This window comes from Burkholderia diffusa (assembly GCF_902499115.1).
In the GTDB taxonomy this organism is placed as follows: Bacteria; Pseudomonadota; Gammaproteobacteria; order Burkholderiales; family Burkholderiaceae; genus Burkholderia; species Burkholderia diffusa.
In genome coordinates, this window is sequence record NZ_CABVPN010000017.1 from 114,918 (window position 1) to 171,096 (window position 56,179).

Below are 56,179 nucleotides of genomic sequence, written 5' to 3' on the forward strand. Positions count from 1 at the left end.
GGCGCACGAGTGCCGCGAGCGGCGCGATCGACGGATACTGCGCATCCTCGTACACGCTGAGTGGCCCGCCGAGCATCACGATCAACGCCGGCTTGAGCGCGTCGAGCGCCTCGACGCGCGACGATCCGACATCGACGTATCGCACCCGCCGCCCGCGCTCTCCGAGCACCTGCTCGAAGCTGCCGAGGTCCTCGAAATGCACGTGGCGGATCGCCACCACTTCAGCGTTCATCATCGGCCTCCCGGTCGATCGACGGACGTCAGCCGGCGAACAACTTCCAGGTCTTCTTTTGCGTCGCCGCGTCGGCTTCTTCGTGCACCGAACAGTCGAGACGCAGATCGCTGTCGGCCATCGACAGATCGAGCGCCGCGCAGTGATGCACGGTCTTCTTCGACTGCTTGCCCGGCTGGAAATGCGCGCACGTCAGGCACATGCGCTGCGGCGGCGTCGCACCGGCCACCTGCAGCTCGCGCAGCGTCTTCAGCAGCGCGCGGTACAGCGTGCCCTGCTCGTCCGCGCCGAGCTTGCCGACTGCTTTCGTCAGGAATTCAGGCCATTGCAGCGCCTTCTTCGCCGCGGTGCGGCCGCGGGCCGACAGGCGCACGGCGAGCGCACGGCCGTCGTCCAGTGCGCGACGCTTCTCGACGAGCCCCTTCGTCTCGAGCGTGCTGACCGCGTCGCTGGTGGTCGCAGCCGTGAGCTGCGTCTCGCGGGCGATCTCGCCGAGCCGCATCGGGCCCTTGCGTTGCAGCAGCAGCACGAGGATCTCGCCCTGCGTCGGCGTGAGGCCTGCACCTTCCGCCCAATCCCATGCCTGGCTTCGCATGGCCGTACTCAACCGCAGCAAGCTGTGGGTCACACGTCCCGAAGCCTGATTCCCGTAAACGCCTTCGCTCATAGTCTTTTCGCTTTGCCGCCGCCCGGATCGCCGAGCAGCCGTAGTGTGGAGATCGAATGTCTATCTCAAAACAGACGCTCGTTGAAGAGCGTCGACACGGCCGTCGCGAGGCACACGCGGCGGTCGCGTTCGCGGCGACCGGTGAGACACGGGTCGTTCCGGTGTCCGCAAAGCCGACATTCTAAGCGAGAGCGGAAAATCGCACAGCTAAGTTATCCCCTTCAATCTGTGGAAAATCGCTGGATAACCGGATTTTTTCGTTGTGCCGGCAATCTCTGCCGACCCCACAACCGAACGCGCAAACATTTTCCTGTTGGAATCGGCCATCGTGCCGATGGTACCGATCCACCGGGTTATCCATCCCGCAGAGCATTGACTTTGAAGCGGAATATCAGGTTATCCACAGATTTTCAGGACGACTGGCGACGCGCTGCGCACGAATCGGCGTCGAACGGCGTTCAGCGAATCGGCGCGCGGTCGAGCCTGTAATCTGCAAAACATTTTTTCATTCACGCCAGCGCAGGCACTGCTGACGGACCGTCTCGTTCAGCGATTTTTCCTGTTTGAAAACGGTTCTCAACCACGATGCGTCATTCACCCGCGCCTTCGCGAGCGCGCCGATCTCGTCGAGCGCCGCGCGCGAGCCGAGCGCGGCCGCATGCGGCGCGATCCGGTCGAGCGTGTCGAGGATGTCTTCCGCGATCGTGCGGCGCTCACCTGTCTGAGGATTGACGCAGGTGCCCTCGAGCCCGAAGCGGCACGCTTCGAAACGGTTGAATGTGTAGACGAGATAGTCGTCCTCCGACAGCTTCAGCGGCCGGTCGGTCAGCAGGTAGCGCGCGAGCGTCTGGATGTAGCAGGCAATCGCGGCCGCGCGATCGACCGACAGCGGCGTGTCCATCACCCGCACTTCGATCGTCCCGTAGCCGGGCTTCGGCCGGATGTCCCAGTAAAAGTCCTTCATCGAGTTGACGACGCCCGTGTTGACCATCTTCGTGAAGTACTCCTCGAAGCTGTCCCAGGTCAGCACGAACGGCGCGCGGCCCGACAGCGGGAACGCGAACACCGAATTCAGGCGCGCCGAATGGAAGCCGGTATCGACGTTCTGCACGAACGGCGACGACGCGGACAGCGCGATGAAGTGCGGAATGAAGCGCGACATCGAGTGCAGCAGGAACAGCGCGCTGTCCGGATCGGGACAGCCGATGTGCACGTGCTGGCCGAACACGGTGAACTGCTTCGCGAGATAGCCGTACAGCTCGGAGATGTACTGGAAGCGCGGCGCGTCGTAGATCTGGCGGTCGCTCCACTGCTGGAACGCGTGCGTGCCGCCGCCGGCGAGCCCGACGTTGAGCTGGTCGGCCGCCTTCACGAGCACGTCGCGGATCGCGTGCAGCTCGCTGACCGCCTGTTCGTGCGAATGGCAGATGCCGGTCGACAGCTCGATCATGCTCTCGGTGATTTCGGGCGTGATGTTGCCGGGGAAGGTCTCGTCCTGGATCAGGCGCATCAGGTCGGATGCCGCCTTGGTCAGGTCGTAGTTGTGCGTGTTGACGACCTGGATCTCCAGTTCGACGCCGAACGTGAACGGTTCGGAATTGACGAAAGTTTCGAGTGCCATGGCAGGTTCCGGAAATCAGTTGCCGTCGCTGCGTTCGCTGACCGCCGACAGGCAGCGGTAGACGACGAACGGGCTGACGAGCTGCAGGATCACGATCGTGCACATCACGATCGCACGCAGGTGTGGGTCGAAATTCGGATAGAGCTGGTAGGTGTCGTCGACGAGCAGGTACGACAGCGCGGACATCGGTGTGAGCGCGATGCCGAGCGCGATGCCTTGCTTCATCCCGATGCCGCTCGGCTTCGCGAACGCGACGACGCCGGCCAGCTTCGCAACGAGCCGCGTGACGATCAGCACGATCGCGAGCAGCCCGCCGAGTGCGATGTCGCCCCACGTGAACGACGTGAGCGTCAGCACGAACAGGACCACCGTCAGCAGCCAGCCGGCCGTGCCGAAATGCTCGGGCCACAACTGCGGCCGCGCTTCGAGGTTCTTCACGATGATGCCGGCGAGCAGCAGCGTGAGCAGCGTCGACAGCTTCAGCGCCTGCGCCACCGCGATCGCCAGCATCACGAGCCCGAACAGCGCGACGAACGAATGCTCGTCGCGCATCGTCGAGGTCATGTGGCGGAACAGGTAATTGCATGCACGCGCGACCAGGTACGCGACGATGAACGAACCGGCGATCAGGTAGACGGGTTGCAGGATCGTCGCGAAAACGTTCCCGTACGCCTCCTGGTGGAGCCAGCTCGTGACGAGCTTGGTCAGCACGATCGCGTACACGCTGTTCAGCGCGGTCAGCGTGATGAGGCGCTGCGACACCTGCCCTTCCGCGCGCAGTTCGGTCTTGAGCTGGATCACCATCGACGGCGACGTCGCGATCGCGATCGCCGACAGCACGAGCGCGACCATGCCCGACACGCCGAGCGCGAGCATCACGAACAGCACGAGCACGAATGTCAGTGTCGCCTCGGCAAGGCTCGACGCAATGAGCCACGGATTGCGGCGAATCCATTTCAGGTCGAGACGGCTGCCGAGCTCGAACAGCAGCAGCCCGAGCGCGACGTCGATCAGCAGCCGGGAGGTTTCGTCGGTGCTCGCGTCGATCACGCCGAATCCGAACGAACCGGCGACGAGGCCGATCACCGCATAGCCGGTGATGCGCGGCAACCGCCATGCGCGGTAGCACAGCTCGCCGCACAGACCGGCCGCGAACAACACGAGCCCGGCCCAGAACACGGCATCCGGTGCGAGCGGCCAGTTGGGCAGGAATGAAAACGCCGACTTCATCGTGGTGACTTCTCCTTTGGAAGCAATCGCCAGCGGCGCGGGGTCAAGCGTCAGAAATGAGATGCACGCCGGCTGGGTATCGCCCCGAATGTGATTGTTGTGGTCGACGACGGCGGGACATGGGATCCGCCTTTTTCCGCCGTCCGGCGGAACTGTCGTTCAGGCTGCCGATCTGGATTGTCGGCCTGGTGTGTGAACGGACTGCGCAGTCTCGAAGATTCAGATTCGAAATCGAGCAGACCGTTCCATTGAAGCACGTTCGGCGCCTGGCCGAACGAACGCGAAGGAAACCGATTGTGCCACAGCTTTTTCGCTCCGGAGCCGATCGAATCGACTCGCGGCCCTGTGAGGCGCCACAGGGTCTTTGGTTTCAATGGTTTACTTGTATATATACGTAGTAGAAGTTAACAAGGCTTGCACAGTTCTGTGGATAACTTCGGTTTACGCAACAAGATCAAAGCGTTGGCACAGCCATAACCCGTTGCACAGGCTGTTTGCTCACAGAGGTTTGAGTTGAGCAACTTTTGGGCCGCTCGACGGCTGTGCCGAGTTGCTCAGTTTACGTCCACTGTGATTACACACGAACCGCGCGTGGATTCCGCGCGGTTATCCACAGCATCGAGTGGATAACCTTGCGCGAAAAGATCGAAGCACTGTGAGGATTCGGCTGACGAGATCAGCCGATCTGGCGGCCGCGCAGCGCGCGGATCAGGAACCGGGCCGGGTCGACGGCATCGGCGAGCTCACGCTCGAGCGGCAGCGGCTCGCCTTCGAGTTGCGACGCGATCAGCTCGGCGCCGAGCGCCGCCCACACCAGGCCGCGGGAGCCGTAGCCGAATGCGCCATAGAGGCCCGCGGTGCGAGGCAGGTCGCGCGCCTTCGCGCCGCTCAGTGCGCGTGCGTTCGCGACGGTCTGCGCTTCGTCCGCAAGCGGGCCGATCACCGGCACACGGTCGGCGACGACCCAGCGAAATGCGACGCGCCCGCGCAGCGTCCCGACGTCCGGCAACTCGCCGATCAGGCCGGGCAGCAGATGCCGCACGCGCTCGATATTTTCGATATGTCCGGCGGGGCGCATCGCTGGATCGAGGTCGTCGGGTTCGAACGTTGCACCGATCAGCAGCGTGCCGTCGTCGAGCGGCACCGCATAGCCGTCGCCGATCGCCGGGCACGGCAGCGGCGCCGTGCTGCCGGGCGGCAGCAGCGTCAACTGGCCGCGCACCGGCTGCAACGAGACATGCCGCAGGCCGGCGAGACGCACGGCATCGCCCGCGTTCGCAAGCACGACGACCGGCGCTTCGGCGAGCGTTGCGCCTGCCGCGTCGACAGCGCGCCACGTGTCGCCATCACGCTCGAGTCGATCGACTTCGGTGCCGGCCAGCAGCTTCACGCGCTCACCGGCCGCCGCGACTTGCGCGGCGCAGAGCCCTGCCGGCCATACGGCGCCGCCGTGCGGAAACAGCAGGCCACCGTGTGCGACGGGCAGGTTCAGATGCGCGCGTGCGGCGTCGGTGTCGAGCAGTGACACATAATCGGACGGTGCGCCGAGCGCGTCGAACGCATCGCGCATCCGCACGAAATCGTCGCCCGATTCCGCGAGGTGAATCATCCCGCGCGTGCTGCGCGCGAACGCATGGCCTGCCTGCTCGAGCGCGCGCCAGCGTGCGAGCGCATGCAGGAAACCGCTGCGTGTGAGGCGGCTCGCGACGTTGTCGTCGCGCGTCATCAGTGGATGAAATACACCGGCCGGATTGCCCGATGCGTCGCTCGCGATCCGCGCGTGCCGCTCGATCAGCGTGACGTTCCAGCCGCGTGCGGCGAGCCGTTCGACGATCGCGCAGCCAGCCAGGCCCGCACCGATCACGATCGCATCGCGCGCGGCAACCGGCAATGCGCGTGGTGGTTCGTGCCGGCGCATCCGCCAGCGCGGTGCATATTCGCCCGCGAGCATCGCATGCTTGCCGGCCAACCCGGTGATCTCGCGGTACGTGAAACCCGCTTCGAGGAGCGCCTTTTTCACCACGCCCGCGCTCGAATACGTCGCAAAGGTCGCATTGTCGGCGGCGACGCGCGCGAGTGCGCGGAACACATCGACCGACCAGAGATCGGGACTTTTCGCGGGCGCTACGCCGTCCAGATAGAACGCATCGGCGCGTGCGACCAGTTTCGGCAGCATCTCGCGCGCGTCGCCCAGCGCGAGCGTGAGCACGACCCGGCCGGCGTCGAATTCGAGGCGATGAAACCCTGGAACGAGCATCGGCCACGCATCGGCGAGCATCTCCGCTTCTGTCGAGATGGTTGTGTTCGCAACTATATGGGAGAGTGCCTGGCGCAGGTCGTCGCGCGAAAACGGATGTTTCTCGAACGACACGAAATGCAGCCGCTCGCAGCGCGCGGGATCGTCGCGCCAGGCGGCCCAGGTCGCGAGGAAGTTGGCGCCCGCGCCGAATCCCGTTTCGACGATGGTGAACGTGCGGCGGCCTTGCCAGCGCGCGGGGAGCGCGTTGCCCGCGATGAACGTGTGGCTCGCCTGCGCGAGCGCGCCCGCGACATTGTGATAGATGTCGCCGTACTCGGGCGAGACGAGGATGCCGTCGTCGCGAAACGCGAGCGTGGCGGGAACGAGTCGGTCGGGCATGCGAAACAAAAAACGTGGCAGCCAAGCCTGGCAAGGGATTGCGCGGAGGCGTCCGGCGGGCCGTTGGCAAAAACCAACGGCGTTGCGCGACGGCGGACCCGGCTGCGTACCCTGTCCGGTTGGCGCAGGTCAAAAAACGGGCAATCGACGATTCATTCGGCGAAATACCGATGAAAATCTTTGAAACCCTTGTCGTTATTGGGTTTGCGCTGCGCTATCATAGCAACGCCGTACCGCGGGGTGGCCGCCGGCAAGCCGGACGGCACGTCGCGCGGGCCAGGATTCGGCGCTGTGCCGTCGGAGTCTGACTCTCGACGGCACGGTTCGCGCACGTATAATCGGCGCGTTCGCGCTGTTCGTGTCAAACCTAACCTGAAAAAGGAACCTTAATGAACAAACAGGAACTGATCGACGCCGTCGCCGCCCAAACGGGCGCCAGCAAGGCTCAAACCGGCGAAACGCTGGACACGCTGCTCGAAGTCATCAAGAAGGCCGTGTCGAAGGGTGATGCGGTTCAGCTGATCGGCTTCGGCAGCTTCGGTTCGGGCAAGCGCGCAGCACGTACGGGCCGCAACCCGAAGACGGGCGAAACCATCAAGATCCCGGCAGCCAAGACGGTCAAGTTCACGGCTGGCAAGGCGTTCAAGGACGCCGTCAACAAGCGTTAATTCAGCGCCTGTTCCAGGAAAAAAACCCGCCGGAAGGCGGGTTTTTTGTTGGGGGCGCGCGACATTTTTGCCACAGTTCGCGTCACTCTTGCAAGATTTAACGGTTACTTTTCACTGACCGTCTTCACCGGGTTTTACCGCGTATTACGCGTGCACGATCTGCGTGTCGCCGGGATCTTCGTCGTCATGCGCATCGACATCCCACACCGGAAACGGATCGTCGAACGCAGTCCATTGCGCCGCGCCGAGCGCGAATTCCGCATCGGTGAGCAGGCACGTGTCGAGTTTCGCGCGCCATGCGTCGGCATCGAGGCCGATGCCGATCAGCACGAGTTCCTGACGGCGATCGCCGACCGAGCGGTCGTCGAGGTCGCCCTGCCACTCCGTGCGAATTTCGGCGAGCAACTCGTCGTCGTCCGGCCATTCCGCGCGATCCTGCGCGGCCCACCAGAGACCTGCCGGGCCATGCCGGCACACGCCGCCCGCCTGCGACAGCGAACCGGCGATGTCGTTGCGCGTCGCGAGCCAGAAGAAGCCCTTGCTGCGCAGCACGCCCGGCCACTCCTGATGCAGCAGCGCCCAGAGTCGCGCCGGATGAAACGGCCGGCGCGCGCGGTAAACAAAGTTGCCGATGCCGAATTCGTCGGCTTCGCCATGCACGTGCGCGTGATGCGGATCGTGGCACTCGGGATCGTCGCAAGGCGTGTGATCGTGATCGAGCGACGCGAGCCAGCCCGGCGCGTTCGCGGCTTCGTCGAAATCGAAGCGGCCGGTGTTCAGCACTTCGTCGAGCGGCACGTTGCCGAACGTCGACACGACCTGATGCGCGCGCGGGTTGAGCCGCGCAAGGATGTGCTGCAGGCGCGCGAGTTCGTCCGCGCCGACGAGGTCGGCCTTGTTGATCACCAGCACGTCGCAGAATTCGATCTGCTCGATCAGCAGCTCGACGAGCGTGCGATCGTCTTCGTCCGATGCGGCGATGCCGCGCGTCGCGAGCGCGTCGTCGGAACCGTAGTCGCGCAGGAAATTGTAGGCGTCGACCACGGTGACGAGCGTGTCGAGGCGCGCGACGCTCGACAGCGACGCGCCGTCGTCGTCGACGAACGTGAAGGTTTCGGCGATCGGCATCGGCTCCGCGATGCCGGTCGATTCGATCACGATCGCATCGAAGCGGCCGTCCGCCGCGAGATTGCGGATCTCGACGAGCAGGTCGTCGCGCAGCGTGCAGCAGATGCAGCCGTTCGACATCTCGACGAGGCGTTCCTCGACGTGCGACAGCGCCTGCGCATCGCGCACGAGCGACGCGTCGATGTTGACCGCAGCGAGATCGTTGACGATCACGGCAACTTTCAGGCCCGCGCGGTTCGCGAGGATGTGATTGAGCAGCGTGGTCTTGCCGGCGCCGAGAAAACCGGACAGCACGGTGACGGGCAACGGCTGGTTCATTGCCGGATTCATAACGATTTGCACCAACGGAAAAGAGGGAAAAGCGGCCGCGGCGCCCTGGCGGGGCGCGATCGGCCCGAAGCCGGTCGAAACCGCGGCGTGAGATGCGCATTGTGCATCAAACGCGCGCCGGCCGAGCGCCACGGCGTCAGCTGGCGCTGCGGCGCGGCGTCACTGCTCGGGCGGCAGCAGCTTCCACTGCGCCAGGATCGAGGCGATCTGCCGCGCGTACTTGTCGCGCAGCGACGGCGTTTCGGAATGATAGGCGCCGACGGCCTGCCATGTGTTGCCGTAGCGATTCATCTTCTGGCGCAGGTGCCACGCGGCGATGTAGACGTTCTTGCACGGCTGCATCAGCGTGTCGCGGCCGATGCCGTAGCGCGACAGCGTCGGCAGGTGGATCGAATTGATCTGCATCAGGCCGTAGTCGACCGAGCCGTTCGTATTCTTGTTCAGCGCGTCGGGCCGGTTGCGCGACTCCTGCCACGCGATCGCGCGCAGGATCAGCGGATTGACCTTCTGGTACCGGGCGGCCTCGTCGAAACAATCCGCGCGAGCGTTTCCGCAGGCGAACCACACGCCGGCGGCGATCAACGCGATCGAAGCGAACCGTCTGTTCATGTTGCGGAAACGAAAAGGAAATGACGCAAGGATCGGGAAAACCCGTGTCTGTTATTCGTACGACTGGAAACGCGCCGCCCGTATCATACAGACAGTCCGTCACGTGGCGACAAGCAAAAGGCGGCAGCCCGTTTATACCGCATTTTCGTGTCGATTCATCGCAAAACGACGGCGATGGCCTGAATGCCGGGGCATTGCCGAAATCTTACATATTGCATACGGTGTGCCGGATACATGTCGTATGTGAGACAGTCCTCGGATCAATGTGATATTTCGGACATGAAAAACTGCTAATGTCGCGCCTTTAGGACTTGGATCCCAGCACTACCGCCGGAAGTGGCCTGAGCCGGCATCGACCCATTCATCCATGACAAGAAATCGCTTCGTTATGCGGCGCATCGCCACGACCCTGATGGTCGCCGGCATCATCGTCTCGCAGGCCGCCTACGCTCAGGTCACGCTCAATTTCGTGAATGCGGATATCGACCAGGTCGCCAAGGCGATCGGCGCCGCAACCGGCAAGACGATCATCGTCGACCCCCGCGTGAAGGGGCAGCTCAATCTCGTGGCCGAACGGTCGGTACCGGAAGACCAGGCGCTGAAGACGCTGCAGTCGGCGCTGCGCATGCAGGGCTTCGCGCTGGTGCAGGATCACGGGGTGCTGAAGGTGGTGCCCGAGGCCGATGCGAAGCTGCAGGGCGTGCCGACCTACGTCGGCAATAAACCGCAGGCGCGTGGCGACCAGGTGATCACGCAGGTGTTCGAGCTGCACAACGAATCGGCGAACAACCTGCTGCCGGTCCTGCGGCCGCTGATCTCGCCGAACAACACGGTCACGGCCTACCCCGCGAACAACACGATTGTCGTTACCGATTACGCGGACAACGTGCGCCGCATCGCGCAGATCATCGCGGGCGTCGACAACGCCGCGGGCGCCCAGGTGCAGGTCGTGCCGCTGCGCAATGCGAACGCGATCGACCTCGCCGCGCAGCTTCAGAAGATGCTCGACCCGGGCGCGATCGGCAACAGCGATGCGACGCTGAAGGTGACGGTCACGGCCGATCCGCGCACCAACTCGCTGCTGCTCCGCGCCTCGAGCAGCGCGCGTCTGGTCGCCGCGAAACGCCTCGCCCAGCAGCTCGACGCACCGAGCGCGGTGCCCGGCAACATGCACGTCGTGCCGCTGCGCAATGCCGACGCCGTGAAGCTCGCGAAGACGCTGCGCGGGATGCTCGGCAAGAGCAGCAACGACAGCGGCTCGTCGGCGTCGTCCAACGATGCGAACAGCTTCAACCAGGGCGGCGGCTCTTCGTCGAGCGGCAACTTCTCGACCGGTACGTCGGGCACCCCGCCGCTGCCGTCGGGCGGCCTCGGCGGTTCGTCGTCATCGTCGTACGGCAGCGGCGCGTCGGGCAGCGGCGGGCTCGGCAGCGGTGGCCTGCTCGGCGGCGACAAGGACAAGGGCGACGACAACCAGCCGGGCGGGATGATCCAGGCCGACGCGGCCACCAACTCGCTCATCATCACCGCGTCCGATCCGGTCTACCGGAACCTGCGCTCGGTGATCGATCAGCTCGACGCACGGCGTGCGCAGGTCTATATCGAAGCGCTGATCGTCGAGCTGAACTCGACGACGCAGGGCAACCTCGGCATCCAGTGGCAGGTCGCGAGCGGCCAGTTTCTCGGCGGCACGAACCTGAGCCCCCAGCTCGGCCTGGGTAACAGTATCGTCAACCTGACGACGGGCGCGGCGGGCAGCACCGGGCCCGGCCTGGCGGCCAACCTCGCAACGCTGACCCCGGGCCTCAACATCGGCTGGCTGCACAACATGTTCGGCGTGCAGGGCCTTGGCGCGCTGCTGCAGTATTTCGCGGGCGTGAGCGACGCGAACGTGCTGTCGACGCCGAACCTGATCACGCTCGACAACGAGGAAGCGAAGATCGTCGTCGGCCAGAACGTGCCGATCGCGACCGGTTCGTATTCGAACCTGACGAGCGGCACGACGAGCAACGCATTCAATACCTACGACCGTCGCGACGTCGGCCTGACGCTGCACGTGAAGCCGCAGATCACCGACGGCGGGATTCTGAAGCTGCAGCTCTACACGGAGGATTCGGCGGTCGTCAGCGGTACCACCAACGCGCAGACCGGCCCGACCTTCACGAAGCGCTCGATCCAGTCGACGATCCTGGCCGACAACGGCGAGATCATCGTGCTCGGCGGCCTGATGCAGGACAACTACCAGGTATCGAACAGCAAGGTCCCGCTGCTCGGCGACATTCCGTGGATCGGCCAGCTGTTCCGTTCGGAATCGAAGGTGCGCGCGAAAACCAACCTGATGGTGTTCCTGCGCCCGGTGATCATCTCCGATCGCAGCACCGCGCAGGAAGTCACTGCCAACCGCTACGACTACATCCAGGGCGTGACGGGCGCGTACAAGTCGGACAACAACGTGATCCGCGACAAGGACGATCCGGTCGTCCCGCCGATGCCGCTCGGTCCGAGCCAGGGCGGCACGCCCGCCGGGAACCTGTTCGACCTCGACAAGATGCGTCGCCAGCAGATGCAGCGCCAGGTGGCGCCGGTTCCGGCCCAGCCGTTGCCGGAGGCGACGCCCGCGCAGCCGCAGAGCGTGCCGCAGCAGGCGGTGCCGCAACAGCCGCTGACCGCCACGCCGGGAGCCTCGCAGTGACGGACGTGCTCGCGTCCTCCGCCCACGACGGTGCGCCGGGCGAACGGCAGCCGCCGTCGCCGCTCGCCGCGCGCCTGCTGCCGTACGGCTTCGCGAAGAGCGGCCAGGTGCTGATCGCGCACCAGCTCGACGACACGCTCGAGGTGTGGATCAGCGAACGCACGAGCGACGCCGCGCTCGCGGAGATCGCGCGCAACTTCGGCTCGATCTCCGTGCACCGCGTGCCGGCCGACGAACTCGCGCAGGCGATCAACCAGGCCTACGCGCGCCAGGACGGCAGCGCCGCGCAGGTGGTCGGCGAGGTTGAAGGCGAAGTCGACCTGTCGCGCCTGATGCAGGACATTCCCGAAGTCGAGGATCTGCTCGAATCGGAAGACGACGCGCCGATCATCCGGATGATCAACGCGCTGCTCACGCAAGCGGCGCGCGAACAGGCATCGGACATTCACATCGAGCCGTTCGAGAACGCATCGGTCGTGCGATTTCGCGTCGACGGCACGCTGCGCGACGTCGTGCGCCCGAAGAAGGCGCTGCATGGCGCACTGATCTCGCGGATCAAGATCATGGCGCAGCTCGACATCGCCGAGAAACGCCTGCCGCAGGACGGCCGCATCACGCTGCGCGTCGGCGGCCGGCCGGTCGACGTGCGCGTATCGACGCTGCCGACCGGGCACGGCGAGCGCGCGGTGCTGCGTCTGCTGGAAAAGGATGCGAAGCGCCTGAATCTCGAAGCGCTCGGGATGGGCCGCGACACGCTCGTCCAGTTCGACAAGCTGATCGCGCGACCGCACGGCATCGTGCTCGTCACGGGCCCGACGGGCTCGGGCAAGACGACGACGCTGTATGCGTCGATGTCGCGGCTCGAAACCGCGACGACCAACATCATGACCGTCGAGGACCCGATCGAGTACGACCTCGGCGGCATCGGCCAGACGCAGGTGAACGAGCGGATCGGGATGACCTTTGCCCGCGCGCTGCGCTCGATCCTGCGCCAGGATCCGGACGTGATCATGATCGGCGAAATCCGCGACCTCGAAACCGCGCAGATCGCGGTGCAGGCGTCGCTGACGGGCCACCTCGTGCTCGCGACGCTGCACACGAACGATGCGGCATCGGCCGTCACGCGTCTGACCGACATGGGTGTCGAGCCGTACCTGCTCGCATCGTCGCTGCTCGGCGTGCTCGCGCAGCGCCTGGTGCGGCAGCTCTGCCCCGTCTGCAAGGAAGAGCGGCACGAGGATGGGCGCACGCTGTGGCATCCGGTCGGCTGCGACAAGTGCGGGCATTCGGGCTACGCGGGCCGGCGCGGCGTATACGAGCTGCTGCTGGTCGACGACTCGATCCGCGCGCTGATCCATCGCAACGCGGCCGATGCGGAGATTCTGGCCACCGGCCGCGCGGAAGGGATGCGCACGCTGCGCGACGACGCCGAACGCTGGCTCGCGGCCGGCGCGACGTCGCTCGAGGAAGTGCTGCGCGTGACGGGAGGCGCATAGCGCGATGCCGGCATTCCGTTTCGAAGCGATCGATGCGGCGGGACACGCGCAGAAAGGCGTCATCGATGCCGACAGCGCGCGTGCCGCGCGCGGCCAGCTGCGCACGCAGGGGCTCACGCCGCTCGTCGTCGAGCCGGCCGCCAGCGCAACGCGCGGCGCGCGCTCGCAGCGCCTCGCGTTCGGCCGCAAGCTGTCGCAGCGCGAGCAGGCGATCCTCACGCGCCAGCTCGCGAGCCTGCTGATCGCGGGGCTGCCGCTCGACGAGGCGCTCGGCGTGCTGACCGAGCAGGCCGAACGCGACTACATCCGCGAACTGATGGCCGCGATCCGCGCCGAGGTGCTCGGCGGCCATTCGCTCGCGAATGCGCTGGGCCAGCATCCGCGCGATTTTCCGGAAATCTACCGCGCGCTCGTCGCAGCGGGCGAGCATACGGGCAAGCTCGGCATCGTGCTGTCGCGCCTGGCCGACTACATCGAGCAGAGCAACGCGCTCAAGCAGAAGATCCTGCTGGCGTTCACGTATCCGGGCATCGTCACGCTGATCGCATTCGGCATCGTGACGTTCCTGCTGAGCTACGTGGTGCCGCAGGTCGTCAACGTGTTTGCGAGCACGAAGCAGCAGTTGCCGATCCTCACCGTCGTGATGATGGCGCTGTCGGAATTCGTGCGGCACTGGTGGTGGGCGATCCTGATCGTGGTCGCGCTCGTCGTGTGGTTCGTGAAGGCGACGCTGTCGCGCGACGGGCCCAGGCTCGCGTTCGACCGCTGGGTGCTGACCGCGCCGCTCGCGGGCAAGCTCGTGCGCGGCTACAACACGGTGCGCTTCGCGAGCACGCTCGGCATCCTGACCGCGGCCGGCGTGCCGATCCTGCGCGCGTTGCAGGCGGCCGGCGAGACGCTGTCGAACCGCGCGATGCGCGCGAACATCGACGATGCGATCGTGCGCGTCCGCGAAGGCTCCGCGCTGTCGCGCGCGCTGAACAACGTGAAGACGTTTCCGCCGGTGCTCGTGCACCTGATCCGTTCAGGCGAAGCGACGGGCGACGTGACGACGATGCTCGACCGCGCGGCGGAAGGCGAGGCGCGTGAACTCGAGCGGCGCACGATGTTCCTGACGAGCCTGCTCGAGCCGCTCCTGATCCTCGCGATGGGCGGCATCGTGCTCGTGATCGTGCTGGCCGTGATGCTGCCGATCATCGAGCTGAACAACATGGTGCAGTGACGGCCCGAGCGTCGGTCGGGCCGCCGCCGTTCAACGCATGTAGATCGCGGGGGACGGTGTGTTCGCGGGGAGCTGGATTTCGGCGCGGGCGCCGTTGCGATCGACGATGATCGAGCGGCTGCGGACTTCGGCGAGCTTCGCGCCGGGCGTGACTTCCGCGCCGAGCGACACGGCCCGCGGCGGTTCGCCGCCGACGCCGACGATCGCGGCGCCGCCATGATTGAGCGCGAGAATGCCGAACAGGTGGATGTCCTGCACGGGATTCTTGTCGAGCTGTCCGCCGAAGAGCGCGGCGGCGTCCTCGGTGCGGATCGGCAACCGCGCGGCGGCGGCGGGCAGCGGCGCTTCGCGGGCCGACAGCGTGACGACCCAGTAGGTGGCCGTCGCGCACAAACCCGCGAAGAGGGCTAGGGAGAGGATCCGGATCGAGAGCGCGTTCATGCGCGCTATTGTACGGATGTATATGAAATTTGCGTTGGGTGAAAGCCCTCGGCAATGCGCGCCTTACAATGCGTGCTCCGCGCCCGGGGTATCGGAAGCTTGCCGTCAGGCAGGCATGCCGCGATCCGCAGGGTGCGTCACTCAATCGACGATATTTTTTGGAAAGAGGTAGTCAGTCATGCAAACGTGGATCACTCGCCGTAATGCGGCCGTGCGCCGTCAGCGCGGTTTCACGCTGATCGAGATCATGGTGGTGGTCGCGATCATCGGGATCCTCGCGGCACTGATCGTGCCGAAGATCATGAGCCGTCCCGACGAGGCGCGCCGTATCGCCGCGAAGCAGGACATCGGCACGATCATGCAGGCGCTCAAGCTGTACCGTCTCGACAACGGCCGCTATCCGACCCAGGAACAGGGCCTGAACGCTCTGACCCAGAAGCCGACCACCGATCCGATCCCGAACAACTGGAAGGACGGCGGCTATCTCGAGCGCCTGCCCAACGATCCGTGGGGCAACGGGTACAAGTACCTGAACCCGGGCGTGCACGGCGAGATCGACGTGTTCAGCTACGGCGCCGACGGCAAGGAAGGCGGCGAGAGCAACGATTCCGACATCGGTTCGTGGCAGTAAGCCTGCGCTGACCGGACCGACGTTCTCCCCGTTCCTCATTTCATGCCCGCCCTTCGCACGCCCTTGCGCGCCGCTCGCCGCGATGCCCGCGACGGTCGCGTTCGTCGCGGTGTGGCCGTGACCGCGGCGCGTGCGCGCGGCTTCACGCTGCTCGAGATGCTGGTCGTGCTCGTGATCGCGGGCCTGCTGGTGTCGCTCGCGTCGCTGTCGCTCACGCGCAATCCGCGTACCGACCTGCGCGAGGAAGCGCAGCGCATCGCGCTGCTGTTCGAAACGGCCGGCGACGAAGCGCAGGTGCGCGCGCGCCCGATCGCGTGGCAGCCGACCGCGCACGGCTTCCGTTTCGACGTGAGCTCGCCCGACGGCTGGCGCACGCTGCACGACGACGTGCTGCGCCCGCGCGACTGGGACGGCGGCGTCACCGGCGCCGATATCGACTACCCCGGATCCGACGTGCGCGCGAGCCGCGTCGTGTTCGGCATTGAAAGCGTCGACACGCCGGTGCGCGTGACGCTGCATTCGGCGGTCGGCAGCGCGACGATCGTCGGCACCGGCAACGGCCGCTACGAGGTGCAATGACGATGCGTCGTCGCCTGCCCTTCCCGGCTTCTTCCCGAGGCTTCACGATGATCGAGGTGCTGGTCGCGCTCGCGATCATCGCGGTCGCGCTCGCCGCATCGATCCGCGCGGTCGGCACGATGGCGACCAATGCGTCCGATCTCCATCGCCGGCTGCTCGCCGGCTGGAGTGCCGACAACGCACTCGCGCAGTTGCGGCTCACGCATGCGTGGCCGGAGGTCGGCGAGCAGAATTTCGACTGCTCGCAAGGCAACGTGCAGCTCGTCTGCACGCAGCGCGTGAGCACGACGCCGAACCCGGTGTTCCGGCGCGTGCAGGTGTCGGTGAGCATGCCGGGGCAAGCCGGCGTGCTCGCGCAAATGGTGACGGTGGTCGCGAATGAAACCAGCCGTCCGCTCTGACGCGCCGATGCGGCGCCGGCCCGTGCGTTCCGTCGGCTCGCGCCGCGTGCGCGGCTTCACGCTGATCGAACTGATGATCGCGATCGCGATCCTCGCGGTGGTCGCGATCCTCTCGTGGCGCGGGCTCGACCAGATCATGCGCGGCCGCGACAAGGTCGCGTCCGCGATGGAGGACGAGCGCATCTTCGCGCAGATGTTCGACCAGATGCGCATCGACGCGCGGCTCGCCGCCACCGACGACGAAGCCGGCCAGCCGGCCATCGGCGTCGCCGGCAACACGCTGCAGATCGTCCGCGAACTCGACGTGCCGGGCGCCGCGCCACGGCTGCAAGTGGTCCGCTACCGGATCGCCGGCGGGCGTGTCGTGCGCTATGCGTCGCCGCCGCTCGACGACGCGAACCGCCTGCGCGACGTGCTGAAGGACAGCAGCGTCGACGGCTGGAGCTGGGTCGCGCTGATGGGCGGCGTCGGTGCGATCGACGCGAAGCTGTACGTGCCGCGCGTCGGCTGGACCACCAATCTGCAGGCGGCCAGCGACGCGCTGTCGCAGAACAACGATGCGCTGAAGGTGCCGCAGATCGGCAACGCGCCGCCGACGCGCGCGGTGACGGGCCTGCAGGTCAGCATCGGTGCGACGTCGCTGCGCGTGCCCGTCACGCGCATCTTCCTCGTCGGGGAATGACGATGCGCGCGCGCCCTCACCGTTCCCGGTTCGCCGCTCGCGGCAGCGCAAGCGCGCATGCCCGCACTCGCCGCGAGCGCGGCGCGGCGATCATTACGGCGCTGCTCGTCGTCGCGCTGTCGGCGATCCTCGTGTCGGGGATGCTGTGGCGCCAGCAGGTGCAGATTCGCCGCATCGAGAACCAGCGCGTGATCGCGCAGGCGCAGTGGGTCGCGCGCGGCGCGCTCGACTGGACGCGCATGATCCTGCGTTCCGAAGGCGACACGGCGCCCGGCATCACCTATCTCGGCGGGATCTGGGCCGTGCCGATCGCGAAGACCAAGCTGTCCGACTTCCTCGGCCGGATCGGCGCGCCGAACGACAACGGCGGCGAAGACACCTACATCTCCGGATCGATCGAGGACGCGCAGGCGAAGTACAACCTGCGCAACCTCGTGTCGTCGCCGGCGCCCGGCGTGCTGCAGCTCAACGTGATGCAGCTCCAGGCGTTCCAGCGGCTGTTGACGACGCTCGGCTACGACGGCGCGTTCGCGAAGCGGATCGCGCTGCAGATGCGCGCCGGCCTGATGCATTCGGCGACGCGCTTCCAGACGCCGACGCTGCCCGGCGCCGGTACGGCCGCGACCGCGCCGGTGCCCGGCGGCGACATGACCGGCAACATCACCGACGAACCGGGAATGTCCGACAGCGATCGCGGGCCCGCGCCGCTCGTGATGACCGGCGTCGACAGCCTGCTCGACGTCGACGGCGTGACGCCCGAAATGGTCGCGCGGCTGCGCCCGTTCGTCACCGTGCTGCCCACCACCACGCCGGTGAACATGAACACCGCGCCCGCCGAGGTGATCGCGGCGCTGGTGCCGGGGATGAGCGTGTCGTCCGCGCAGGCGCTCGTGGCGCGCCGCGAGACCGTGTTTTTCCGTAACGTCGGCGACGTGCAGCTCGCGCTGCGCGGTGCCGGCGCGCCGAACGTGACGATCGACTCGAGCCTCGTCGACGTCAATTCGAGTTATTTCATCGTGCATGGCCGGATTCAGCACGATCGCGCGGAGGTCGATCGCACCTCGCTCGTGTATCGTGATTCGACCACGCACTCGACGCGGGTCGTGCGCATCCGCGACCAGCTATAACGACGCCATTCGGGAGAGGAGCTCTTGAGCACGCTGATTGTTTCTTTGCCGCCGCGCGAGCCGGCCGTGCCGTTGCAGGAATGGCAGTGGCCCGAGCTGCCGTTCACGCTCGTGGACAAGGCCGGCCAGGTGCAGCGCGCGGGCCGCGCCGCGCTCGCGCTGCTGCCACGCGCGAACGCGACGGTGCTGATCGTCGCCGCGCGCGACGTGCTGCTGCTGGCCGCGACCGTGCCGCCGCTCAAGGGGCCGAAGCTGCGCCAGGCGCTGCCCAACATCGTCGAGGACCAGCTGATCCAGGATCCGCTCGGCTGCCATATCGCGCTCGATCCGGTCGCGCTGCCTGACGGCCGCCGCGTGCTGGCCGTCGTCGATCGCGCCTGGTTCCGCGCGATCTGCGACGCGTTCACCGCGGCCGGCCACCGGCACCTGAGCGCCGTGCCCGCGACGCGCTGCCTGCCTGCGCCGCGGGCGCCGGCGGCGGACGCTGCGCCTGCCGACGGTGAGGCCACGCCGGCCGACGCGATCACGACTGTGACCGAGCCGCCCCTCCGCCCGACGGCGGTGGCCGCGGTGCTCGGCCTCGCGACGACGGTCGAACCCGTGCTCGTGGAAGTCGGCGCGCTGCCGGCCTCGGCCGGTGCGCCGCGTCTCGAGCTCGCGATCGCGCGCGGTGCGCTCGGCGAAGGTTTCGCGGCGCCGGCATCGCGCGCGGGCGGCACGCTGGCCGCGCTCGCCGGTGGTGGCGACGTCGAGCTGTACGAACTCGGCGAACCGGGTGCGGAGCCGCGCCTCGCGTCGGTCGGACGTGCCGACGGCCCGCTGCTGCCCGGCGCGCAACCGCTGTCGTTCGACGCATTCGCGCGGCGTGCGCTGACCGAGCGCTTCGATCTGTGCCAGTTCGAATTCGAATCCCAGCCGTGGCGCTTCGACCGCGCGACGGTGAAGCGCCTGCGCGTGCCGATCGCACTCGTCGCGGCCACGCTCAGCGTCGCGGTGATCGGGATGAACCTGCATTGGTGGAAGCTGTCGCGTGAGCGCGACGCGCTGTCCGCGCAGATCACCGAGACGCTGCTGTCGGCCTTTCCGAAGACGACGACGGTGCTCGATCCGCCCGCGCAGATGCAGCGTCAGCTCGACCAGTTGCGCCTCGCGGCGGGCGAGCTGTCGCCGAACGATTTCCTCGCGTTGTCGAGCGGGTTGTCCCGTTCGATGGGCGCGCTGCCGCTGAACGGAATCGCGTCGCTCGATTATCACGACCGGCGGCTCGACGTCGGCTTCAAGCCGGAGGTCAAGGTCGACCCTGATTTCCCGCAGCGTCTCGCGCGCAACGGGCTGTCCGGCGAAGTCGACAGCAGCACCGGCAAATGGACGATCCGGAGCCGCTCATGAAGACCGAACAACTGAACCAGACGCTTGCCCAGTTCTGGGGCGAACGCACGCCCCGCGAGCGAACGCTGCTCGGCTGGGGCGGCGCCGTGCTGGCCGTCGCGATCGCGTATTCGGTGCTGTGGTCGCCCGCGCAGGAAGGCCGCGCGCGGATCCGCCACGAACTGCCGACGATGCGCAGCGAGCTCGCGCAGATGACCGCGCAGGCCACCGAGGCGAAGTCGCTGACGGCCGCCGCGCAAGGCGTCGCGCCGACCGGCCTGGCGCTGAAGGACGCGCTCACCGCGTCGCTGTCCGATCACGGGCTGCAGGGCGCGCAGGTGCAGGTCGTCGGCAACGGCGTGCAGGTCCAGATGAAGAACGTGCCGTTTCCGGTGTGGACGCAGTGGCTCGACGACGCGCGCCGGCAGTTCAAGGTGCAGGTCGGCGAAGCGCACGTGACCGCGCTGAAGGAAGACGGCCAGGTCGACCTGACCGCCGTGATGCAACCCTCGACGCAGAAATGACGCAGTGGATGAAACAAGCGACGGTCGGCCGATGAGGCCAGGGATCCGGCGGCTCGTCGCCGCATTGCCGTGGGTGGTGGCAGGCGCGCTTGCGACGGCGCTGACGCTCGTCGCGCTCGCGCCTGCCGCCTGGATCGCACCGCAGTTCGCGCGCGCGACCGGCGGCCACGTCAATCTCGTGGATCCGGACGGATCGCTGTGGCACGGTTCGGGCACGCTGATGCTCGCGCCGGGCGCGGACCAGAGCGCGGCGACGCTGCTGCCGGGCCGGGTCGAGTGGACCACGGGCTTCTGGCCGCTCCTCACCGGGCGCGTGCAGATGCGCATGCGGCAGACCGAGGCGATGCCCGACGCCGTCACGCTCGACGCGACGTGGCGCGGCGCGGTGCTGTCGGCCGGCTCGATGGCCGTGCCCGCGTCGCTGCTCGCCGGGCTCGGCACGCCGTTCAACACGCTCGACCTTCAGGGTGACGTGCGGCTCCGCTGGACCGACTGGCGGATGATCGGCAACAACGCGTTCGGCCAGTTGACGGTGACGATCGATTCGATGAGTTCGCGCGTGTCGCGCGTGAAGCCGCTCGGGTCGTACCGGGCGGTGCTGCAGGCAAAGGGGGCGGACGCCGATCTCGACCTGTCGACGACGCAGGGCCCGCTATTCCTCGACGGGCACGGCACCTTCGGTCCCGGCCAGGGTTCGTTTCGCGGCACCGCGCATGCGGCGCCCGAGCAGCAGGCGAACCTCGCCGGGCTGCTGAACCTGCTCGGCCATCCGATCGGCAACAACCAGGTGTCGCTGATCTTCGGTGATGCGGTGCGCTGACGCGCGCGCCGTGCTCGCCTTTTCCCGTCTTACTTCTGCGCGAGCGGTGCGGCGGCCGACGGTGCGGTTACGGCCGGCGCTGCCGCAGCGGATGCCGGCACCGGCGCGGGCGCAGCCACGTCGCCCGTTTCGCGCGCCATGTCCGACGCATCCCAGCCGCCGCCGAGCGCCTTCACGAGCCCGACCGACGACACCATCCGCTGGCCGCCGATCGTCGCGAGCTTCTGCTGCGCGGTAAACGCGGTGGTCTGCGCGGTCAGCACGTTCAGGTAGGCGACCGTGCCGGCCTTGTACTGGTTCGTGACGATCGCGAGCGCGTGCTCGGCGCTGTCGACGGCCTGCCGCTGCACGTCGACTTCCTGCGCGAGGATGCGCTGCGATGCGAGGTTGTCCTCGACATCCTGGAATGCGGTGAGCACCGCGAGGCGGTACGCGGCGACGTCCTGGTCGTAGGTCGCGCGCGCGGCATCGGTCTGCGCGGCGCGCAGGCCGGCGTCGAACAGCGTTGCCGCGAGCTGCGGGCCGACCGTCCAGAACCGCGCGGGCAGCGTGAACAGCTGCGACCACACCGAGCTCTGGAAGCCGCCGGTGGCCGACAGCGTGAGCGTCGGGAAGAAGGCGGCGATCGCGACGCCGATCTGCTCGTTCGCGGCAGCCGCGCGACGCTCGGCCGCCGCGATGTCGGGCCGGCGCTCGAGCAGCGCGGACGGTACGTCGACCGGCATGATCGGCGGTTGCGCCGAGAGCGGGCTCGGCGGCAGCGAGAACGTCGAGGCCGGTTCGCCGATCAGCGTCGCGATTGCATGTTCGTACTGCGCGCGCGCGACGCCGTTGTCGATCGACGCGGCCTGCGCGCTCTGCAGCTGCGTCTGCGCCTGGATCACGTCCGCGCGCGCGGCGACGCCCTGCGCGTACTGGTTCTGTGTGAGCTTCAGCGATTCGCCGTACGACTTCACGGTGTCGTCGAGCAGCTTCTGCAGCGCATCGGACGTGCGCAGCTGGAAGTAGGTCTGCGCGAGCAGCGCCTGCTGCGACAGCCGCGCGTTCGCGAGATCGGCCGCGGCGGCTGCCTCGCCGGCGCGTTGCGCGCTGACGCTGCGGCTCACCTTGCCCCACAGGTCGGGCTCCCAGCTCGCATCGAGACCGACGCTGTAGCTATTGCTGATCGACGAGGTGCTGCCGAAACCCGACGTGCTCGACGTGGATGTGCGCCCCGTGCGGGAGCGCGAGCCCGACGCGGTCAGCCCGACGGTCGGGAAGTACGCGGCACGCGCTTCGGCGACGAGCGCGCGGGCCTGCCGGTACGCGGCGGCCGATTGCGCGATGGTCTGGTTCGATGTGTTGAGCTTGCCGATCAGCGCGTCGAGCTGCGGATCGTTGTAGACCGTCCACCACGGGCCGCGGTCGGTCCGGTCGGCGGGCTGCGCGACCTTCCACCCAGCCGGCGCTTCCTTGAAGGCGGCGGGGATCGACGTGTCGGGCCGGTGATAGTCGGGCCCGACGGCGCAGCCGGCGAGCAGCACGACCGTCGCAACGGCGACGGCGGCGCTCAGCGGGCGAAGGGCGCGCGGGAGGGGGGCGTACGGCATCGTGGTATTCCTGTCTGGGCGCGACGGCCAGCGAGCGGCGTCGCGTGATGCGGTCGTCGTGCCGCTGGCGGACAAATGGTAACTGACGGCGGGAAAGCTGCGCAGCCCTTAGGGTACGGTGCGCGGCGGCACGAATGTGTTACCGGCGCGGCCGGCCGGTTTACCGGTCATTACGGATCGCTTGCGCGCGGGATGGGCGACGAATGCGGCGCGGACGGCGCCGGGCCGCGGGGATGCAGCCGGCGTTCAGTCCGGATGACGGGGGTGGTGCGGTGTCAGTGGCAGTGCACGGGCACCGGCACAGGTTCGGCGGCGGCGGACCGCCATGTCGACGGCTCCGTTGCCGCCGGCTGGCTCGTGCGGCGGGCGGTGTGCTTCGCGTTGCGCTGCCGGCGATGATCGAACCATGCGAACCCGAGCGCCGCGATCGATCCGCCCGGCACCACCAGCATCGTCACGTACAGCGCGATCTTCCAGCCGCGGTGCGGCCCGGAGAACACATGATGAGCGGTATCGGTCAGGTTGCGGCGCAGCGCGCCGGCGGCATTTTTCAGGAACAGCATCGCGAACATCCTCGGGTGCCCGGCAGCGCGGGCTAAGCGGTCAGAACATCGTCTCCGGCAGTGCAACATGCACGTCGTAACTGGTTGCCTGAAATAATATTGACTAAGCAATCAATTTTCAAGATACTGGGCGCGTTTTGACCTGAAACGCACTATTGCTGCGCGCGCAATTCGCATGAACGGCGGCCTCTACGATCCCGACACCATCGCACTGGAAACGAGCCTCGGTTACTACCTAACCAAGGCTCGGCAGGCGCTCGTCGAGCGAATGGACCGCGCACTCGAGCCGTACGACCTCACCGCGCAGCAGATCGGCGTGATCCTGCTGTTGTCGCGCGGCTATGCGCGCACGCCGTTCGAGCTGTCGCGCAAGATGTCGTACGACAGCGGCTCGATGACCCGGATGCTCGACCGTCTCGAGCGCAAGGGCCTGATCGCACGCTCGCGCAGCGAACAGGACCGCCGGGTGATCGAGCTGACGCTGACCGAACGCGGCGCCGAAGCGGCCCGTGCGCTGCCGTCGCTGATCGCGACCGCGCTGAACGCGCAGCTTGCCGGCTTTTCGGCCGACGAACTCGCGCTGCTCACCGGCCTGTTGCAGCGGTTCATCGCCAACGGGCCCGGCGACACCGGCTGCCCGAAGCCCGACGAACCGGACTGCTGAGTGCGGAGGCCCCATGTCTAGGTTAAGCATTCGCTTATTTCTCTGTCTGGGCAGAAGATGACAAGGCACGTGCTCCGTCTCTTCCCTCACCCGTTCCAACCAGCCGGGCCGCGCGGTATCGTGCGCCCGTGCGCTGTGCCGGCGCGTTGCGCGCGCCGCGTCTAGGAGATTCCGATGTCCGCCACCACGGCATCCGCCGCGCCCCGTGCCGCCGAACCCGCGCCGCTGACCGGCGGCGCGCTCGCGCTCCTCACCGTCGGGCTCGCGCTCGGCACCTTCATGGAAGTGCTCGACACGTCGATCGCGAACGTCGCGGTGCCGACCATCTCGGGCAGCCTCGGCGTCGCGACGAGCGAAGGCACGTGGGTGATCTCGTCGTATTCGGTCGCGTCCGCGATCGCGGTGCCGCTGACCGGCTGGCTCGCGCGGCGGGTCGGCGAAGTGCGCCTGTTCACGCTGTCGGTGCTCGCGTTCACGATCGCGTCGGCGCTGTGCGGCCTCGCGGAGAACTTCGAGACGCTGATCGCGTTCCGGCTGCTGCAGGGCCTCGTGTCGGGGCCGATGGTGCCGCTGTCGCAGACGATCCTGATGCGCACCTATCCGCCCGCGAAGCGCGGGCTCGCACTCGGGCTATGGGCGATGACGGTGATCGTCGCGCCAATCTTCGGCCCGTTGCTGGGCGGCTGGATCAGCGACAACTACACGTGGCCGTGGATCTTCTACATCAACCTGCCGATCGGGATCTTTTCGGCGGCCTGCGCGTACTTCCTGCTGCGCGGCCGCGAGACGAAGACGACGAAGCAGCGGATCGACGCGGTCGGCCTCGCGCTGCTCGTGATCGGCGTGTCGTGCCTGCAGATGATGCTCGACCTCGGCAAGGACCGCGACTGGTTCAACTCGACCTTCATCGTCGCGCTCGCGCTGATCGCGGTCGTATCGCTGGCGTTCATGCTCGTGTGGGAGGCGACCGAGAAGGAACCGGTGGTCGATCTGTCGCTGTTCAAGGACCGCAACTTCGCGCTCGGCGCGATGATCATCTCGTTCGGCTTCATGGCGTTCTTCGGCTCGGTCGTGATCTTCCCGCTGTGGCTGCAGACGGTGATGGGCTACACGGCCGGCAAGGCCGGCCTCGCAACCGCGCCGGTCGGGCTGCTCGCGCTCGTGTTGTCGCCGCTGATCGGGCGCAACATGCACCGGCTCGACCTGCGGATGGTCGCGAGCTTCGCGTTCATCGTGTTCGCCGGCGTCTCGGTCTGGAACTCGACGTTCACGCTCGACGTGCCGTTCAACCACGTGATCCTGCCGCGGCTCGTGCAGGGGATCGGCGTCGCATGCTTCTTCGTGCCGATGACGACCATCACGCTGTCGAGCATCCCCGACGAGCGGCTCGCGAGCGCGTCGGGGCTGTCGAACTTCCTGCGCACGCTGTCCGGCGCGATCGGCACCGCGGCCAGCTCGACGTTCTGGGAGAACGACGCGATCTACCATCACGCGCGACTGTCGGAATCGGTGAGCATCTATGCGCAAAACACGACCGACTACCAGGGCGCGCTCGCGCAGCTCGGGATCGTCGGCCAGACGGCCAACGCGCAGCTCAACCAGCTCGTCACGCAGCAAGGCTTCATGATGGCGACCAACGACTTCTTCCACCTGTCGGCGGGGGTGTTCATCGCGCTCGCGGCGCTCGTGTGGATCACGAAGCCGAAGAAGGGCGCGGGACCGGCGATGGGGCACTGAACGCGCGGGGGGCCGCGCCGGCCCCTCCCCCCGTTCCCCTTCCGTCGCGGCCTCACTCCCGCGCCAGCAATCCGCCGAAGGCCAGATCGTCGCCCGACGCGATCGGCAGCGTCGCCCGCGCGACCTCGAGCCATGCACGCGCCGCGTGCGACAGATAACCCTTCTTCAGCCAGCCGAGCGCGATCGCCCACGTGATTTCCGGCTCGACGATCGGCCGGCACGTGAACTGCCGCGCGTCGAGCCGCCGGCAGTACGGCTCCGGCAACAGCGCGATGCCGACGCCCGCGTGCACGAGCGCCGCCATGAAATCCCAGTGTCCGCTGCGGCTCACGATCGACGGCGTGAAGCCGGCCAGCCGGCACGCGTCGAGCACCGCATCGTGCAGCGCGAGGCTCTCCGCGTAGAACACGAACGACTCGCGCGCGAGATCGGCGAGCGGCACGGCCTTGTGGTCCTCCCAGCGCGACTCGCGCGGCGCGACGAGCCATAGCGGCGCGCGTACCATCGGCAACCGCTCGAACGTGGCGGGATCGACCGGCTCCAGCAGCCCGCCGAGCTCGAGTTCGCCCGACATCAGCGCGGCCTCGATCATCCGCGCGCCCTGCTCGAACAGCTTCAGCTCGATGTTCGGATAACGCTGCTTGTACGCGGCGATGATCGGCGTGAACAGCGACCCGCCGAGCGGCGGAATGCCGATCGTCAGTTCGCCGCGCCCGAGCGTGCCGAGATCCTTCAGCTCCGACTGCAGCTGCGCCTGCGCGGCGAGCACATCCTGGCCGCGCTGGAACACGATCCGCCCCGCGTCGGTCAGCACCATCTGCCGGCCGTCGCGCAGCAGCAGCGGCGATCCGATCTCGTCCTCGAGCGCCTTCACCATCTTGCTGATGGTCGGCTGCGTGACGAATAGCCGATCGGCGGCCGCCGTGAAACTCTGCTGACGGACCACCTCGACGAAGTACCGCAGCGCGCGCAATTCCATCGATCACTCCCCAGATTGGTGCAGCGAACACAACTGAATTCCGAATTGGAATGACAAGGATAGAGACAAGTCATTTTATTTATGGTTAGGGGAAACCCTATACTCACACCATCGACGAAATACCTGTATGGAGCCCGCCATGAACAAGCCGATCGCCACTGCCGCCGCCCGCCCTGCCGCTTCGGGCAACGTTGCGCGTACGGGCCGGATCGTGCTTCAGGCCGCCGCGCTTGGCGTGCTGTGGATGGCCGTCGACTGGACCGTGCGTGCGGTCGGGCTGCCGGTGCCGTCCGGCGTGATCGGCCTCGCGGTGCTGCTCGCGCTGCTGTTCTCGGGCCGCGTCGCGCCCGCGTGGGTCAAGGACGGCGCGAACTGGCTGCTGTCCGACATGCTGCTGTTCTTCGTGCCGGCCGCCGTCGCGGCCGTCCAGTACGGCGGTCTGTTCCGCGAGGACGGCTGGCGTATCGCGCTGGTCATGCTCGCCGGCACCGCATTCGTGATGGTCGCGGTGGCGGTGGCGGTCGACCTCGCCGCGAAGCTCGAACGCCGGCTTGCCGCGCAGCGCGTGTTCGCCGAGCGCCGCCGCGCGCGCCTCGCCGCCGTGACCGCCCACTGAGCCGGAGCCCGGGATGCCTGCGCTGCTGTCGAACCTGTCCGCCGACCAGGTGAATACCGCGATCTCCGTCGGCTGCTTCGTGCTGACGGTCGTCCTGTATTTTGTGTCGAAGCGGCTCTACGCGTACAGGAAGACGCTGCTGTTCTCGCCGCTCGTGTTCGTGCCTGGCGTGCTGGTGCTGCTGGTCCTGCTGACCGGCATCCCGTATTCGGTCTACTTCCGCGACACGCGCTGGCTGATGTGGCTGCTCGGCCCGGCAACGATCGCGTTCGCGGTGCCGATCTACGAGTACCGCGACCTGATCCGCCGCCACTGGCTGTCGCTGTCGGTCGGCGTCGCGGTCGGGATCGGCGCGGGCGTATGCGGGTCACTGCTGCTCGCGAAGCTGCTGCACCTGTCGCCCGAGCTGCAGCGCTCGCTGATGACGCGCTCGGTCTCGACCCCCTTCGCGCTCGCCGTATCCGACAAGATTCATGCACCGAAGGACCTCACCGCCCTCTTCGTGATCGCGACCGGCATCTGCGGGATGCTGCTCGGCGAAATCGTGCTCGCGCTGGTGCCGATGCGCACGCGGCTCGCGCGCGGCGCGCTGTTCGGCGCGGCCGCCCACGGCGTGGGCACCGCGAAGGCGCGCGAGATCGGCAGCGAGGAAGGCGTCGTGTCGAGCCTCACCATGATGATCGCGGGCGTCGCGATGGTGCTGATCGCGCCGCTCTTGTCGCTGTTGCCGATCTGACGATGCGCGGGCGGGCGCCGCTGTCAGCCCGCTCCGCCTCGCTGCCCCGGCGCCCGCCGGCCGCGCCTCGCCCCGCCGTTCCCGCCCTGCATCGAGCCGACACCCGGCCGACAATCGGCTGAGATAGCCGCAATTCCCCCCTCTTTTCCACCCATCGGGCTCGGCCCGGATGCCGAACAATGCATGCTACGAGACATCACGCACGCACTCACATGGCCTCCACGACCGCAAACCCGACCGCCGACAAGCCGGCTTCGTCCGGCAAGTTCAAGCGCATCGCGCTCATCGCCGTCATCGCGCTGGGCGCGGCCGCCGCCGCCGCGGGCGGCATGTACGTGTTCCTGAGCAAGGCAGGCGTCGGCCATGCGAGCGCGCCCGCCGAACCGGCGCCGCTTGCCGCGCCGGTGTTCTTCCCGCTCGACCCGCTGACCGTGAACCTGCAGTCGGACGACGGCGTGCAGCACTACCTGCGCGTCGGCCTGTCGCTGAAGCTCACCGACCCGAAGGCGCAGGAGCAGCTGACCGCGCGCATGCCGGAGATCCGCAGCCGGATCCTGCTCGCGCTGTCGAACAAGCATCCCGAGGATCTCGCGACGCCGGACGGCAAGCGTTCGCTCGCGACGGAACTGCGGGAGCTGATCGAACAGCCGACGCAGCCGGGCAACCAGCGCGCGAAGGTCGACGACGTGCTGTTCACCGAATTCGTCGTCCAATAACGCGGCCGGACAAGGAGCGCGCATGGGCCACCAGGAGTTCATGTCCCAGGAGGAGGTCGACGCCCTCCTCAAGGGCGTCACGGGCGAAACCGATTCAGTCGACGAGCAGCGCGACACGTCGGGCGTCCGCCCCTACAACATCGCGACGCAGGAGCGGATCGTCCGCGGCCGGATGCCCGGCCTCGAGATCATCAACGACCGCTTCGCGCGCCTCTTGCGGATCGGCATCTTCAACTTCATGCGGCGCACGGCGGAAATCTCCGTGAGCCAGGTGAAGGTGCAGAAGTACAGCGAGTTCACCCGCAACCTGCCGATCCCGACGAACCTGAACCTGGTGCACGTGAAGCCGCTGCGCGGCACGTCGCTGTTCGTGTTCGACCCGAACCTCGTGTTCTTCGTCGTCGACAACCTGTTCGGCGGCGACGGGCGCTTTCACACGCGCGTCGAGGGCCGCGACTTCACGGCCACCGAGCAGCGGATCATCGGCAAGCTGCTGAACCTGGTGTTCGAGCACTACACGACCGCGTGGAAGAGCGTGCGGCCGCTGCAGTTCGAATTCGTGCGCTCGGAGATGCATACGCAGTTCGCGAACGTCGCGACGCCGAACGAGATCGTGATCGTCACGCAGTTCTCGATCGAGTTCGGGCCGACGGGCGGCACGCTGCACATCTGCATGCCGTACTCGATGGTCGAGCCGATCCGCGACGTGCTCGCGTCGCCGATCCAGGGCGAGGCGCTCGAGGTCGACCGCCGCTGGGTGCGCGTGCTGTCGCAGCAGGTGCAGTCGGCCGAGGTCGAGCTGAGCGCGGATCTCGCCGAGATCCCGTCGACCTTCGAGAAGATCCTGAACCTGCGTGCGGGCGACGTGCTGCCGCTGGAGATCGAGGACACGATCACGGCGAAGGTCGATGGCGTGCCGGTGATGGAATGCGGCTACGGCATTTTCAATGGTCAATATGCGTTGCGCGTGCAGAAGATGATCAGCGCGGGCGACACGATGAAGGAAGGTGGATATGAGTGAGCTGAACCCGACGCCCGAACTCGACCCGCAGGCGCTCGCCGACGCGGCACTCGCCGAATCGGCCGCAGCCGTGCAGGCGGCGCCCGCCGCGGCGGAAGAGGAATCGGGCCTGGACGACTGGGCCGCCGCGCTCGCCGAACAGAACCAGCAGCCGGTGCAGGCGGGCGCGACCGGCGCCGGCGTGTTCCAGCCGCTGTCGAAGGCCGCGGCCAGCTCGACGCACAACGACATCGAGATGATTCTCGACATCCCGGTCAAGATGACCGTGGAGCTCGGCCGCACGAAGATCGCGATCCGCAACCTGCTGCAGCTCGCGCAGGGTTCGGTCGTCGAACTCGACGGCCTCGCCGGCGAGCCGATGGACGTGCTCGTGAACGGCTGCCTGATCGCGCAGGGCGAGGTCGTGGTCGTCAACGACAAGTTCGGCATCCGGCTGACCGACATCATCACGCCGGCCGAACGCATCCGGAAGCTGAATCGGTGACCGTCATGAAGTCCGGCCGCGGCGTGCATCCTTGGCCGAGCCTGGCGGCGCTGGCCATCGTCGCGTCGTTCGTCTGCGCGCCGGCCGGCGCCGCCGACATGAACGCGGTGAACAACGCCGGCGCCATCGCGTCGACCGTGACAGTCGGCTCGGCCGTGCCGTCGCTCGGCGTCGGCGCGGTGCTGCAGACGCTCGTCGGGCTCGCGGTCGTGATCGGCCTCGTGTTCGGCTGCGCGTGGCTCGCGCGCCGCTTCGGCTTCCAGCCCGCGCGGCGCGGCGGCCCGCTGAAGGTCGTGTCGAGCGTCGGGCTCGGCGCGAAGGAAAGCGCGACGATCGTCGAGATCGGCGATACCTGGCTCGTGCTCGGCGTCGCACCGGGCAACGTGCGGCTGCTGCATACGCTGCCGGCCGGCTCGGCGGCGGTAACAACGGCGCCGGCGTCGGCCGACGCCTCCGCCCAGGCCGTATCGGACGAACTCGGCCAGAGCGGCACGTTCGGCGCGCGGTTTCGCGACGCGCTCGCGGGCGAAGCCGCGAAGCGCTTCGGGCGCGGCAAGGACCGCTGACATGGCGTCGCGCCCTCTCTCCGTATTCGCATCTCGATGAAACACGAATTCCTGCGTCACGCGGCGCGCTTCGCGCCCGTGCTGATCCTCGGCTTCGCCCCCGCGCTCGCATGCGCGCAGGCGGCCGGCCTGCCCGCGTTCAACACGAGCCCGGGCCCGAACGGCGGCACCACCTATTCGCTGAGCGTGCAGACGATGCTGCTGCTCACGATGCTGTCGTTCCTGCCGGCGATGCTGCTGATGATGACGAGCTTCACGCGCATCATCATCGTGCTGTCGCTGCTGCGCCAGGCGCTCGGCACCGCGACGACGCCGCCGAACCAGGTGCTGGTCGGCCTCGCGATGTTCCTCACCTTCTTCGTGATGTCGCCGGTGCTCGACCGCGCGTACGCCGACGGCTACAAGCCGTTCTCCGACGGCGCGATGCCGATGGAGCAGGCCGTGCAGCGCGGCGTCGCGCCGTTCAAGGGCTTCATGCTGAAGCAGACCCGCGAGACCGATCTCGCGCTGTTCGCGAAGATTTCGAAGGCCGCGCCGATGCAGGGCCCGGAAGACGTGCCGCTGTCGCTGCTGGTCCCCGCGTTCGTCACGAGCGAGCTGAAGACCGGCTTCCAGATCGGCTTCACGATCTTCATCCCGTTCCTGATCATCGACATGGTCGTCGCGAGCGTGCTGATGTCGATGGGGATGATGATGGTGTCGCCGTCCACCGTGTCGCTGCCGTTCAAGCTGATGCTGTTCGTGCTCGTCGACGGCTGGCAGCTCCTGATCGGCTCGCTCGCGCAGAGCTTCACGTAAGCGGAGGAAGCGCGCGATGACGCCCGAACAAGTGATGACGCTGGCGCACCAGGCGATGATGGTCGGCCTGCTGCTGGCTGCCCCGCTGCTGCTGGTCGCGCTCGCGGTCGGCCTCGTCGTGAGCCTGTTCCAGGCCGCGACGCAGATCAACGAATCGACGCTGTCGTTCATCCCGAAGCTGCTCGCGGTGGCCGCGACGCTCGTGATCGCCGGCCCGTGGATGCTGACGACGATGCTCGACTACCTGCGGCAGACGCTGCTGCACGTCGCGACGCTCGGCGCCGGCTGAGCCGCGCGCCCGGCTCCTTTACCCCGCGATGTTCTCGGTCACCTACGCGCAGCTCAACGGATGGCTGACGGCTTTCCTGTGGCCGTTCGTGCGGATGCTCGCGCTCGTCGCGACGGCGCCCATGATCGGCCACGCGGCGGTGCCCGTGCGCGTGAAGATCGGCCTCGCCGCGTTCATGGCGCTGGTCGTCGCGCCGACCCTCGGCGCGATGCCGGCCGTCACCGTGTTCTCCGCGCAGGGCATCTGGATCGTCGTCACGCAGTTCCTGATCGGCGTGGCGATGGGCTTCACGATGCAGATCGTGTTCGCGGCCGTCGAGGCGGCCGGCGACTTCATCGGCCTGTCGATGGGACTCGGTTTCGCGACCTTCTTCGACCCGCATTCGAACGGCGCGACGCCGGCGATGGGCCGTTTCCTGAACGCGATCGCGATGCTCGCGTTCCTTGCCGTGGACGGCCACCTGCAGGTGTTCGCGGCGCTGGCCGCATCGTTCCAGTCGCTGCCGGTGTCGGCCGACCTGCTGCACGCGCCCGGCTGGCGCACGGTCGCCGCATTCGGCGCGACCGTGTTCGAGATGGGGCTGCTGCTTGCGCTGCCGGTAGTCGCGGCGCTCCTGATCGCGAACCTCGCGCTCGGGATCCTGAACCGCGCGGCGCCGCAGATCGGCATCTTCCAGATCGGCTTTCCGGTCACGATGCTGGTCGGGCTGTTGCTCGTGCAACTGATGATCCCGAACCTCGTGCCGTTCGTGTCGCACCTGTTCGACATGGGGCTCGATGCGATGGGGCGGGTATTGCTCGGCTGGCGCTGAGCGCGTCCCGCCCCGTTTCCCGCCTGTTCCGGCCCTTCGTTGCTGGAAAACCCCTAAAGGAATCGCCAGCTCACGAAAGGTTGCGGAAGGTTTCGCCTCCCTATACTCGTCATGACGATGCAGCAAGCATCGCGCCATACGAACACAACGAAGGAGACGACCCCGATGCGACCCATCCTCCGCACCCTCGCCGTTGCAGCCAGCCTGAGCTGCGCGCTCGCCGCTCATCCCGCTTTCGCCGACGACGGCGGCAAGATCACGATCATGGTCGGCGGGATCGCGAAGCTGATCTACCTGCCCGCGCGGCTCACGCAGGAGCTCGGCAACTTCAAGGCCGAAGGGCTCGACGTCGAACTGCTGTCGCAACCGGCCGGCGTCGATGCCGAGAACGAACTGCTGGCGGGCGCCGTGCAGGGCGTCGTCGGCTTCTACGACCATACGATCGACCTGCAGAGCAAAGGCAAGGAAGTGAAGGCGATCGCCGTGTTCGGCCAGGTGCCGGGCGAGGTCGAGATGGTGTCGACCAAGGCCGCCCCCACCTTCAAGTCGATGGCCGACGCGAAAGGCAAGACGCTCGGCGTGACCGGCCTCGGCTCGTCGACGAGCTTCCTCACGCAATACCTCGCGCTCGCGCACGGCGTGCCGTCGACGCAGTACACGATGCTGCCGGTGGGCGCCGACGCGAGCTTCATCGCCGCGATCAAGCAGGGCCGCATCGACGCCGGGATGACGACCGAGCCGACGGTGTCCGCGCTCGAGAAGATGGGCGACGCGAAGGTGCTCGTCGACATGCGCACCGTCGACGGCACGCGCGCCGCGCTCGGCGGCACCTATCCGGCCGCGAGCCTGTACGTGCAGTCGGCGTGGGCCGATTCGCACAAGGCCGAGGCCACCAAGCTCGCGCACGCATTCGCGAAGACGATGCAGTTCATCCACACGCACAGCGCGGAGGAGATCGCCGCAAAGATGCCGGCCGACTACCAGAAGGACAAGGCGCTGTACGTGTCCGCGCTGAAGGCGTCGCTGCCGATGTACACGGCCGACGCGAAGATGCCGGCCGACGGCCCGGCGACCGTGCTGAAGGTGCTCTCGGCATTCAACCCGTCGGTGAAGGGCAAGCACATCGACCTGGCGCGCACCTACACCAATGATTTCGTGAACGCGAAGTAATCGATATCGGCACAGGCGCCGGCGGCGGCGATCCCGCCGTTGCGCGTTCCCCGTTCCGGCCCGGCTGACCGGCCCGGCGTCGCCACGATGCGGCGCCCTCCTCACCCGCAGGACGAATGCGATGAATCAGGCAGTTTCCCCGAGCACACCGGCGATCGAGTTTCGCAATGTGTCGTGCCGCTTCATTTCGCCGGAAGGCAAGGCCACCGTCGCGTTGCGCGACTTCAGCATGAGCGTCGCACGCGGCGAGTTCATCGCGATCGTCGGGCCGACCGGCTGCGGCAAGTCGACCACGCTGAACCTGATCACCGGCCTGCTCAAGCCGGCGTCGGGCGAGGTGCGCGTGATGGGCCGCCCGGTCGACGGGATCGACCCGCGCATCGGCTTCGTGTTCCAGGCCGACGCCGTGTTCCCGTGGCGCAACGTGATCGACAACGTCGCCGCGGGCCCGCTGTTTCGCGGCCGCTCGAAGGACGTTGCGTACGCGCAGGCCGAGGAATGGATCCGCAAGGTCGGCCTCGACAAGTTCACGAAACACTATCCGCATCAGCTCTCCGGCGGGATGCGCAAGCGCGTCGCGCTCGCGCAGACCTTCATCAACCAGCCGGAAATCCTGCTGATGGACGAGCCGTTCTCCGCGCTCGACATGCAGACGCGCACGCTGATGCAGGATGAACTTCTGCAGTTGTGGTCCGCGAACAAGGGCTCGGTCGTGTTCGTCACGCACGACCTCGAGGAGGCGATCGCGCTCGCCGACCGCGTGTTCGTGCTGACCGCGCGCCCCGCGACGCTCAAGCGCGTGTATGAGATCGACCTGCCGCGCCCGCGCGTCACGTCGGAGATTCGCTACGACACGCGCTTCATCGAAATTTCCAAGGACATCTGGCACGACCTGCGCGAAGAAGTGCAGATCGGCTGACAGCAGCAAGGACAGGACAGGAGCATGACCGACATGACGCTTCCCCCCACCGCCATTCCGGCAACGTCGCTCGAGGACGAGTCGCGCGCCGCTCAAACCCGGCTACGTCGCCGCCGGCAACTGATCATCGGCCTGCGGATCGCCGTGCTCGTGCTCGTGCTGGGCGGCTGGGAACTCGCCGCGCGGCTCAAGTGGATCGATCCGTTCTTCTTCTCGCAGCCGACGCTGATCTTCGCGCAGCTCCAGGACTGGTTCGCGAACGGCACGTCGCAGGGGCCGCTGCTCACGCAGGTATGGGTCACGCTCGAGGAAACCGGCATCGGCTTCGTGATCGGTTCGGTCGCCGGCGTGATCTGCGGGATCGTGCTCGGCCGCAACAAGCTGATGGCCGACGTGTTCGGCCTCTACATCCAGATCGCGAACTCGATTCCGCGCGTCGTGCTCGGCTCGATCTTCGTGATCGCGCTCGGCCTCGGGATGGCGTCGAAGATCGCACTGGCCGTCGTGATGGTGTTCTTCGTCGTGTTCGGCAACGCGTTCCAGGGCGTGCGCGAAGCCGACCGCTACCTGATCGCGAACGCGCAGATCCTCGGCGCGTCGCGCCGGCAGATCACCACGTCGGTCGTGATCCCGTCCGCGCTCTCGTGGATTCTCGCAAGCCTGCACGTGAGCTTCGGATTCGCGCTGGTCGGTGCGGTCGTCGGCGAATTCCTGGGTTCCAAGCAGGGCATCGGCCTGCTAATCTCCACCGCCCAGGGCGCGTTCAACGCGAGCGGCGTGTTCGCGGCGATGATCGTGCTGGCCGTGGTCGCGCTGGCCGCCGACTACCTGCTGACCTGGCTCGAGAAGCGCTTGCTCAAGTGGCGCCCCGCCGCGTTCTGAGCAGCGCACGCATCGGATGACACGCCAGAACCGCGCCGGTTGCCCCGGCGCGGTTCTGCATTGAGGAGAAGGAATGGCGCACAGCCTGCGCGGGCGGCTCTTGTGGTGGCTGCTGCTGCCGCTCGCGGTGTTCGTGCTGATCGCGGGCGCGATGTCGTACGACACCGCGCGGACCACGGCCGGGCTCGTGCAGGACAGCGCGCTCGTCGCGTCCGCGCGCACGATCGGCGAGGACGTCGAATGGCGCGACGGCTATCTGGCGGCCGACGTGCCGCCCGCCGCGCTCGAGATCTTCGAGTCGCCGTCGGCCGATTCGGTCTACTACAAGGTGGTCGACAGCCGCGAGCGCCTGCTTGCCGGCAATCCGGCACTCGCCCTGCCCGAACGGCACGGCATCGAGCCGACGCTGTACGACACGGCGCTCGACGGCGTGCCGCTGCGCGCGGTGGTCTACGACCGCCAGCTGTACAACGAAGGCAAGATCGAGACGGTCACGGTGGTCGTCGCGAAGACGACGCGCTCGTACGATGCGATGATCGCGACGATCTGGCGGCCGCAACTCGTGCGTCTGTCGCTGATGCTGGTGCTCGCGGTCGTGCTCGTCTATCTGGGCCTCACGCTCGAGCTGCGCCCGCTGATGAAGCTGAAGGACGACGTCGCCGACCGCGGGCCGATGGAACTGGAGCCGATTCGCCCGGAGCGGCTGCAGCACGAGCTGCGGCCGATCGTCGACGCGATCAACCAGTGCATCGCGCGGCTCAATACGCACACTGCCACGCAGCGCCGCTTCATCGCCGACGCCGCGCACCAGTTGCGTACGCCGATCGCCGTGCTCGACACGCAGATCCAGTACGCGCAGCAGCGCGAGCACAATGATGTGGACCTCGCGTCGGTGCTCGACAGCATGCAGCGCAGCAGCCGCAAGATGGCCGACGTGACCGACAAGCTGCTGCTGCTCGCGCACGCGGAAGCGACGCCGTCGACGCTGCTCACGCATCGCGTCGATCTCGCCGCCGTCGTGTCGAGCGTGCTGGAGGAAACGATCGTGCTCGCGCAGCAGCGCGACATCGATCTCGGCGCCGACCTCGGCGAACGGCTCGACGTCGCGGGCAGCGACAGCCTGCTGACCGCGCTGGTGATGAACCTCGTCGACAACGCGGTGCGCTATACGCAACCGGGCGGCTGCGTGACGGTCGCCGCGCGGCGCGACGGCGACGCCGTCGTGCTCGACGTGGTCGACAACGGCCCCGGCATTCCGGCCGAAGCGCGACCGCACGTGTTCAAGCGGTTCTACCGCGTGTCGGCCGACACCGAAGGCTCGGGCCTGGGCCTCGCGATCGTCCGCGAGATCGCGCAGGCGCATGGCGGCAGCGCGTCGCTCGCGCCGGGGCCCGGCAATCGCGGTATCGTCGTGACCGTGCGGCTGCCCGCATACGCCTGAAGAGAAGTCGCCATGAAACTCCTGCTGGTCGAAGACAACGCCGAACTCGCGCACTGGATCGTGAACCTGCTGCGCGGCGAGGATTTCGCGGTCGACTGCGTCGGCGACGGCGAACGCGCTGACACGGTATTGAAGACCGAACGCTACGACGCGGTGCTGCTCGACATGCGACTGCCGGGCATCAGCGGCAAGGAAGTGCTCGCGCGATTGCGGCGCCGCAACGACAACGTGCCGGTGCTGATGCTGACCGCGCACGGCTCGGTCGACGACAAGGTCGACTGCTTCGGCGCGGGCGCCGACGACTACGTGGTCAAGCCGTTCGAGTCGCGCGAGCTGGTCGCGCGGATCCGCGCGCTGATCCGCCGGCAGGCGGGCGTCGGCACGACGCAGCTTGTGTGCGGCGATCTCGTCTACGCGTTCGGCACGCGCGAATTCCGTTGCGGGGGCGCGGTGCTCGCGCTGCGTCGCCGCGAGCATGCCATTCTCGAGACGCTGATGCTGCAGCAGAACAAGACGGTGTCGAAGGTGCGGCTGATGGACAGCGTGTTCGCGCTCGACGACGAACCGAGCGCGGATGCGATCGACATCTACATCCACCGGCTGCGCAAGCATCTCGCGGGCAGCACGGCCGAGATCATCACGCTGCGCGGGCTCGGCTACATCTTGCGCGAGAAGAACGCGCAGGACTGACGGGCCTGCCTCCAGGTTCGATTCGTAGCACGTAACGTGTCGGCAGCCGCTGGCTGCCGGCCAGGCTCGCGTTCGCCCGCCTGCCCGATTCACGATTATTGCGCGTTCGGTGTTTTCACCGATCCGATTCTTTCCTCCGGGAAAGCGGCGTGAAGGATTGCACCCTCTACGATGCTACACGCCGGCCCCCTCGCTGTGGCCGGCAACAACCGGCATACATTACGTACTGCCAACGAACAGATTTCAATGCGGCAGCTCGGAGGAGACGATCTTGAAACGAAAAACCCTTGCCCTTTCCATCGCGGCGGCAGGCCTGTGCGCCGGCACCCAGGCGCACGCGCAATCGAGCGTGCAGCTCTATGGCCTGATGGACCTGAGCTTTCCGACCTATCGTACCCACGCCGACGCGAACGGCAATCACGTGATCGGCATGGGCAACGAAGGCGAACCGTGGTTCAGCGGCAGCCGCTGGGGCCTGCGAGGCGCCGAGGACATCGGCGGCGGCACGAAGATCATCTTCCGCCTCGAAAGCGAATACGTGGTCGCGAACGGCCAGATGGAAGACGAAGGCCAGATCTTCGACCGCGACGCGTGGGTCGGCGTCGAGGACGAGCGTTTCGGCAAGCTGACGGCCGGCTTCCAGAACACGATCGCACGCGACGCATCGGCGATCTACGGCGACGCGTACGGTTCCGCGAAGCTCACGACCGAGGAAGGCGGCTGGACCAACTCGAACAACTTCAAGCAGATGATCTTCTACGCGGCCGGCCCGACCGGCACGCGCTACAACAACGGCCTCGCGTGGAAGAAGCTGTTCAGCAACGGCATCTTCGCGAGCGCCGGCTACCAGTTCAGCAACTCGACCGCGTTCGCGACCGGCTCCGCGTACCAGGTCGCGCTCGGCTACAACGGCGGCCCATTCGCCGTGTCGGGCTTCTACAACCACGTGAATCACGGCGGCTTCACGAACCAGACGTTCTCCGTCGGCGGCAACTACGCGTTCAGCATCGTGCGCCTGAATGCCGGCTACTTCCGCTACAACGGTGACCAAGGCTCGCTGGGCCAGCGGCACGACGATTCGTGGACCGTGTCGATGAAGATCGCGCCGAAGGGCCCGCTCGATTACGAGCTCGGCTACCAGCAGATGCGCGTCAAGAACGCCGCATACAACTCGGACGGCTTCGTGCCGAACGCGAACCTCGGTGCGTTCAGCCTGACGAACGGCGTCGGCAACGGCTTCAAGGAGACGATCTACGGGTCGGTGTTCTATCACCTGAGCAAGCGCACCGAGCTGTACCTGGCCGGCGACTACATGAAGCTGCATGGCGGCTACACGGTGTCGTCGACGTTCGGCGCGAAGAACCAGCTCGAACTGACCTCGGGCATCCGCACGCGTTTCTGACCCCGCGGCCGGGGCGCGCCCCGGCCGTACCTTCGTTCGGGATTCTCCATACGGGCACGCCGGCGCATTGCGCTGAACGTGCCCTTTTTTCGTCGTTGTCGGCCGGTGCGGGGTATCCCGGAAGCCCCATGTGCGCGGCGCCGCGACAACCCGGCCCGAAGCCGCTGCGGCCCGTCGGACGGGCGATCGCGGCCGATGCCCGCACGATCGCCTCACATCGGTGCTTGACCTGCGCCGACCGACTCGCTAGCGTTTCGGGTTTGCCCGGGTGGCCATTGCCGCCGGTGCCGTGAGTGCGCCCGACGTCCTGGCGCACACGGCCGGGCTCCGATGGAAAAAACGATGCAGAAACTCGATGCGGCGAGCCCGCAGGCGATGTCGACGGATTTCACCGCCGACAACGTCGCGCGCCTGAAGGCGCTGTTCCCCGAACTCGTGACCGAAGGCCCGGACGGCGCGTCGGTCGACGTCGACGCGCTGAAGGCGCTGGTCGGCGAGCGCACCGTCGGCGACGCCGACGAGCGCTACGGCTTCCACTGGCACGGCAAGCGCAGCGCGCGCCAGGCCGCGCTCACGCCGTCGACGGGCACGCTGCGTCCGTGCCCCGGCGACAGCGTCGCGTGGGACGACACGCGCCATCTCGTGATCGAGGGCGACAACCTCGACGTGATGAAGCTGCTGCACAAGAGCTACGCGGGCAAGGTGAAGCTCGTCTACATCGACCCGCCGTACAACACGGGCAGCGATTTCGTCTATCCGGACGACTTCAGCGACAGCATCCGCCACTACCTGTCGATGACGGGCCAGACCGAAGGCGGCGTGAAGCGCAGCACCAACACCGAGGCGAACGGCCGGTTCCACACCGACTGGCTGAACATGATGTATCCGCGCCTGAAGCTCGCGCATGCGCTGCTGTCCGACGAGGGGCTGATCGCCGTGCACATCGACGAGCATGAAGTGCATGCGCTCGTGCTGATGCTGCGCGAGATCTTCGGCGAGGAGAACGAGCTCGGGGTGGCCGTGTGGGACAAGCGCAACCCGAAGGGCGATGCGCGCGGCGTCGCGTACCAGCACGAGTCGCTGGTGCTGTTCGCGCGCAACGCCGAGACGCTGCTCGAGCAGGCGCCGCTGAGGCGCCCGAAGCGCAACGCGCAGCGCATGCTGGATGCCGCGCACGACGCGGTGTACCGCAGCGGCAACGTGAAGGATGCGCAAAAGGCCTACCGCGCATGGATGAAGGCGCAGACCAACCTGTCGGGCGGCGAGGTGATGTACGACCGGCTGTCGGCCGACGGGCGCGTGTACCGCCTCGTGTCGATGGCATGGCCGAACAAGAAGAAGGCGCCGGAAGAGTATTTCACGCCGCTGATCCACCCGGTCACCGGCAAGCCGTGCGCGATGCCGGCGCGCGGCTGGCGCAACCCGCCCGCGACGATGCAGGCGCTGATCGAGCGCGGCCAGATCGAATTCGGTCCGGATGAAACCACGCAGCCGCAGCGGATCTACTACCTCGACGAGAACATGTACGAGAACGTGCCGTCGGTGCTGCCGTTCGCCGGTTCCGACGACGCGCTGCTGAAGACGCTCGGCATCCCGTTCGACCAGCCGAAGCCGGTCGATTTCGCGGCGGCCGTGATCGGCTGGTGCACGCGCGGCGACGACATCGTGCTCGACTGCTTCGCCGGCTCCGGCTCGACCGGCCACGCGGTGATGCAGGTGAACGCGACCGACGGCGGCGCACGCCGCTACATCCTCGTGCAATTGCCCGAGGCGCTCGACCGCCGCGACAAGACGCAGCTGGCGGCCGCCGATTTCTGCGCGAAGCTGAAGAAGCCGCCGACGCTCGCCGAAATCACGAAGGAGCGCCTGCGTCGCGCGGCCCAGCAAGTGGCGCGCGACTATCCGGAAAGCTATGGCGACCTGGGCTTTCGCGTGTACCGGCTCGACACCACCAACGTGATCGAGTGGGATCCGCGCCGCGACGACTTCGACCATGCGCTCTTCGCGTCCGTCGAGCACGTGAAGACCGGCCGCAGCGAGGACGACCTGCTCGCCGAGCTGACGCTGAAGCTCGGCCTCGACCTGTGCACGCCGGTCGAGCATCACGCGATCGCAGGCAAGACCGTGCACCTGATCGGCCGCTCGATCGTCGCGTGCTTCGATGCGCGCATTTCGCGCGACGACGCGGGCCCGCTCGCCGACGGCATCGTCGAACTGCTCGACGCGACCGGCGCGACGCGCGATGTCACGTGCCTGTTCCGCGACAGCGGCTTCGTCGACGACGTCGCGAAGCTCAATCTCGCCGCGCTGCTCGAACAGCATGGCGTGAAGCGCGTGCGGAGCCTGTGATGCGGCTGCATTTCGAAGCGGATCTCGACTACCAGCGCGAGGCGATCGACGCCGTCTGCGACCTGTTTCGCGGCCAGGAATCGTATCGCGGCGACTTCAGCGTGCTCGCGAACGCCGCGCCCGGCACCACGGCCGCGGCTCAAGGCTCGCTCGGCTTCGCGGTGTCGGAGCAAGGCGTCGGCAACCGGCTGTCGCTGACCGACGACGCGCTCGCGCGCAATCTCGCCGACGTGCAGCTGCGCGGCGGGCTGCCGCCGTCCGGCTTGCCCGGCTCACGCGACTTCACCGTCGAGATGGAGACCGGCACCGGCAAGACCTACGTGTACCTGCGCACGATCTTCGAGCTGAACCGCCGCTACGGCTTCACGAAGTTCGTGATCGTCGTGCCGTCGATCGCGATCAAGGAAGGCGTGCACAAGACGCTTTCGATCACCGAGGACCATTTCCGCGCGCTGTACGCGGGCGTGCCGTACGACTACTTCCTGTACGACTCCGCGAAGCTCGGCCAGGTGCGCCACTTCGCGGCGAGCGCGGCGATCCAGATCATGGTGATGACGGTCGCCGCGATCAACAAGAAAGAGATCAACAACCTCTACAAGGACAGCGAGAAGACCGGCGGCGAGAAGCCGATCGACCTCATCCGCGCGACGCGGCCGATCGTGATCGTCGACGAGCCGCAAAGCGTCGACGGCGGGCTCGAGGGGCGCGGGCGCGAAGCGCTCGCCGCGATGGCGCCGCTCTGCACGCTGCGTTATTCGGCGACGCACGTCGACCGCCACCACATGGTGTACCGGCTCGACGCGGTCGACGCGTACGAGCGCAAGCTCGTCAAGCAGATCGAGATCGCGTCGGCGATCGTCGAGGACGCGCACAACAAGCCGTACGTGCGGCTTGTCAGCGTGTCGAACCGGCGCGGCGCGATCAGCGCGCGCATCGAGCTCGACGTCGCGACCGCGGCCGGCGTGAAGCGCCAGATCGTGTCGGCGACCGACGGCGACGATCTTGAACGCCTGACCAAGCGCGCGCTGTACGCGGGGCTGCGGATCGGCGAAGTGCATGCGGTGAAGGGTGCCGAATACGTCGAGCTGCGCCATCCGGAAGGCGAGGCGTTCCTGTCGCTCGGCGAGGCGTTCGGCGACATCGACACGCTCGCCGTGCAGCGCGAGATGATCCGCCGCACGATCCGCGAGCACCTCGACAAGGAATTGCGTCTGGCCGAGCGTGGTGTGAAGGTGCTGTCGCTGTTCTTCGTCGATTCGGTCGAGCGCTATCGCCGCTACGACGAGAACGGGATGCCCGTGAAGGGCGACTACGCGCTGATCTTCGAAGAGGAATATGCGCGCGCGGCGCGCGTGCCGGCCTACCGTGCGCTGTTCGACGGCGTCGACGTCGCGCTCGAAGTCGAGCGCGCGCACAACGGTTACTTCTCGATCGACCGCAAGGGCGGCTGGACCGACACGAGCGAAAGCAGCGCCGCGGCGCGCGAGAACGCGGAGCGCGCATACGGCCTCATCATGCGCGAGAAGGAAGCGCTGCTGTCGTTCGACACGCCGCTGAAGTTCATCTTCTCGCACTCGGCGCTGAAGGAAGGCTGGGACAACCCGAACGTGTTCCAGATCTGCACGCTGCGCGACATCCAGACCGAACGCGAGCGGCGCCAGACGCTCGGCCGCGGGCTGCGCCTCGCGGTCGACCAGGACGGCGAACGCGTGCGCGACCCGGGCGTGAACACGCTCACCGTGATCGCGACCGAGCGCTACGAGTCGTTCGCGGAGAACCTGCAGAAGGAAATCGAGGCCGATACGGGCATTCGTTTCGGGATCGTCGAGGAACACCAGTTCGCGGCACTGCCGGTGCAGGAAGGCGACGGGCCCGCGCACGCGCTCGGCATCGAGCTGTCGCGCGCGCTGTGGACGCATCTGCATGAGCAGGGCTACGTCGACGCGCAGGGCAAGGTGCTCGACCGGCTGAAGGATGCGCTGCGCCAGAGCGCGCTCGTGCTGCCCGACGCGTTCGAGTCGCTGCGCGCGCCGATCGTCGCGACGCTGCGCAAGCTGTCGGGCCGCTTCGCGGTGCGCAATGCGGACGAGCGTCGCGCGATCGCGTTGCGGCGCGATGCGTCGGGCAAGGCCGTCGTGTTCGGCGACGACTTCCGGGCGTTGTGGGACCGCATCCGCCATCGCACCGTGTACAGCGTCGAGTTCGACAACGCGAAGCTCGTGCGCGATTGCACGGCCGCGCTGCGCGACGCGCCGGACATCGCGCGCGCACGGCTGCAGTGGCGCAAGGCCGAGATCGATATCGGCAAGGCCGGCATCGAAGCGATCGAGGTGGCGGGCGCCGGCACGGTGCTGATCGACGAAGGCGAGTTGCCGCTTCCCGACCTGCTCACCGAACTGCAGGACCGCACGCAGCTCACGCGCCGCTCTCTCGCGACGATTCTGGCCGACAGCGGCCGGCTCGACGACTTCCGCGTGAATCCGCAGCAGTTCATCGCGCTGGCAGCCGATGCGATCAACCGCTGCAAGCGGCTCGCGCTGGTTGCGGGCATCGCGTACCGCAAGCTTGGCGAGCGCCACGTGCATGCGCTCGAGTCGTTCGAGAGCGAGGCGCTGACCGGCTACCTGCGCAACCTGCGGCCCGATGCGCGCAAGTCGATCCACGAGGCCGTCGTGTGCGAGACCGACGCGGAGCGTGCATTCGCCGATGCGCTCGAAGTGCACGACGGCGTGAAGCTGTACGCGAAACTGCCCGCGTGGTTCCGCGTGCCGACACCGCTCGGCAGCTATCACCCGGACTGGGCGGTGCTCGCGGAGCAGGACGGCGGCGAGCGGCTGTATTTCGTCGTCGATACGCCGAATGCCGACGGCGACGTGACGAGCGAGCACGAGCGCGCGAAGCTCGTGTGCGGCGAGGCGCATTTCCGTGCGCTGGTGGACGGCGGAGAGGCCGCGCGGTTCGTGCGCGTCAGGCAGGCCGATGCGTTGTTCGAGCCGGTTGCAGCCGTCGCGCCCCTGGCGGGCGCGGGACGCTGAAACGAAGGGCGGCGACGAGCCGCCCTTTTTTCATTTCATCGATCCGGTTACGGCGAATCCGTTTGTCATCCGAATGAAAGCGATTCGTATCCTCGCGGGTTCGTGCGCGTCGTTACGGGTGGTTGCAAATCGGGGTCGATGCGACGCCGGCGCGCGACACCTCCGTTTCGCCACCGCCATGAAAAAAGGGCGCCGAAGCGCCCTTCCTCAACATGCGTGCGCCGCAGTTACAGCGTGCGGCCGAACGCGTTGCGATGTGCGTGATGCGTGGACGTCGACGCATGCGCGGTATGGCCGTGCGTGTGCCCATGACCGTGGCCCGGCTGCGTGCCTGCACGATCGGCGATCGTGTCGGAGCGGTCGGCTGCACGCGCGAGGCCCTTGTCGCGGTCGCCCGAGCGGAAGCCGTTCGAGTTGCTCAGCGCTTCGCCGCTCATATGGCCGCCGGACATGCCGCCGGCGTTGCCGCCCATGCCGCCAGCGCCATGACCACCGCCGTTGCCCCCACCGTTGCCACCGGCCGCGGCATTCGCGGAAACGGCACCGAGTGCGAGGAGCGCGGCGGCCAGTACGGACAGATATCGTTGCGTTTTCATTGTTTGCTCCCTGGAGCGTGTTCGGATGATTGCATTCTAGGAACACGCGATTTCCGCGCGACTCGACGTTGTAAATGATCGTAACGGTGCGCGTGATGCGCATTCGTCGGATCAATGTGCGACATGCCGGATGCGTGCGCGGAATGCGCGGCCGGCCGTCGTCGGACGAAGCAAGATGAAAGGCGGGAACGGCGCTGTCGCGCCGTTTCCGCCGGTGAGCGCGCTTACTGCGCCGGCTGCACGCCCTGCGCGGCGGCCTTGCGCTGCGCCGCCATCTCCTGCTCGTGCTTCTTCGCCATGTGGTGGCCGACGATACAGCCGCCGACCGCACCGACCACGGCGTGATGTCCCGCGTAGTGGCCGGCGACGCCGCCCACCACCGCGCCCTTCATGCAGCCTGCCGCGTGCGCGCTGCCGATCGTTGCGAGCGCAACGACGGCGGCCGCTGCGCACGACCTGATGTGTCGAATGGGCATCATGCGATCACTCTCCTCTTGTCGTCGTGATCAGTATTCTCGTGAGCCGGCCGCCCGGTTCAGTTCCAGCGGCCGCGCCAGCCATCGCCGTCACGCCAGGCGCGCTCGCGCCACTCGTGCTCGCGCCATTCACGGCGACGCCACTCGTGTTCACGCCATTGACGCGCACGCCAGTCGTCGTCGCGATAGCCCACCGGCGCGTACATCACCGGCGGCGGCGGCGCGACGTAGACCGGCTCGGGCGCCGCATAGACGCCTGGCACACCGATCCCGACCGACAGGTCGACGTGGGCCGATGCGACGCCCGAAGCTGCCAGCGCCGCTACACCGAGAACTGCACCGAGGATAAGTTTCTTGCTCATTTCGCGACTCCCTGCACGTGTCGTGCGTCATGTGACTACGGTTCGGAGTCTAGGCATCGGGCGCCGACACAGGTGAAACCGGTCTGCGAGACCGGTAACGGACGTTTACGGCGGGGTGCAAAGCGTTGCAGGACAAGGGTGGCGGGCGATTCGACACGCCGTTGCAACGGCGCATCGAATCGGTAAAGTCGGGAATTTTTGCCGGAAAACGCGCCGGCGCCGCACGCCGCACGCGAATCGAACGAAGTTACGCGCGGATATCGTCGACGCTGCGCAGCCAGTGCACGCTGAACAGGCTGTCCGCGTCGGTCCACACGGTGTCGGGCTCGAAGCCCGCACGGCGCGCGATCGCATGGAAGCCGTCGATCGTGAACTTGTGCGAGTTCTCCGTGTGGATGTGCTCGCCCGCCTCGAAGCGGAACGCGTGGCCGCGCACGTGCACCGTTTGCGCGATATCGCTGACGAGATGCATCTCGATGCGCTGCCGTTCGCGGTCGTAGAACGCGCAATGCGAAAACGCGTCGAGATCGAAGTCCGCGCCGAGTTCCGCGTTCGCGCGGGCAAGCAGGTTCAGGTTGAACCGCGCGGTCACGCCCTGCGCGTCGTTGTACGCGCGATGCAGCGTGCGCTCGTCCTTCACGAGATCCACGCCGACCAGCAGGCCGCCGCCGCGCAACAGCCGCGCGGCGTCGCGCAGGAACGCGTCGGCTTCCTCCGGCGAGAAGTTGCCGATCGTCGAGCCGGGGAAGAAGCCGATGCGCCGGCGCGGCGTCTCCGTCAGTTCGGCCAGTTGCTCGGCCTTCGTGTAGTCGGCCGCGATCGGCGCGACGTCGAGCCACGGATACGCGTCACGCAGCCGCGCCGCGGCGCCGTGCAGGTAGTCGGCCGAGATGTCGATCGGCACGTAGCGCGCCGGCGCGTTCGCGTAGTTGTCCGCACACGCGTCGAGCAGCACGCGGATCTTCTCGAGCGAGCCCGCGCCGAATTCGACGATGTCCGCATGCGGGCCGACGCGCCGCACGATCTCGGCCGCGCGATCGCGCAGGATGCCGAGTTCCGTACGCGTCGGGTAGTACTCGGGCAGCTCGCAGATGCTGTCGAACAACGCCGACCCGGCCGCATCGTAGAAGTATTTCGGCGAAATGCTGCGCGGCGTGCGCGACAGTCCGTCGATCAGGTCGCGCTCGAACGCGCTCGGCCGCGAATCGCGGGCGGGTTGCAGGCCACCGCTCGTGGCCGTCAGATCAGACGTCTCGCGCAAGTCGCACTCCCGTGAATTGCCAGCGCGCGGCCGGCGGAAAGAAATTGCGGTACGTCGGCCGTTCGTGCCCCGGCGGCGTCGCGACGCTGCTGCCGCGCAGGACCTGCTGGCCAACCATGAACTTGCCGTTGTATTCGGCGGCGACTCCCGCGAGCGGCCGAAAGCCCGGATACGGCTCGTAGGACGAACGGGTCCACTGCCACACGTGCCCGAGCATCTGCTGAATACCATCCGCGCCGAATGCGGCTTCCCATTCGAATTCGGTCGGCAGGCGTGCGCCGGCCCACTCCGCGTACGCGGCCGCTTCGTAGAAGCTCACGTGACACACGGGCGCATCGGGCGCGAGCGGCTCCACGCCGTGCAGACCGAACGCACGCCATGCGTGTACGGCTTCCGGCCCACCGTCGTCGTCCGGAATCCAGTACGCGGGCCCTCGCCAGCCTTCCCGCTGCACCGTCGCCCAGCCGTCCGACAGCCAGTATTCAGGGCGGGCGTAGCCGCCGTCCGCGATGAAGGCCGCGAATTCCGCATTCGTCACGAGACGGTTCGCGATCTCGTACGGACGCACGAGCGCCGTATGGCGCGGCCGTTCGTTGTCGAACGAGAACGCGTCGCCGTCGTGGCCGATCTCGACGAGCCCGCCCGGCTGATGCAGCCAGCGCAACGGGCCGGCATCGCCCGCGGCCAGGGCCGCGTGCCCATCGGCGCGATTGAGCGGCCGGAACGCAGGCTTGAGCGGGTTGCACGAGAACGCATGCAGCATGTCCGTGACGATCAGCTCCTGATGCTGCTGTTCGTGATGCAGGCCGAGTTCGATCTCGGGCGCGATCGTGGCGAGCATCGTCGGATCGGCGCCGTCGAGCACGCGCAGCATCGCGTCGTCGACGTACTGACGGTACGCACTCACCTCGTCGAGCGACGGACGCGTGAGCAGCCCGCGCTGCGGCCGCGGATGGCGCGGGCCGAGCGCTTCGTAATAGGAATTGAAGAGGAACTGGAATGCGTCGTCGAACGGCGCGTAGCCATCCACGCGGCGCATCAGTACGACGGTTTCGAAGAACCAGGTCGTATGCGCGAGATGCCATTTCACCGGACTCGCGTCGGGCATCGACTGCACGGCCTGGTCTTCGGCGGATAGCGTCGCCGTCAACGCGACACTATGGGCGCGCACGTCCTGATAACGGCGCTGAAGCTGGGATGCAAGGAGGCTCATCGGTTTACCGTCCACGTCGCGATTCGCTGCGTTGCGTTGCCGGAAAAAGGAAAGCCTTGCGCTCGGATGCGCGCGGCTGGCGTGCGACCTTCATTGCTGCGATGTCGGGCAGCCGGCGCGCGCGCCGGGCCGCTGGTGCGGCGTCACATCATCTGCCCGTGCAGAACAGTATGGGCCAGAAATGTGAACGTCGCGAATCGGATTTCGGGCGAAACAAGTGCGAAAGACAAATGAAAGCACTCGCGCGTCGAGCGGCGACGTTGGCGAACCGTCGATGCCCGTGATGGCGGGGCCCGGCAGGGGAACGCAATGGGCATGCCTGCGCGTCGGCATTACCGCCGCCTCATGACAGTCGCGCGGCACGCATGAAAGGTCGACGACCCGCGTTCACCGGCGCAACGGCGTCGTGCGGTCGATATCGGCCCCGATCCGCACGCCGGCATCACGGCCGTCGGTGCGATGTTCAACTGCCCTGCCCTCCGTGCGCTTCCCGGCTTTTGAAAAATTTTTCGCGCCGATGTCACACGCGCGGGGGCCTCGCTCGTCATATCACCGGAACCCACACGAAAGGAGAAGGAACCATGACTGCGAAACTCAATCCGTTCGCCGCCGCCCCCGCGCTGATGAAGAACTGGATGGCCGTATCGGTCGCCGCTGCCGGGAGCCTCGAGCCGACGCTGATCGAGCTGGTCAAGATCCGCGCGTCGCAGATCAACGCGTGTGCGAACTGCCTTAACATGCACACCGTCGAGGCCCGCGAGCAAGGCGAGACCGAGCAGCGCATCAATCTGCTGGCCGCGTGGCGCGAAGCGCCCTGCTACACCGACCGCGAACGCGCGGCGCTCGGCTGGACCGACGCGCTCACGCGGCTGTCGGAGGGCCATGGCGCGCACGAAGCCGCGTATGCGGTGCTCAACGACCACTTCAGCCAGGAGGAGCAGGTGAAACTCACGGTGATGATCAACGTGATCAACGGCTGGAACCGGCTGGCCGTCGGCTTCGGGCTGTGGATCGATCCGGCTGAAGCGAAAGCCGCTGCCGCGAAGATGGTGGCCTGATGACCAGCCTCGATCCGGCCGCGGACAGCGCCGAAGACCGGGCCGACGCAGCGGCGAGCTTCGATCCGCTGCGTCGCACGCTGATCCGCGTCGCGTACCGGATGCTCGGTTCCGTCGCGGACGCCGAGGACATGGTGCAGGAGGCGTTCATCCGCTGGATGGGCGTCGATCGCACGGAGGTGCGCGTGCCCGAGGCGTTCCTGCGCCGCATGGTGATGCGCATGTGCCTCGATCAGCTGAAGTCCGCACGGCACCAGCGCGAGACCTATATCGGCCCGTGGCTGCCGGAGCCAGTCGTCGAGGAGGATGAACAGGAGGACGTCACGCTGCCGCTGATGCTCGCGCTCGAACGGCTGTCGCCGCTCGAACGTGCGGCGTTTTTGCTGCACGACGTGTTCGGCCTCGAGTTCGACGAGATCGCGACGACGATCCAGCGTGACCCGGCCGCATGCCGGCAGCTCGCCGCGCGGGCGCGCACGCATGTGCGCGAGGCGCGGCCGCGGTTTCATGTCGAGAAGCAGCGCGGGATCGCGCTGGCCGAGGCGTTCTTCGCGGCGTCACGCAGCGGCGACATGCGCGCGCTCGGCGCGATGCTCGCCGAGGACGTGAGCCTGCATTCGGACGGCGGCGGCAAGCGCGCGGCCGCGGGCAAGCCGGTGTTCGGCTTCGAGCGCGTGATGAAGGTCCACGCATACCTGGCCGAACTGTTCGCCACGCATGCGTCGAAGCTCGTGCGAGCCGGGTTCATCAACGGGTTGCCGGGTTTCGTCACGCTGGAGGCCGACGGCGAGTTGCAGACCACGGCGCTCGAGATCGAAGACGGAAAAATCGTCGCGATCTATGTCGTGCGGAATCCTGACAAGTTGAAGCATCTGCATTGATGCTTGACGAGCGGGGGCTCTACGCCCTGCCTTGCCGATTACCCGCTGCTTGCCGCACGACGCATCGCCCAGGCATGCACGATTTCGGCCGCGAAAAGAAAAACGCCACGCGATGTTGCCGCGTGGCGTTTGTATGTTGGCGAGCCGGATTGCCTGTAGGCAATGCGTGCTGCCAGACCTCTTCTTTTGTTCGTTGGTAGGCTCGATTGGATTCGAACCAACGACCCCCACCATGTCAAGGTGGTGCTCTAACCAACTGAGCTACGAGCCTAAGAAGCCGCGAATTATAGAGAGGGTTTTGGAGGTGCGCAAGTCCCTTTTGTGAAATTTATTCGATCGAGCATGGCGCGCATGGGCGGCGCACCGTGCGCGAAGCGAATTGCGATCGCATCCGGGTTGATCCCCACTGCGGGCTGCTTTGCTACGGCGCGGGCACGGTGCTCTGGATCTTCGCGTTGAGCAAGGCGGGGCTCACCGTCGTATATCCGTTTACCGCGCTCACGTTCGTGCTCGTCTTTCTGGCTGGAATCGTGTTCTTCGGCGAGCGTGTGTCGTACGCGCAATGGGGAGGCGTCGCCATGATCCTCGGCGGGCTGTATCTGATTGCCATGGTTCGATAGCGGGCGGACCGGCGCCACAACTTATCCACAGCGCGCTATGGATAACCGTCCGGCAAGCCTCTGGATTCACAGTGGAACGATTGAGGATATGTCGCCGCGGCTGTGAATCGGCGGAAAGTTGTTCTGTGATGCACAGCGATTTTCCTGTGCATCACCTGTGGTTATGCATTCTGTTTCATGTTGAAAATTCATGGTGTTACGGAAGTTATCCACTGTGGAGCGGTGAGCTTGTTAACTATCACTACGTATATATACGAACCCTGTTAACACCTTTGGATAAGCACAGTCCGCCGACTGTGATCCGGGAAGGATATGCACTGCGCGCGGTGGATGAATCACGCGAAGTCGAAGCCAGTGACCAGCCCGAACGCTCGCATCTGTAAAGTCGCCAGGTTCTCGACAGGCCTCGTCAATGAACCGCTGGTGGTGGATATTGCTGGCCGCGTAGCGGGGCTCATGGCCGATGTGGCCGCGGTTGTACGAGGATCCGTTATGACAATCACGTCATCGTCGTGCGACATGACGGACGACACGACGCGGCGCAGGGTCTTCCGGGTCCTGCAACGCCTGATTAGCTGGTCAGAGAAACGCGAGCGCTGAAGGCCGGTCTCGGAGGTGGACGCTCACCTGTACTACTATCGTTGCGATCAAGTCGGCACGCCATGTTCCGCAGGGACCCTTGGGTCAGATGAGGTATCTCGGAAAGCTGGGTTTCAAGGCAAAGGTGAAATGATGCCGCTGGTGAATTGTTCATACCACGGACATGTCGGAGGTGAGCTCGTGACTCGGGCCGTGTCCGATCTCGTCAACGATCGTAGCAACGGCAAGAGTAGGCACCGGGTCGTGCCATCGACGCTGGTGCGTGATGAAATCGAATTTCCGGGCTACATGCTCGAATCCGAAGATACGAAAATTCTGGCGTTGGGCGGGAAGCATGCAGGAGGCGGCGTCTATCGGTTCGACGATGACGAGTCGATGGAATCCGCTGTCGGTCTATTGACGGCAACTTGTGCTGAATGCCTGAGGGAATTGATTGCAAGGCAGGAAGAAGGGTAGGAGGACGAGTGCCTCGGGGAGAGGGATGACCAGGTTGAATTTCGACAAGGTCAATCGGGGTTCCGTCCAGCTCGATATCGCGACGCTGCTCGGCCTGAAGACGGCAACGTTAGCCCGAATGTCTTGTCTGGCAGGGCTCTGCCGGAACAGAGCAGACGATGCGGACGGTGCTGGTGCGGTCCGTCGTCGTGGATGCCTTGTGGATATCGAGAAGTCAAATCACTCGAAGGCCTGTGCACTCAACGGATACGGCAATCGAATTCGGTGCAGATGTTCGCGGTACCTTGCGGTTGTGGATATTGCACGCCAAAACAACCCGAAACACTGTGCAGGCCGAAGCTGAGCGAGTCGACCGATGACCGCGCGCGGTGTCGACATGATTGATGTGGATATCCCGCTCCGCAGCAACTCGAAACCCAGTGATTCCGATCGGGCGAGGCTGCCGGTGTTGTTTCGACGTGGACAACAAACCGCGAAAGTCAGTCGAAACGCTGTGCAAGCGTGTGGTGACAGTAAGCACGCACAAGTCAGAAGCCGCATCATTCGGGGCATCGACGGCCGCCCACCGATCACCAGCCGCGCGCGCGTCGTACCAATCAAGTCTGCTGATCGAGCGCCTGCGCGATCGCTTTCTCCGCGAGGCTTCCGGCCGGCCCGACCACCGCGAAATTGAGCCCGTTCACCGACCCGTACCGCGCGAGCAACGGCCCATCCACGCGTTGCCCGGCCGGCAGCAGCCGGTGTTTCGATTCCGCCGGCCGGAGATAGAAGCTCAGTGTCCGCCCGGCATCGTCCTCATAGAGCACCATCGCGGCAGTGGCCCCGCTGTCCGTCGTAAACAGCCGCCCGCCAACCGGCCTGAACCCGGCCGCACTCAAATCCGGCAGCCGCGCCGACGCGCCGACGCGTCTGGTGAGCCACCCTTGCAAATCTCCCGCACGGGTTGGCCGAAAATCCACCTTCGCGGCTTGATCGACGACCATCATCCGGTAAGCCTCGACCGCATCGCTCATCGGCGCGATCGGAGGCGGCGCGTTCCATCCATGCGCCTGCCACCCGCCAAACGTCCCCAGCCCGATACAGAACACGAACGAAGCCGCCATCGCGAATCGCATCCGCGAGCGCTCCACACGCTTCGCCCGAATCGCAGCTGGATCGAGCTCAGGATTGTGACCGGGCATCCGCACGCTCTCGAGCGCGGCCCGCAATCGTTGCGCATCCTGCTGCCATTGCCTTACCTGTTCCGCACGCTCCGGATGCAGCGCGAGATATCGCTCGACCGCGGCGCGCGCGTCGTCGTCGAGCTGGCCGTCGACATAGGCCTGGAGATCGTGTTCGTCGGGACGGAGGTGGTTCATTTCATCACGCGGAGAGAAGGAGCGGGAAGTTCGCCGTCGCTGAGCTGGCGCAGCGCCTGGCGCGCGCGGGAGAGTCGCGACATCACGGTGCCGATCGGCACGCCGAGCAGGTCGGCGACTTCCTGATACGTGAAGCCCTCGACCGCGACGAGCAGCAGCAGGCTGCGCTGCTCGTCGGAGAGCCGGCCGAACGCTTCGAGCGTCGCGCGTGCGGCCACCTCACGTTCGGCGGACGGCCAGTGCGCTTCGTCGTCGTCGCGAATGCGGCCGAGCAGCCATGCGTAGCGCTTCGCGCTGCGTTTGCCGTCGAGAAACTGCCGGTAAAGGATCGTGAAGAGCCAGCTGCGCAACGACGCGTCGTCGCGGCGGCTTGCCCAGCGCGACAGCGCGCGCTCGAGCGTCGACTGGACGAGATCGTCGGCGGCGTGGACGTCGCGCGCCAGCCAGAGCGCGAAGCGTCGCAGCCTGGGGATGAGTTCGCGCAATGCGTCGTCGTCGGGGGCGTTTGAGGGCATGGCCGGGGCGCGAGCCGATAAGCGTGGAGATGCCGCGTAGGACGCCGGTCGGCGTCGCTTATTCCGTCAGCATACGAAAAATTTCTTCATGGAATAAAGCGGCGCGGGTGGCGTCCTACACGCGTTCGACAATGATCAGACGATCGGGAGTGCATCCATGAAGCAATCTTCCTCTTCTTCGCCGCCGAGCGAACCCGGGCGCGGGTGGTGGCGCTGGGCCGTGATCGGCGGCGCGGTGGCCGGCGTGGCCGTGTCGTTCGGGTATGTCGGCGGCTGGCTTGCGCCGGCGCGTCTGACCCCGCACCGGCTCGTCGACGCGCTGCAGACGGCCGGCGGCGAGCATCCGGGCTTCCGGCGCAATCACGCGAAGGGCGTGTGCGTGACCGGTTACTTCGAAGGCAACGGCGCCGCGAGCGCGTATTCGGTCGCGCCGTTCTTCAAGGCGGTGCGCACGCCGGTGGTCGGGCGCTTCGCGCTGCCGGGCGGGAATCCTTATGCGCCCGACAGCAGCGTGCCGATCCGCAGCCTCGCGCTGAAGCTCACCGCACCGGACGGCCAGCAATGGCGGACCGGGATGAACGCGATGCCTGTGTTTCCGGTGGCGACGCCGAAGGCGTTCTACGCGCAGTTGCTGGCGACCCGGCCGGATCCGGCGACGGGCAAGCCCGATCCGGCGAAGGTGAAGGCGTTTTTCGGCGCGCATCCGGAGACGGCAGCGTTCCGCGCATGGGTGAAGGGTGCGAAGCCGAGCGCGAGCTACGTCACCGAAAGCTATTACGGATTGAACGCGTTCTACTTCGTCGATGCTGCCGGCAAGCGCCAGGCGGTGCGGTGGCGCGTCGTGCCGGAGCAGATGACGGGCGCCGGCGACGTCGCGACGGCCGCGGATCCGAACGTGTTGCAGCAGGACCTGACGCGGCGCATCGCGGACGGTGCGCAGAAGTGGAAGCTGCTGGTCACGCTGGCCGAGCCCGGCGACCCGGTGGACGACGCGACGAAGACCTGGCCCGCGCAGCGGACGACGATCGACGCGGGGACGCTCGTGCTCGATCGCGTGGAGCCGCAGGACAGCGGGCCGTGCCGGGACGTCAATTACGACCCGACGGTGCTGCCGCAGGGGATTCGGGTGTCGGGGGATCCGTTGCTGGCGGCGCGGTCCGCGGCGTATGCGGATTCGTATCTGCGCCGGACGAGTGAAGAGGCCGGCGTGGCCGGCGCGGCGCGACTGAGTGCGGAGGGACGATGATGAAGGCTACGACGACGTTTAGCTTGCCGGCGAGGCTGCTGCATTGGGTGATGGCCGCGATGATCGTCGCGATGCTGTTCATCGGGGTGGGGATGGTGGCATCGGTTTCCGGGCGGCACGATTTCCTGGTGGCGTTGCACAAGCCGCTGGGGATTGCCGTGCTGGTGCTGGTTTGCGTGCGGATCGTGGTGCGGTTCGTGTCGAAGCCGCCCGCGTTGCCAGAGGATCTGCCCTGGTGGCAGAAGGTTGCCGCGCATGGGTCGCATATCGCGCTGTACGCGCTGATGCTGGCGATGCCGCTGATCGGATGGGCGATGCTGTCGGCGGGCGGGTATCCGGTGACGCTGGGTGGCGGCGTGCAGTTGCCGGCGCTGGTCTCGGCCGACCCGGTGACGTTTGCCTGGCTCAGGGTTGCGCACCGGGTGTTGGCTTACCTGTTCTTCGTGACGTTCCTCGCACACTTTGCGGCGGCGCTGTATCACGGGTTGATTCGGCGGGATGGGGTGGTGAAGGCGATGGTGGGGAGGTGAGCGACGCAGCGTTACGCTCGATGCGGGTGAGGTTGCTCAAAGGCTATCTCGCCCGGATCGAGTCGAGTGGCTTCCGTGGCCACCCGTGGGGCGGCTCGATGGTCCCGGGCCCGCTTGTAAAAATATTTTCACAAAGTGCTTGCGGAGACCGTGGCAGGTGCATAGAATCACGCCTCTTTCGCGCTAACGGAAACGCAGCGCGGAGGAAGAAGAGAAGCGGTGCGGTTGGGATCGGTTGTAGCGACTCCAGTGCACACGAAATTAAACCGCAGTCGTCGCAACGAAGTAGTTAAAAAAGTTGTTGACGAGTTTTAAAAAACGGTTAATAATCTCGCTTCTCTGCTGCTGAAAACGCAGCGCTGCTGAAAAACTCCAGGTTTCTCGCAGAAATGCTCTTTAAAAATTAACAGCCGATAAGTGTGGGCGCTTGATGGAAGCGAGCTG

At 66.8% G+C, this 56,179-nt stretch carries 55 protein-coding genes and 1 tRNA gene (1 of these 56 running past the window's edge); 37 read left to right on the plus strand and 19 right to left on the minus strand.

The window, feature by feature from the left end; all coding sequences use genetic code 11:
* The 5 genes from BTE28158_RS18700 to mnmC form a co-directional block, all read right to left on the minus strand.
* Positions 1–232: the 5' end (the start) of a glutamine amidotransferase gene (locus BTE28158_RS18700; protein WP_151049759.1), read on the minus strand. Its footprint begins 479 nt before the window's first position; only the first 232 of its 711 coding nucleotides appear in the window; the start codon lies at positions 230–232; the stop codon falls past the left edge of the window.
* A 28-nt stretch (positions 233–260) separates the two neighbouring features.
* Positions 261–899 (minus strand): MarR family winged helix-turn-helix transcriptional regulator, encoded by a 639-nt coding sequence (locus tag BTE28158_RS18705; protein ID WP_059602129.1) that lies wholly within the window; start codon positions 897–899, stop codon positions 261–263.
* A 505-nt stretch (positions 900–1,404) separates the two neighbouring features.
* On the minus strand, positions 1,405–2,520 hold the full coding sequence (locus BTE28158_RS18710; RefSeq protein ID WP_151049750.1) for a YbdK family carboxylate-amine ligase: 1,116 nt from the start codon (positions 2,518–2,520) through the stop codon (positions 1,405–1,407).
* A 15-nt stretch (positions 2,521–2,535) separates the two neighbouring features.
* Positions 2,536–3,750, minus strand: a complete 1,215-nt coding sequence (locus BTE28158_RS18715) for a cation:proton antiporter (RefSeq protein WP_151049751.1) — start codon at positions 3,748–3,750, stop codon at positions 2,536–2,538.
* A 676-nt stretch (positions 3,751–4,426) separates the two neighbouring features.
* Positions 4,427–6,388, minus strand: coding sequence for a bifunctional tRNA (5-methylaminomethyl-2-thiouridine)(34)-methyltransferase MnmC2/FAD-dependent 5-carboxymethylaminomethyl-2-thiouridine(34) oxidoreductase MnmC1 (mnmC, locus tag BTE28158_RS18720; protein WP_151049753.1), 1,962 nt, complete (start codon positions 6,386–6,388; stop codon positions 4,427–4,429).
* Between the two features lie 389 nt (positions 6,389–6,777).
* Between mnmC and BTE28158_RS18725 the strand changes: the two genes are divergently transcribed.
* Positions 6,778–7,056: an HU family DNA-binding protein gene (locus BTE28158_RS18725; RefSeq protein WP_006401505.1), complete on the plus strand. Its 279-nt coding sequence runs from the start codon at positions 6,778–6,780 to the stop codon at positions 7,054–7,056.
* Between the two features lie 144 nt (positions 7,057–7,200).
* Here the strand turns inward: BTE28158_RS18725 and BTE28158_RS18730 are convergent, their stop codons facing one another.
* Positions 7,201–8,514, minus strand: a complete 1,314-nt coding sequence (locus BTE28158_RS18730) for a GTP-binding protein (RefSeq protein ID WP_124627879.1) — start codon at positions 8,512–8,514, stop codon at positions 7,201–7,203.
* A gap of 159 nt (positions 8,515–8,673) precedes the next feature.
* A complete protein-coding gene (locus tag BTE28158_RS18735; protein ID WP_059602140.1) occupies positions 8,674–9,123 on the minus strand; it encodes a lytic transglycosylase domain-containing protein in 450 nt (149 codons plus the stop codon).
* A gap of 367 nt (positions 9,124–9,490) precedes the next feature.
* Here BTE28158_RS18735 and gspD point away from each other — a divergent pair, with 367 nt between their 5' ends.
* From gspD to gspF, 3 genes are read left to right on the plus strand one after another with little or no spacing between them, the layout of a single operon-like run.
* Entirely contained in the window at positions 9,491–11,815 is a 2,325-nt protein-coding gene (gene gspD, locus BTE28158_RS18740) for a type II secretion system secretin GspD (RefSeq protein WP_151049755.1), read from the plus strand.
* A complete protein-coding gene (gspE, locus tag BTE28158_RS18745) occupies positions 11,812–13,311 on the plus strand; it encodes a type II secretion system ATPase GspE (RefSeq protein ID WP_059602146.1) in 1,500 nt (499 codons plus the stop codon). The genes gspD and gspE overlap by 4 nt, the downstream gene beginning before the upstream one ends.
* A 4-nt stretch (positions 13,312–13,315) precedes the next feature.
* Positions 13,316–14,533: a type II secretion system inner membrane protein GspF gene (gspF, locus tag BTE28158_RS18750; RefSeq protein ID WP_059602149.1), complete on the plus strand. Its 1,218-nt coding sequence runs from the start codon at positions 13,316–13,318 to the stop codon at positions 14,531–14,533.
* Between the two features lie 30 nt (positions 14,534–14,563).
* Here the strand turns inward: gspF and BTE28158_RS18755 are convergent, their stop codons facing one another.
* Positions 14,564–14,974, minus strand: a complete 411-nt coding sequence (locus BTE28158_RS18755) for a type II secretion system protein N (protein ID WP_059602152.1) — start codon at positions 14,972–14,974, stop codon at positions 14,564–14,566.
* 178 nt (positions 14,975–15,152) lie between these two features.
* Here BTE28158_RS18755 and gspG point away from each other — a divergent pair, with 178 nt between their 5' ends.
* The 8 genes from gspG to BTE28158_RS18795 are packed head-to-tail and all read left to right on the plus strand — an operon-like array spanning position 15,153 to position 21,106.
* Entirely contained in the window at positions 15,153–15,605 is a 453-nt protein-coding gene (gene gspG, locus BTE28158_RS18760; RefSeq protein WP_059602155.1) for a type II secretion system major pseudopilin GspG, read from the plus strand.
* Between the two features lie 42 nt (positions 15,606–15,647).
* Entirely contained in the window at positions 15,648–16,184 is a 537-nt protein-coding gene (locus BTE28158_RS18765; RefSeq protein ID WP_151049757.1) for a GspH/FimT family pseudopilin, read from the plus strand.
* The gene (gene gspI / locus BTE28158_RS18770; protein ID WP_059602158.1) at positions 16,181–16,585 is read left to right on the plus strand and encodes a type II secretion system minor pseudopilin GspI; all 405 of its coding nucleotides are present in this window, start codon (positions 16,181–16,183) and stop codon (positions 16,583–16,585) included. Before BTE28158_RS18765 ends, gspI begins: the two co-directional genes overlap by 4 nt.
* Positions 16,563–17,267, plus strand: coding sequence for a PulJ/GspJ family protein (locus BTE28158_RS18775; RefSeq protein WP_059602162.1), 705 nt, complete (start codon positions 16,563–16,565; stop codon positions 17,265–17,267). Before gspI ends, BTE28158_RS18775 begins: the two co-directional genes overlap by 23 nt.
* A 2-nt stretch (positions 17,268–17,269) precedes the next feature.
* Positions 17,270–18,394 carry a type II secretion system minor pseudopilin GspK gene (gene gspK, locus BTE28158_RS18780; protein WP_124627872.1) on the plus strand — a complete coding sequence of 375 codons (1,125 nt, stop codon included), beginning with the start codon at positions 17,270–17,272 and terminating at the stop codon, positions 18,392–18,394.
* A gap of 24 nt (positions 18,395–18,418) precedes the next feature.
* Positions 18,419–19,783: a type II secretion system protein GspL gene (gene gspL / locus BTE28158_RS18785; protein ID WP_174920012.1), complete on the plus strand. Its 1,365-nt coding sequence runs from the start codon at positions 18,419–18,421 to the stop codon at positions 19,781–19,783.
* Positions 19,780–20,286 carry a type II secretion system protein M gene (locus BTE28158_RS18790; protein WP_151048965.1) on the plus strand — a complete coding sequence of 169 codons (507 nt, stop codon included), beginning with the start codon at positions 19,780–19,782 and terminating at the stop codon, positions 20,284–20,286. The genes gspL and BTE28158_RS18790 overlap by 4 nt, the downstream gene beginning before the upstream one ends.
* 31 nt (positions 20,287–20,317) lie before the next feature.
* Positions 20,318–21,106 (plus strand): type II secretion system protein N, encoded by a 789-nt coding sequence (locus tag BTE28158_RS18795; RefSeq protein ID WP_124902831.1) that lies wholly within the window; start codon positions 20,318–20,320, stop codon positions 21,104–21,106.
* 29 nt (positions 21,107–21,135) lie between these two features.
* Here the strand turns inward: BTE28158_RS18795 and BTE28158_RS18800 are convergent, their stop codons facing one another.
* Entirely contained in the window at positions 21,136–22,695 is a 1,560-nt protein-coding gene (locus BTE28158_RS18800; RefSeq protein ID WP_151048964.1) for an efflux transporter outer membrane subunit, read from the minus strand.
* Between the two features lie 275 nt (positions 22,696–22,970).
* Positions 22,971–23,258 (minus strand): multidrug ABC transporter ATPase, encoded by a 288-nt coding sequence (locus BTE28158_RS18805; protein ID WP_151048963.1) that lies wholly within the window; start codon positions 23,256–23,258, stop codon positions 22,971–22,973.
* Between the two features lie 175 nt (positions 23,259–23,433).
* Here BTE28158_RS18805 and BTE28158_RS18810 point away from each other — a divergent pair, with 175 nt between their 5' ends.
* Positions 23,434–23,922, plus strand: coding sequence for a MarR family winged helix-turn-helix transcriptional regulator (locus BTE28158_RS18810; RefSeq protein WP_059531315.1), 489 nt, complete (start codon positions 23,434–23,436; stop codon positions 23,920–23,922).
* 174 nt (positions 23,923–24,096) lie between these two features.
* The gene (locus BTE28158_RS18815) at positions 24,097–25,659 is read left to right on the plus strand and encodes a DHA2 family efflux MFS transporter permease subunit (protein ID WP_124627864.1); all 1,563 of its coding nucleotides are present in this window, start codon (positions 24,097–24,099) and stop codon (positions 25,657–25,659) included.
* A gap of 52 nt (positions 25,660–25,711) precedes the next feature.
* Here the strand turns inward: BTE28158_RS18815 and BTE28158_RS18820 are convergent, their stop codons facing one another.
* Complete coding sequence (locus BTE28158_RS18820) at positions 25,712–26,638, minus strand: LysR family transcriptional regulator (RefSeq protein ID WP_151048962.1); 927 nt, start codon at positions 26,636–26,638, stop codon at positions 25,712–25,714.
* Between the two features lie 139 nt (positions 26,639–26,777).
* Between BTE28158_RS18820 and BTE28158_RS18825 the strand changes: the two genes are divergently transcribed.
* From BTE28158_RS18825 to BTE28158_RS18905, 17 genes are all read left to right on the plus strand, one after another.
* A complete protein-coding gene (locus BTE28158_RS18825) occupies positions 26,778–27,254 on the plus strand; it encodes a CidA/LrgA family protein (protein ID WP_059602183.1) in 477 nt (158 codons plus the stop codon).
* Between the two features lie 13 nt (positions 27,255–27,267).
* Positions 27,268–27,990, plus strand: coding sequence for an LrgB family protein (locus BTE28158_RS18830; protein WP_059531328.1), 723 nt, complete (start codon positions 27,268–27,270; stop codon positions 27,988–27,990).
* Positions 27,991–28,169: 179 nt separating this feature from the next.
* Positions 28,170–28,706 carry a flagellar basal body-associated protein FliL gene (gene fliL, locus BTE28158_RS18835; RefSeq protein ID WP_059602185.1) on the plus strand — a complete coding sequence of 179 codons (537 nt, stop codon included), beginning with the start codon at positions 28,170–28,172 and terminating at the stop codon, positions 28,704–28,706.
* A 22-nt stretch (positions 28,707–28,728) separates the two neighbouring features.
* Entirely contained in the window at positions 28,729–29,727 is a 999-nt protein-coding gene (fliM, locus tag BTE28158_RS18840; RefSeq protein ID WP_059465946.1) for a flagellar motor switch protein FliM, read from the plus strand.
* Positions 29,720–30,211, plus strand: coding sequence for a flagellar motor switch protein FliN (gene fliN, locus BTE28158_RS18845; protein ID WP_151048961.1), 492 nt, complete (start codon positions 29,720–29,722; stop codon positions 30,209–30,211). Before fliM ends, fliN begins: the two co-directional genes overlap by 8 nt.
* The gene (fliO, locus tag BTE28158_RS18850) at positions 30,208–30,777 is read left to right on the plus strand and encodes a flagellar biosynthetic protein FliO (RefSeq protein WP_420868015.1); all 570 of its coding nucleotides are present in this window, start codon (positions 30,208–30,210) and stop codon (positions 30,775–30,777) included. Before fliN ends, fliO begins: the two co-directional genes overlap by 4 nt.
* Before the next feature lie 36 nt (positions 30,778–30,813).
* On the plus strand, positions 30,814–31,575 hold the full coding sequence (gene fliP, locus BTE28158_RS18855; RefSeq protein WP_124627857.1) for a flagellar type III secretion system pore protein FliP: 762 nt from the start codon (positions 30,814–30,816) through the stop codon (positions 31,573–31,575).
* 16 nt (positions 31,576–31,591) lie between these two features.
* The gene (gene fliQ, locus BTE28158_RS18860; RefSeq protein ID WP_006750427.1) at positions 31,592–31,864 is read left to right on the plus strand and encodes a flagellar biosynthesis protein FliQ; all 273 of its coding nucleotides are present in this window, start codon (positions 31,592–31,594) and stop codon (positions 31,862–31,864) included.
* 28 nt (positions 31,865–31,892) lie between these two features.
* The gene (gene fliR / locus BTE28158_RS18865; RefSeq protein ID WP_124627855.1) at positions 31,893–32,675 is read left to right on the plus strand and encodes a flagellar biosynthetic protein FliR; all 783 of its coding nucleotides are present in this window, start codon (positions 31,893–31,895) and stop codon (positions 32,673–32,675) included.
* A gap of 165 nt (positions 32,676–32,840) precedes the next feature.
* Positions 32,841–33,845, plus strand: coding sequence for an ABC transporter substrate-binding protein (locus BTE28158_RS18870; protein ID WP_124627853.1), 1,005 nt, complete (start codon positions 32,841–32,843; stop codon positions 33,843–33,845).
* Between the two features lie 121 nt (positions 33,846–33,966).
* Positions 33,967–34,764, plus strand: a complete 798-nt coding sequence (locus BTE28158_RS18875; protein WP_027788757.1) for an ABC transporter ATP-binding protein — start codon at positions 33,967–33,969, stop codon at positions 34,762–34,764.
* A 24-nt stretch (positions 34,765–34,788) separates the two neighbouring features.
* Positions 34,789–35,646, plus strand: coding sequence for an ABC transporter permease (locus BTE28158_RS18880; RefSeq protein WP_108064675.1), 858 nt, complete (start codon positions 34,789–34,791; stop codon positions 35,644–35,646).
* Between the two features lie 73 nt (positions 35,647–35,719).
* Positions 35,720–37,087 (plus strand): sensor histidine kinase, encoded by a 1,368-nt coding sequence (locus tag BTE28158_RS18885; RefSeq protein ID WP_151048959.1) that lies wholly within the window; start codon positions 35,720–35,722, stop codon positions 37,085–37,087.
* Between the two features lie 12 nt (positions 37,088–37,099).
* Positions 37,100–37,777: a response regulator gene (locus tag BTE28158_RS18890; RefSeq protein WP_059602202.1), complete on the plus strand. Its 678-nt coding sequence runs from the start codon at positions 37,100–37,102 to the stop codon at positions 37,775–37,777.
* Positions 37,778–38,048: 271 nt separating this feature from the next.
* Entirely contained in the window at positions 38,049–39,179 is a 1,131-nt protein-coding gene (locus BTE28158_RS18895; protein ID WP_151048958.1) for a porin, read from the plus strand.
* A 342-nt stretch (positions 39,180–39,521) separates the two neighbouring features.
* Positions 39,522–41,528: a site-specific DNA-methyltransferase gene (locus BTE28158_RS18900; protein ID WP_174920014.1), complete on the plus strand. Its 2,007-nt coding sequence runs from the start codon at positions 39,522–39,524 to the stop codon at positions 41,526–41,528.
* Positions 41,528–44,563 (plus strand): type III restriction-modification system endonuclease, encoded by a 3,036-nt coding sequence (locus BTE28158_RS18905; protein ID WP_151048956.1) that lies wholly within the window; start codon positions 41,528–41,530, stop codon positions 44,561–44,563. The genes BTE28158_RS18900 and BTE28158_RS18905 overlap by 1 nt, the downstream gene beginning before the upstream one ends.
* A 227-nt stretch (positions 44,564–44,790) precedes the next feature.
* Here the strand turns inward: BTE28158_RS18905 and BTE28158_RS18910 are convergent, their stop codons facing one another.
* The 5 genes from BTE28158_RS18910 to egtB all read right to left on the minus strand — a co-directional run bounded on the left by BTE28158_RS18910 (position 44,791) and on the right by egtB (position 48,471).
* Positions 44,791–45,159, minus strand: a complete 369-nt coding sequence (locus tag BTE28158_RS18910) for a hypothetical protein (RefSeq protein ID WP_059602214.1) — start codon at positions 45,157–45,159, stop codon at positions 44,791–44,793.
* Positions 45,160–45,383: 224 nt separating this feature from the next.
* Complete coding sequence (locus tag BTE28158_RS18915) at positions 45,384–45,638, minus strand: hypothetical protein (RefSeq protein WP_124627843.1); 255 nt, start codon at positions 45,636–45,638, stop codon at positions 45,384–45,386.
* A gap of 56 nt (positions 45,639–45,694) precedes the next feature.
* Positions 45,695–45,997, minus strand: coding sequence for a hypothetical protein (locus BTE28158_RS18920; protein WP_059448027.1), 303 nt, complete (start codon positions 45,995–45,997; stop codon positions 45,695–45,697).
* Positions 45,998–46,244: 247 nt separating this feature from the next.
* Positions 46,245–47,258, minus strand: a complete 1,014-nt coding sequence (gene egtD, locus BTE28158_RS18925; RefSeq protein ID WP_059602217.1) for an L-histidine N(alpha)-methyltransferase — start codon at positions 47,256–47,258, stop codon at positions 46,245–46,247.
* Positions 47,242–48,471, minus strand: coding sequence for an ergothioneine biosynthesis protein EgtB (egtB, locus tag BTE28158_RS18930; protein ID WP_151048955.1), 1,230 nt, complete (start codon positions 48,469–48,471; stop codon positions 47,242–47,244). Before egtB ends, egtD begins: the two co-directional genes overlap by 17 nt.
* 581 nt (positions 48,472–49,052) lie before the next feature.
* On the opposite strand from egtB, the gene BTE28158_RS18935 reads away from it, so the two are divergent.
* Positions 49,053–49,529: a carboxymuconolactone decarboxylase family protein gene (locus BTE28158_RS18935; RefSeq protein ID WP_124893300.1), complete on the plus strand. Its 477-nt coding sequence runs from the start codon at positions 49,053–49,055 to the stop codon at positions 49,527–49,529.
* Complete coding sequence (locus BTE28158_RS18940) at positions 49,529–50,410, plus strand: sigma-70 family RNA polymerase sigma factor (protein ID WP_151048954.1); 882 nt, start codon at positions 49,529–49,531, stop codon at positions 50,408–50,410. The genes BTE28158_RS18935 and BTE28158_RS18940 overlap by 1 nt, the downstream gene beginning before the upstream one ends.
* A gap of 194 nt (positions 50,411–50,604) precedes the next feature.
* Here the strand turns inward: BTE28158_RS18940 and BTE28158_RS18945 are convergent.
* Positions 50,605–50,681, minus strand: a tRNA-Val gene (locus BTE28158_RS18945).
* Between the two features lie 94 nt (positions 50,682–50,775).
* Between BTE28158_RS18945 and BTE28158_RS18950 the strand changes: the two genes are divergently transcribed.
* Positions 50,776–51,030, plus strand: coding sequence for an EamA family transporter (locus tag BTE28158_RS18950; protein ID WP_244108002.1), 255 nt, complete (start codon positions 50,776–50,778; stop codon positions 51,028–51,030).
* Positions 51,031–51,822: 792 nt separating this feature from the next.
* Complete coding sequence (locus BTE28158_RS18955) at positions 51,823–52,086, plus strand: hypothetical protein (RefSeq protein ID WP_244108003.1); 264 nt, start codon at positions 51,823–51,825, stop codon at positions 52,084–52,086.
* A 596-nt stretch (positions 52,087–52,682) separates the two neighbouring features.
* On the opposite strand, the gene BTE28158_RS18960 is transcribed toward BTE28158_RS18955, so the two are convergent.
* Entirely contained in the window at positions 52,683–53,444 is a 762-nt protein-coding gene (locus BTE28158_RS18960) for an anti-sigma factor family protein (RefSeq protein WP_151048952.1), read from the minus strand.
* Complete coding sequence (locus BTE28158_RS18965) at positions 53,441–53,959, minus strand: sigma-70 family RNA polymerase sigma factor (RefSeq protein WP_124627827.1); 519 nt, start codon at positions 53,957–53,959, stop codon at positions 53,441–53,443. Before BTE28158_RS18965 ends, BTE28158_RS18960 begins: the two co-directional genes overlap by 4 nt.
* A gap of 157 nt (positions 53,960–54,116) precedes the next feature.
* Here BTE28158_RS18965 and BTE28158_RS18970 point away from each other — a divergent pair, with 157 nt between their 5' ends.
* Together BTE28158_RS18970 and BTE28158_RS18975 are read left to right on the plus strand one after the other, a co-directional pair.
* Entirely contained in the window at positions 54,117–55,205 is a 1,089-nt protein-coding gene (locus BTE28158_RS18970) for a catalase family peroxidase (RefSeq protein ID WP_151048951.1), read from the plus strand.
* Complete coding sequence (locus tag BTE28158_RS18975; RefSeq protein ID WP_151048950.1) at positions 55,202–55,735, plus strand: cytochrome b; 534 nt, start codon at positions 55,202–55,204, stop codon at positions 55,733–55,735. The genes BTE28158_RS18970 and BTE28158_RS18975 overlap by 4 nt, the downstream gene beginning before the upstream one ends.
* Positions 55,736–56,179 lie beyond the last annotated feature (444 nt).

Excerpts from the sequence above, each read along its gene's own strand:
- BTE28158_RS18705 (WP_059602129.1), bottom strand. The coding sequence starts at position 899 with ATGAGCGAAGGCGTTTACGGGAATCAGGCTTCGGGACGTGTGACCCAC.
- BTE28158_RS18710 (WP_151049750.1), bottom strand. The coding sequence starts at position 2,520 with ATGGCACTCGAAACTTTCGTCAATTCCGAACCGTTCACGTTCGGCGTC.
- BTE28158_RS18715 (WP_151049751.1), bottom strand. The coding sequence starts at position 3,750 with ATGAAGTCGGCGTTTTCATTCCTGCCCAACTGGCCGCTCGCACCGGAT.
- mnmC (WP_151049753.1), bottom strand. The coding sequence starts at position 6,388 with ATGCCCGACCGACTCGTTCCCGCCACGCTCGCGTTTCGCGACGACGGC.
- BTE28158_RS18725 (WP_006401505.1), top strand. The coding sequence starts at position 6,778 with ATGAACAAACAGGAACTGATCGACGCCGTCGCCGCCCAAACGGGCGCC.
- BTE28158_RS18730 (WP_124627879.1), bottom strand. The coding sequence starts at position 8,514 with ATGAATCCGGCAATGAACCAGCCGTTGCCCGTCACCGTGCTGTCCGGT.
- BTE28158_RS18735 (WP_059602140.1), bottom strand. The coding sequence starts at position 9,123 with ATGAACAGACGGTTCGCTTCGATCGCGTTGATCGCCGCCGGCGTGTGG.
- gspD (WP_151049755.1), top strand. The coding sequence starts at position 9,491 with ATGACAAGAAATCGCTTCGTTATGCGGCGCATCGCCACGACCCTGATG.
- gspF (WP_059602149.1), top strand. The coding sequence starts at position 13,316 with ATGCCGGCATTCCGTTTCGAAGCGATCGATGCGGCGGGACACGCGCAG.
- BTE28158_RS18755 (WP_059602152.1), bottom strand. The coding sequence starts at position 14,974 with ATGAACGCGCTCTCGATCCGGATCCTCTCCCTAGCCCTCTTCGCGGGT.
- gspG (WP_059602155.1), top strand. The coding sequence starts at position 15,153 with ATGCAAACGTGGATCACTCGCCGTAATGCGGCCGTGCGCCGTCAGCGC.
- BTE28158_RS18765 (WP_151049757.1), top strand. The coding sequence starts at position 15,648 with ATGCCCGCCCTTCGCACGCCCTTGCGCGCCGCTCGCCGCGATGCCCGC.
- gspI (WP_059602158.1), top strand. The coding sequence starts at position 16,181 with ATGACGATGCGTCGTCGCCTGCCCTTCCCGGCTTCTTCCCGAGGCTTC.
- BTE28158_RS18775 (WP_059602162.1), top strand. The coding sequence starts at position 16,563 with ATGAAACCAGCCGTCCGCTCTGACGCGCCGATGCGGCGCCGGCCCGTG.
- gspK (WP_124627872.1), top strand. The coding sequence starts at position 17,270 with ATGCGCGCGCGCCCTCACCGTTCCCGGTTCGCCGCTCGCGGCAGCGCA.
- BTE28158_RS18790 (WP_151048965.1), top strand. The coding sequence starts at position 19,780 with ATGAAGACCGAACAACTGAACCAGACGCTTGCCCAGTTCTGGGGCGAA.
- BTE28158_RS18795 (WP_124902831.1), top strand. The coding sequence starts at position 20,318 with ATGAGGCCAGGGATCCGGCGGCTCGTCGCCGCATTGCCGTGGGTGGTG.
- BTE28158_RS18800 (WP_151048964.1), bottom strand. The coding sequence starts at position 22,695 with ATGCCGTACGCCCCCCTCCCGCGCGCCCTTCGCCCGCTGAGCGCCGCC.
- BTE28158_RS18805 (WP_151048963.1), bottom strand. The coding sequence starts at position 23,258 with ATGCTGTTCCTGAAAAATGCCGCCGGCGCGCTGCGCCGCAACCTGACC.
- BTE28158_RS18810 (WP_059531315.1), top strand. The coding sequence starts at position 23,434 with ATGAACGGCGGCCTCTACGATCCCGACACCATCGCACTGGAAACGAGC.
- BTE28158_RS18815 (WP_124627864.1), top strand. The coding sequence starts at position 24,097 with ATGTCCGCCACCACGGCATCCGCCGCGCCCCGTGCCGCCGAACCCGCG.
- BTE28158_RS18820 (WP_151048962.1), bottom strand. The coding sequence starts at position 26,638 with ATGGAATTGCGCGCGCTGCGGTACTTCGTCGAGGTGGTCCGTCAGCAG.
- BTE28158_RS18825 (WP_059602183.1), top strand. The coding sequence starts at position 26,778 with ATGAACAAGCCGATCGCCACTGCCGCCGCCCGCCCTGCCGCTTCGGGC.
- BTE28158_RS18830 (WP_059531328.1), top strand. The coding sequence starts at position 27,268 with ATGCCTGCGCTGCTGTCGAACCTGTCCGCCGACCAGGTGAATACCGCG.
- fliL (WP_059602185.1), top strand. The coding sequence starts at position 28,170 with ATGCATGCTACGAGACATCACGCACGCACTCACATGGCCTCCACGACC.
- fliM (WP_059465946.1), top strand. The coding sequence starts at position 28,729 with ATGGGCCACCAGGAGTTCATGTCCCAGGAGGAGGTCGACGCCCTCCTC.
- fliN (WP_151048961.1), top strand. The coding sequence starts at position 29,720 with ATGAGTGAGCTGAACCCGACGCCCGAACTCGACCCGCAGGCGCTCGCC.
- fliP (WP_124627857.1), top strand. The coding sequence starts at position 30,814 with ATGAAACACGAATTCCTGCGTCACGCGGCGCGCTTCGCGCCCGTGCTG.
- fliQ (WP_006750427.1), top strand. The coding sequence starts at position 31,592 with ATGACGCCCGAACAAGTGATGACGCTGGCGCACCAGGCGATGATGGTC.
- fliR (WP_124627855.1), top strand. The coding sequence starts at position 31,893 with ATGTTCTCGGTCACCTACGCGCAGCTCAACGGATGGCTGACGGCTTTC.
- BTE28158_RS18870 (WP_124627853.1), top strand. The coding sequence starts at position 32,841 with ATGCGACCCATCCTCCGCACCCTCGCCGTTGCAGCCAGCCTGAGCTGC.
- BTE28158_RS18875 (WP_027788757.1), top strand. The coding sequence starts at position 33,967 with ATGAATCAGGCAGTTTCCCCGAGCACACCGGCGATCGAGTTTCGCAAT.
- BTE28158_RS18880 (WP_108064675.1), top strand. The coding sequence starts at position 34,789 with ATGACCGACATGACGCTTCCCCCCACCGCCATTCCGGCAACGTCGCTC.
- BTE28158_RS18885 (WP_151048959.1), top strand. The coding sequence starts at position 35,720 with ATGGCGCACAGCCTGCGCGGGCGGCTCTTGTGGTGGCTGCTGCTGCCG.
- BTE28158_RS18890 (WP_059602202.1), top strand. The coding sequence starts at position 37,100 with ATGAAACTCCTGCTGGTCGAAGACAACGCCGAACTCGCGCACTGGATC.
- BTE28158_RS18900 (WP_174920014.1), top strand. The coding sequence starts at position 39,522 with ATGCAGAAACTCGATGCGGCGAGCCCGCAGGCGATGTCGACGGATTTC.
- BTE28158_RS18905 (WP_151048956.1), top strand. The coding sequence starts at position 41,528 with ATGCGGCTGCATTTCGAAGCGGATCTCGACTACCAGCGCGAGGCGATC.
- BTE28158_RS18910 (WP_059602214.1), bottom strand. The coding sequence starts at position 45,159 with ATGAAAACGCAACGATATCTGTCCGTACTGGCCGCCGCGCTCCTCGCA.
- BTE28158_RS18915 (WP_124627843.1), bottom strand. The coding sequence starts at position 45,638 with ATGATGCCCATTCGACACATCAGGTCGTGCGCAGCGGCCGCCGTCGTT.
- BTE28158_RS18920 (WP_059448027.1), bottom strand. The coding sequence starts at position 45,997 with ATGAGCAAGAAACTTATCCTCGGTGCAGTTCTCGGTGTAGCGGCGCTG.
- egtB (WP_151048955.1), bottom strand. The coding sequence starts at position 48,471 with ATGAGCCTCCTTGCATCCCAGCTTCAGCGCCGTTATCAGGACGTGCGC.
- BTE28158_RS18935 (WP_124893300.1), top strand. The coding sequence starts at position 49,053 with ATGACTGCGAAACTCAATCCGTTCGCCGCCGCCCCCGCGCTGATGAAG.
- BTE28158_RS18940 (WP_151048954.1), top strand. The coding sequence starts at position 49,529 with ATGACCAGCCTCGATCCGGCCGCGGACAGCGCCGAAGACCGGGCCGAC.
- BTE28158_RS18960 (WP_151048952.1), bottom strand. The coding sequence starts at position 53,444 with ATGAACCACCTCCGTCCCGACGAACACGATCTCCAGGCCTATGTCGAC.
- BTE28158_RS18965 (WP_124627827.1), bottom strand. The coding sequence starts at position 53,959 with ATGCCCTCAAACGCCCCCGACGACGACGCATTGCGCGAACTCATCCCC.
- BTE28158_RS18970 (WP_151048951.1), top strand. The coding sequence starts at position 54,117 with ATGAAGCAATCTTCCTCTTCTTCGCCGCCGAGCGAACCCGGGCGCGGG.
- BTE28158_RS18975 (WP_151048950.1), top strand. The coding sequence starts at position 55,202 with ATGATGAAGGCTACGACGACGTTTAGCTTGCCGGCGAGGCTGCTGCAT.